The 54,543-nt window shown below is 72.9% G+C and carries 61 protein-coding genes (2 of these 61 cut by a window edge); 40 read left to right on the forward strand and 21 right to left on the reverse strand.

The features are described from left to right. The 12 genes from HCC30_RS13180 to HCC30_RS13235 all read left to right on the forward strand — a co-directional run. Positions 1 to 173, forward strand: the end of a protein-coding gene (locus HCC30_RS13180) for a hypothetical protein (RefSeq protein ID WP_169442679.1). The gene continues 967 nt to the left of window position 1, outside the view; 173 of the gene's 1,140 nt are visible here — the last part of the coding sequence; its start codon lies beyond the left edge, outside the window; it ends in the stop codon at positions 171 to 173. Positions 174 to 212: 39 nt separating this feature from the next. Beyond that, a complete protein-coding gene (locus HCC30_RS13185) occupies positions 213 to 740 on the forward strand; it encodes a phage baseplate assembly protein V (protein ID WP_169442680.1) in 528 nt (175 codons plus the stop codon). A 67-nt stretch (positions 741 to 807) separates the two neighbouring features. After that, positions 808 to 1,176, forward strand: coding sequence for a hypothetical protein (locus HCC30_RS13190; RefSeq protein WP_169442681.1), 369 nt, complete (start codon positions 808 to 810; stop codon positions 1,174 to 1,176). Then, complete coding sequence (locus tag HCC30_RS13195; RefSeq protein ID WP_169442682.1) at positions 1,173 to 1,556, forward strand: GPW/gp25 family protein; 384 nt, start codon at positions 1,173 to 1,175, stop codon at positions 1,554 to 1,556. Before HCC30_RS13190 ends, HCC30_RS13195 begins: the two co-directional genes overlap by 4 nt. Before the next feature lie 128 nt (positions 1,557 to 1,684). Further along, entirely contained in the window at positions 1,685 to 4,771 is a 3,087-nt protein-coding gene (locus HCC30_RS13200; protein WP_169442878.1) for a putative baseplate assembly protein, read from the forward strand. Then, the gene (locus tag HCC30_RS13205) at positions 4,768 to 8,604 is read left to right on the forward strand and encodes a putative baseplate assembly protein (RefSeq protein ID WP_169442683.1); all 3,837 of its coding nucleotides are present in this window, start codon (positions 4,768 to 4,770) and stop codon (positions 8,602 to 8,604) included. The genes HCC30_RS13200 and HCC30_RS13205 overlap by 4 nt, the downstream gene beginning before the upstream one ends. After that, positions 8,601 to 10,796, forward strand: coding sequence for a hypothetical protein (locus HCC30_RS13210; RefSeq protein WP_169442684.1), 2,196 nt, complete (start codon positions 8,601 to 8,603; stop codon positions 10,794 to 10,796). Before HCC30_RS13205 ends, HCC30_RS13210 begins: the two co-directional genes overlap by 4 nt. A gap of 85 nt (positions 10,797 to 10,881) precedes the next feature. Further along, positions 10,882 to 12,411 carry a DUF6519 domain-containing protein gene (locus HCC30_RS13215; RefSeq protein ID WP_169442685.1) on the forward strand — a complete coding sequence of 510 codons (1,530 nt, stop codon included), beginning with the start codon at positions 10,882 to 10,884 and terminating at the stop codon, positions 12,409 to 12,411. 93 nt (positions 12,412 to 12,504) lie between these two features. After that, positions 12,505 to 13,410 (forward strand): peptidoglycan-binding protein, encoded by a 906-nt coding sequence (locus HCC30_RS13220; protein WP_169442686.1) that lies wholly within the window; start codon positions 12,505 to 12,507, stop codon positions 13,408 to 13,410. A gap of 102 nt (positions 13,411 to 13,512) precedes the next feature. Continuing rightward, positions 13,513 to 14,874: a hypothetical protein gene (locus HCC30_RS13225; protein WP_169442687.1), complete on the forward strand. Its 1,362-nt coding sequence runs from the start codon at positions 13,513 to 13,515 to the stop codon at positions 14,872 to 14,874. Beyond that, positions 14,871 to 15,536: a hypothetical protein gene (locus tag HCC30_RS13230; RefSeq protein ID WP_169442688.1), complete on the forward strand. Its 666-nt coding sequence runs from the start codon at positions 14,871 to 14,873 to the stop codon at positions 15,534 to 15,536. The genes HCC30_RS13225 and HCC30_RS13230 overlap by 4 nt, the downstream gene beginning before the upstream one ends. Positions 15,537 to 15,550: 14 nt before the next feature. Further along, on the forward strand, positions 15,551 to 16,243 hold the full coding sequence (locus HCC30_RS13235) for an ATP-binding cassette domain-containing protein (RefSeq protein ID WP_169442689.1): 693 nt from the start codon (positions 15,551 to 15,553) through the stop codon (positions 16,241 to 16,243). Positions 16,244 to 16,270: 27 nt separating this feature from the next. Here the strand turns inward: HCC30_RS13235 and HCC30_RS13240 are convergent, their stop codons facing one another. Then, positions 16,271 to 16,519, reverse strand: coding sequence for a hypothetical protein (locus HCC30_RS13240; protein WP_240979571.1), 249 nt, complete (start codon positions 16,517 to 16,519; stop codon positions 16,271 to 16,273). 207 nt (positions 16,520 to 16,726) lie between these two features. On the opposite strand from HCC30_RS13240, the gene HCC30_RS13245 reads away from it, so the two are divergent. Beyond that, complete coding sequence (locus HCC30_RS13245) at positions 16,727 to 17,548, forward strand: APH(3'') family aminoglycoside O-phosphotransferase (RefSeq protein ID WP_169442690.1); 822 nt, start codon at positions 16,727 to 16,729, stop codon at positions 17,546 to 17,548. Positions 17,549 to 17,644: 96 nt separating this feature from the next. Continuing rightward, positions 17,645 to 18,046 (forward strand): DUF3592 domain-containing protein, encoded by a 402-nt coding sequence (locus HCC30_RS13250; RefSeq protein WP_169442691.1) that lies wholly within the window; start codon positions 17,645 to 17,647, stop codon positions 18,044 to 18,046. Between the two features lie 35 nt (positions 18,047 to 18,081). Here the strand turns inward: HCC30_RS13250 and HCC30_RS13255 are convergent, their stop codons facing one another. Next, a complete protein-coding gene (locus HCC30_RS13255; protein ID WP_169442692.1) occupies positions 18,082 to 18,681 on the reverse strand; it encodes a TetR/AcrR family transcriptional regulator in 600 nt (199 codons plus the stop codon). 70 nt (positions 18,682 to 18,751) lie between these two features. Between HCC30_RS13255 and HCC30_RS13260 the strand changes: the two genes are divergently transcribed. After that, on the forward strand, positions 18,752 to 19,645 hold the full coding sequence (locus tag HCC30_RS13260) for an NADP-dependent oxidoreductase (protein ID WP_169442693.1): 894 nt from the start codon (positions 18,752 to 18,754) through the stop codon (positions 19,643 to 19,645). Between the two features lie 33 nt (positions 19,646 to 19,678). Here HCC30_RS13260 and HCC30_RS13265 read toward each other — a convergent pair whose 3' ends face one another. After that, positions 19,679 to 20,269, reverse strand: a complete 591-nt coding sequence (locus tag HCC30_RS13265; protein WP_206323782.1) for a TetR/AcrR family transcriptional regulator — start codon at positions 20,267 to 20,269, stop codon at positions 19,679 to 19,681. An 89-nt stretch (positions 20,270 to 20,358) separates the two neighbouring features. Here HCC30_RS13265 and HCC30_RS13270 point away from each other — a divergent pair, with 89 nt between their 5' ends. Together HCC30_RS13270 and HCC30_RS13275 are read left to right on the forward strand one after the other, a co-directional pair. Further along, on the forward strand, positions 20,359 to 21,294 hold the full coding sequence (locus HCC30_RS13270) for an alpha/beta hydrolase (RefSeq protein ID WP_169442695.1): 936 nt from the start codon (positions 20,359 to 20,361) through the stop codon (positions 21,292 to 21,294). 117 nt (positions 21,295 to 21,411) lie between these two features. After that, positions 21,412 to 21,681, forward strand: a complete 270-nt coding sequence (locus HCC30_RS13275; protein ID WP_169442696.1) for a hypothetical protein — start codon at positions 21,412 to 21,414, stop codon at positions 21,679 to 21,681. 43 nt (positions 21,682 to 21,724) lie between these two features. On the opposite strand, the gene HCC30_RS13280 is transcribed toward HCC30_RS13275, so the two are convergent. After that, a complete protein-coding gene (locus HCC30_RS13280) occupies positions 21,725 to 22,861 on the reverse strand; it encodes a glycosyltransferase (RefSeq protein WP_169442697.1) in 1,137 nt (378 codons plus the stop codon). Between the two features lie 94 nt (positions 22,862 to 22,955). Here HCC30_RS13280 and HCC30_RS13285 point away from each other — a divergent pair, with 94 nt between their 5' ends. From HCC30_RS13285 to HCC30_RS29155, 4 genes are all read left to right on the forward strand, one after another. After that, entirely contained in the window at positions 22,956 to 23,765 is an 810-nt protein-coding gene (locus HCC30_RS13285) for an aspartate/glutamate racemase family protein (RefSeq protein WP_206323818.1), read from the forward strand. Between the two features lie 79 nt (positions 23,766 to 23,844). Then, positions 23,845 to 24,426: a hypothetical protein gene (locus HCC30_RS13290; protein ID WP_169442699.1), complete on the forward strand. Its 582-nt coding sequence runs from the start codon at positions 23,845 to 23,847 to the stop codon at positions 24,424 to 24,426. A 52-nt stretch (positions 24,427 to 24,478) separates the two neighbouring features. Next, positions 24,479 to 24,958, forward strand: a complete 480-nt coding sequence (locus HCC30_RS13295) for an NUDIX domain-containing protein (protein WP_169442700.1) — start codon at positions 24,479 to 24,481, stop codon at positions 24,956 to 24,958. A 150-nt stretch (positions 24,959 to 25,108) separates the two neighbouring features. Further along, entirely contained in the window at positions 25,109 to 25,279 is a 171-nt protein-coding gene (locus HCC30_RS29155) for a DUF397 domain-containing protein (RefSeq protein WP_169442701.1), read from the forward strand. A 250-nt stretch (positions 25,280 to 25,529) separates the two neighbouring features. On the opposite strand, the gene HCC30_RS13305 is transcribed toward HCC30_RS29155, so the two are convergent. Then, a complete protein-coding gene (locus HCC30_RS13305) occupies positions 25,530 to 25,745 on the reverse strand; it encodes a hypothetical protein (RefSeq protein ID WP_169442702.1) in 216 nt (71 codons plus the stop codon). Between the two features lie 509 nt (positions 25,746 to 26,254). After that, positions 26,255 to 27,157, reverse strand: coding sequence for a helix-turn-helix domain-containing protein (locus tag HCC30_RS13310; RefSeq protein ID WP_169442703.1), 903 nt, complete (start codon positions 27,155 to 27,157; stop codon positions 26,255 to 26,257). A gap of 75 nt (positions 27,158 to 27,232) precedes the next feature. Here HCC30_RS13310 and HCC30_RS13315 point away from each other — a divergent pair, with 75 nt between their 5' ends. Beyond that, the gene (locus HCC30_RS13315) at positions 27,233 to 27,649 is read left to right on the forward strand and encodes a nuclear transport factor 2 family protein (protein WP_169442704.1); all 417 of its coding nucleotides are present in this window, start codon (positions 27,233 to 27,235) and stop codon (positions 27,647 to 27,649) included. Here HCC30_RS13315 and HCC30_RS13320 read toward each other — a convergent pair. The 3 genes from HCC30_RS13320 to HCC30_RS13330 are packed head-to-tail and all read right to left on the reverse strand — an operon-like array spanning position 27,544 to position 29,990. Further along, positions 27,544 to 28,374: a PIG-L family deacetylase gene (locus tag HCC30_RS13320; protein WP_169442705.1), complete on the reverse strand. Its 831-nt coding sequence runs from the start codon at positions 28,372 to 28,374 to the stop codon at positions 27,544 to 27,546. The two genes, HCC30_RS13315 and HCC30_RS13320, sit on opposite strands and share 106 nt — an antisense overlap. Before the next feature lie 35 nt (positions 28,375 to 28,409). After that, positions 28,410 to 29,081, reverse strand: a complete 672-nt coding sequence (locus HCC30_RS28570) for a class I SAM-dependent methyltransferase (protein ID WP_169442706.1) — start codon at positions 29,079 to 29,081, stop codon at positions 28,410 to 28,412. An 18-nt stretch (positions 29,082 to 29,099) separates the two neighbouring features. Then, the gene (locus HCC30_RS13330) at positions 29,100 to 29,990 is read right to left on the reverse strand and encodes a fatty acid desaturase (protein ID WP_169442707.1); all 891 of its coding nucleotides are present in this window, start codon (positions 29,988 to 29,990) and stop codon (positions 29,100 to 29,102) included. A gap of 443 nt (positions 29,991 to 30,433) precedes the next feature. Between HCC30_RS13330 and HCC30_RS13335 the strand changes: the two genes are divergently transcribed. Both HCC30_RS13335 and HCC30_RS13340 read left to right on the forward strand, forming a co-directional pair. Further along, positions 30,434 to 30,961 (forward strand): GNAT family N-acetyltransferase, encoded by a 528-nt coding sequence (locus HCC30_RS13335; protein ID WP_169442708.1) that lies wholly within the window; start codon positions 30,434 to 30,436, stop codon positions 30,959 to 30,961. 1,641 nt (positions 30,962 to 32,602) lie between these two features. Further along, positions 32,603 to 32,956: a hypothetical protein gene (locus HCC30_RS13340; RefSeq protein WP_169442709.1), complete on the forward strand. Its 354-nt coding sequence runs from the start codon at positions 32,603 to 32,605 to the stop codon at positions 32,954 to 32,956. Positions 32,957 to 32,990: 34 nt separating this feature from the next. Here the strand turns inward: HCC30_RS13340 and HCC30_RS13345 are convergent, their stop codons facing one another. Together HCC30_RS13345 and HCC30_RS13350 are read right to left on the reverse strand one after the other, a co-directional pair. Then, the gene (locus tag HCC30_RS13345; protein WP_169442710.1) at positions 32,991 to 33,812 is read right to left on the reverse strand and encodes an SGNH/GDSL hydrolase family protein; all 822 of its coding nucleotides are present in this window, start codon (positions 33,810 to 33,812) and stop codon (positions 32,991 to 32,993) included. Continuing rightward, complete coding sequence (locus tag HCC30_RS13350; RefSeq protein WP_169442711.1) at positions 33,799 to 34,368, reverse strand: PadR family transcriptional regulator; 570 nt, start codon at positions 34,366 to 34,368, stop codon at positions 33,799 to 33,801. Before HCC30_RS13350 ends, HCC30_RS13345 begins: the two co-directional genes overlap by 14 nt. 88 nt (positions 34,369 to 34,456) lie before the next feature. Between HCC30_RS13350 and HCC30_RS13355 the strand changes: the two genes are divergently transcribed. Further along, positions 34,457 to 34,906, forward strand: a complete 450-nt coding sequence (locus HCC30_RS13355; protein ID WP_169442712.1) for a nuclear transport factor 2 family protein — start codon at positions 34,457 to 34,459, stop codon at positions 34,904 to 34,906. A gap of 284 nt (positions 34,907 to 35,190) precedes the next feature. Here HCC30_RS13355 and HCC30_RS13360 read toward each other — a convergent pair whose 3' ends face one another. Beyond that, entirely contained in the window at positions 35,191 to 35,580 is a 390-nt protein-coding gene (locus HCC30_RS13360; RefSeq protein WP_169442713.1) for a peptidase inhibitor family I36 protein, read from the reverse strand. A 5-nt stretch (positions 35,581 to 35,585) separates the two neighbouring features. Next, on the reverse strand, positions 35,586 to 35,933 hold the full coding sequence (locus HCC30_RS13365) for a peptidase inhibitor family I36 protein (protein ID WP_169442714.1): 348 nt from the start codon (positions 35,931 to 35,933) through the stop codon (positions 35,586 to 35,588). A gap of 287 nt (positions 35,934 to 36,220) precedes the next feature. Between HCC30_RS13365 and HCC30_RS13370 the strand changes: the two genes are divergently transcribed. Further along, a complete protein-coding gene (locus HCC30_RS13370) occupies positions 36,221 to 36,625 on the forward strand; it encodes a hypothetical protein (RefSeq protein ID WP_169442715.1) in 405 nt (134 codons plus the stop codon). A gap of 320 nt (positions 36,626 to 36,945) precedes the next feature. Here HCC30_RS13370 and HCC30_RS13375 read toward each other — a convergent pair whose 3' ends face one another. Continuing rightward, a complete protein-coding gene (locus HCC30_RS13375; protein WP_169442716.1) occupies positions 36,946 to 37,182 on the reverse strand; it encodes a hypothetical protein in 237 nt (78 codons plus the stop codon). A 135-nt stretch (positions 37,183 to 37,317) separates the two neighbouring features. Between HCC30_RS13375 and HCC30_RS13380 the strand changes: the two genes are divergently transcribed. Together HCC30_RS13380 and HCC30_RS13385 are read left to right on the forward strand one after the other, a co-directional pair. Continuing rightward, entirely contained in the window at positions 37,318 to 38,274 is a 957-nt protein-coding gene (locus HCC30_RS13380) for an NB-ARC domain-containing protein (RefSeq protein WP_169442717.1), read from the forward strand. Between the two features lie 173 nt (positions 38,275 to 38,447). Beyond that, positions 38,448 to 39,437, forward strand: a complete 990-nt coding sequence (locus HCC30_RS13385; RefSeq protein ID WP_169442718.1) for a tetratricopeptide repeat protein — start codon at positions 38,448 to 38,450, stop codon at positions 39,435 to 39,437. Between the two features lie 22 nt (positions 39,438 to 39,459). On the opposite strand, the gene HCC30_RS13390 is transcribed toward HCC30_RS13385, so the two are convergent. Further along, complete coding sequence (locus HCC30_RS13390; RefSeq protein ID WP_169442719.1) at positions 39,460 to 39,738, reverse strand: hypothetical protein; 279 nt, start codon at positions 39,736 to 39,738, stop codon at positions 39,460 to 39,462. A gap of 313 nt (positions 39,739 to 40,051) precedes the next feature. Between HCC30_RS13390 and HCC30_RS13395 the strand changes: the two genes are divergently transcribed. Beyond that, on the forward strand, positions 40,052 to 40,564 hold the full coding sequence (locus HCC30_RS13395; RefSeq protein ID WP_169442720.1) for a hypothetical protein: 513 nt from the start codon (positions 40,052 to 40,054) through the stop codon (positions 40,562 to 40,564). A 58-nt stretch (positions 40,565 to 40,622) separates the two neighbouring features. On the opposite strand, the gene HCC30_RS13400 is transcribed toward HCC30_RS13395, so the two are convergent. Next, the gene (locus HCC30_RS13400) at positions 40,623 to 41,021 is read right to left on the reverse strand and encodes a peptidase inhibitor family I36 protein (protein WP_169442721.1); all 399 of its coding nucleotides are present in this window, start codon (positions 41,019 to 41,021) and stop codon (positions 40,623 to 40,625) included. A 248-nt stretch (positions 41,022 to 41,269) separates the two neighbouring features. Here HCC30_RS13400 and HCC30_RS13405 point away from each other — a divergent pair, with 248 nt between their 5' ends. Genes HCC30_RS13405 through HCC30_RS13420 form a run of 4 tightly spaced genes read left to right on the forward strand, consistent with a single transcriptional unit; the run spans position 41,270 to position 44,401 of the window. Beyond that, the gene (locus HCC30_RS13405) at positions 41,270 to 42,430 is read left to right on the forward strand and encodes a ring-hydroxylating oxygenase subunit alpha (RefSeq protein ID WP_240979550.1); all 1,161 of its coding nucleotides are present in this window, start codon (positions 41,270 to 41,272) and stop codon (positions 42,428 to 42,430) included. A 28-nt stretch (positions 42,431 to 42,458) separates the two neighbouring features. Beyond that, a complete protein-coding gene (locus HCC30_RS13410; protein WP_169442723.1) occupies positions 42,459 to 42,785 on the forward strand; it encodes a 3-keto-5-aminohexanoate cleavage protein in 327 nt (108 codons plus the stop codon). Continuing rightward, complete coding sequence (locus tag HCC30_RS13415; RefSeq protein ID WP_346776617.1) at positions 42,772 to 43,764, forward strand: 3-hydroxyacyl-CoA dehydrogenase NAD-binding domain-containing protein; 993 nt, start codon at positions 42,772 to 42,774, stop codon at positions 43,762 to 43,764. The genes HCC30_RS13410 and HCC30_RS13415 overlap by 14 nt, the downstream gene beginning before the upstream one ends. Positions 43,765 to 43,819: 55 nt before the next feature. Continuing rightward, a complete protein-coding gene (locus tag HCC30_RS13420) occupies positions 43,820 to 44,401 on the forward strand; it encodes a TetR/AcrR family transcriptional regulator (protein WP_169442724.1) in 582 nt (193 codons plus the stop codon). Positions 44,402 to 44,463: 62 nt separating this feature from the next. Here the strand turns inward: HCC30_RS13420 and HCC30_RS28260 are convergent, their stop codons facing one another. The 4 genes from HCC30_RS28260 to HCC30_RS13435 all read right to left on the reverse strand — a co-directional run bounded on the left by HCC30_RS28260 (position 44,464) and on the right by HCC30_RS13435 (position 47,484). Beyond that, complete coding sequence (locus HCC30_RS28260) at positions 44,464 to 44,748, reverse strand: SDR family NAD(P)-dependent oxidoreductase (protein WP_206323785.1); 285 nt, start codon at positions 44,746 to 44,748, stop codon at positions 44,464 to 44,466. After that, complete coding sequence (locus HCC30_RS28575; protein ID WP_346776618.1) at positions 44,694 to 44,915, reverse strand: hypothetical protein; 222 nt, start codon at positions 44,913 to 44,915, stop codon at positions 44,694 to 44,696. Before HCC30_RS28575 ends, HCC30_RS28260 begins: the two co-directional genes overlap by 55 nt. Before the next feature lie 152 nt (positions 44,916 to 45,067). Next, complete coding sequence (locus tag HCC30_RS13430) at positions 45,068 to 46,495, reverse strand: MFS transporter (RefSeq protein WP_169442725.1); 1,428 nt, start codon at positions 46,493 to 46,495, stop codon at positions 45,068 to 45,070. Then, positions 46,492 to 47,484, reverse strand: a complete 993-nt coding sequence (locus HCC30_RS13435) for a nucleoside hydrolase (protein WP_169442726.1) — start codon at positions 47,482 to 47,484, stop codon at positions 46,492 to 46,494. Before HCC30_RS13435 ends, HCC30_RS13430 begins: the two co-directional genes overlap by 4 nt. A gap of 249 nt (positions 47,485 to 47,733) precedes the next feature. Here HCC30_RS13435 and HCC30_RS13440 point away from each other — a divergent pair, with 249 nt between their 5' ends. Together HCC30_RS13440 and HCC30_RS13445 are read left to right on the forward strand one after the other, a co-directional pair. Next, entirely contained in the window at positions 47,734 to 48,483 is a 750-nt protein-coding gene (locus HCC30_RS13440) for a GntR family transcriptional regulator (RefSeq protein ID WP_169442727.1), read from the forward strand. A gap of 104 nt (positions 48,484 to 48,587) precedes the next feature. Next, entirely contained in the window at positions 48,588 to 49,679 is a 1,092-nt protein-coding gene (locus HCC30_RS13445; protein WP_169442728.1) for a thioester reductase domain-containing protein, read from the forward strand. A 75-nt stretch (positions 49,680 to 49,754) separates the two neighbouring features. Here HCC30_RS13445 and HCC30_RS13450 read toward each other — a convergent pair whose 3' ends face one another. Then, complete coding sequence (locus HCC30_RS13450; RefSeq protein WP_169442729.1) at positions 49,755 to 50,039, reverse strand: EF-hand domain-containing protein; 285 nt, start codon at positions 50,037 to 50,039, stop codon at positions 49,755 to 49,757. 300 nt (positions 50,040 to 50,339) lie between these two features. On the opposite strand from HCC30_RS13450, the gene HCC30_RS28995 reads away from it, so the two are divergent. From HCC30_RS28995 to HCC30_RS13470, 5 genes are all read left to right on the forward strand, one after another. Further along, complete coding sequence (locus tag HCC30_RS28995) at positions 50,340 to 50,474, forward strand: hypothetical protein (RefSeq protein WP_277347981.1); 135 nt, start codon at positions 50,340 to 50,342, stop codon at positions 50,472 to 50,474. Positions 50,475 to 50,715: 241 nt separating this feature from the next. Continuing rightward, a complete protein-coding gene (locus HCC30_RS13455) occupies positions 50,716 to 51,204 on the forward strand; it encodes a DUF3995 domain-containing protein (protein WP_169442730.1) in 489 nt (162 codons plus the stop codon). Between the two features lie 62 nt (positions 51,205 to 51,266). Beyond that, positions 51,267 to 52,043, forward strand: a complete 777-nt coding sequence (locus HCC30_RS13460) for an SDR family oxidoreductase (protein ID WP_169442731.1) — start codon at positions 51,267 to 51,269, stop codon at positions 52,041 to 52,043. A gap of 71 nt (positions 52,044 to 52,114) precedes the next feature. Continuing rightward, complete coding sequence (locus tag HCC30_RS13465) at positions 52,115 to 52,858, forward strand: VOC family protein (RefSeq protein ID WP_169442732.1); 744 nt, start codon at positions 52,115 to 52,117, stop codon at positions 52,856 to 52,858. A 451-nt stretch (positions 52,859 to 53,309) separates the two neighbouring features. Then, positions 53,310 to 54,543 carry the 5' portion of an FAD binding domain-containing protein gene (locus HCC30_RS13470; protein ID WP_169442733.1) on the forward strand. It continues 272 nt past the right edge of the window, so 1,234 of the gene's 1,506 nt are visible here — the first part of the coding sequence; it begins with the start codon at positions 53,310 to 53,312; the stop codon falls past the right edge of the window.

The following is a 54,543-nucleotide window of genomic DNA, read 5'->3' on the forward strand; positions in this document are numbered from 1 at the left end:
GCTACGTGCTGCGCCCGCGCGAGCTGGTGGGCGTGCGGGGCGCGGGGCGTACGTACGACGGGGACTACTACGTCAAGAGCGTCACCCACCATCTGAAGCCGGGGTCGTTCAGCCAGAACTTCACGCTGTCCAGGGAGGGCCTGATCGCCCGCAGCGACCGCGTCCGTCCCTGAGCCCCGCAGCCCGCCCGCGTCACCCAAGGAGCAGCCCGCATGCCACCCGCACAGAACAACCGCTTCCTCGGCAAGTACCGGGGCCGGGTCGTGGACAACGAGGACCCGCTGCGCATCGGCCGGATCACGGCGCAGGTGCCGGACGTGCTGGGCGACGAGGCGTCGACGTGGGCGCTGCCGTGCCTGCCGTTCACGGGGCGCGAGGCGGGGCAGTTCGCGGTGCCGGAGCGGGGCGCGGGTGTGTGGATCGAGTTCGAGCAGGGCGATCCGAGCTTCCCGATCTGGACGGGCTGCTGGTACGGGGAGGCGAGCGAACTCCCGCCGGACGTCCGCAAGGAGCTGCCCGCAAGCCGCCCCGTCGTCATCGAGACGGAGGGCGAGCACAAGATCGTCATGTCGGACGTGCCGGGCGGCACGGGCATCCTGCTGAAGGCGCCGGGCGGCGCCTACGTCCAGATCGACGAGAAGGGCGTGGTCATCAACAGCGGCCACGGCGCGTCGATTTCGGTGACCGGCAGCGACGTGGACATCAACGACGGGGGGCTGACGGTGTTCCGCAACCGCTGAGTCCCACCACAGGCCGCCGAGCTCAACAGTGCGCGCGCCCAGCCGCGCAGGGGGAGAAGAACAGACCGTGTCCCACGACACCGGAGGCCGCAGCGGCCTCCTCACCACAGCGTCCGCGCTGCGCTGCCCGCACGGCGGCAGTGTGCGCGTGGACACCGCAGGCACCTCGGCGGTCCGGGTGCGCGGCGCCCGACTCGCGTCCGCCGACGACGTGTTCACCGTCGTAGGCTGCCCGCACACCGACGGCGGGCGGCCCAGGCCGTGCACCACGGTCCGTTTCACCCCGGGCGCGGACGGCGCCGGGGGCGGAGGGGTCCTCGCCGGCGGGCGGCCGGTTCTGCTGAGCGGCACCGCCGCGCAGTGCTTCGCCGATGATCTGACGCCGCACGGGCCGCCCGTCGCGGACACCGCACCACAGGGGGTGAGCTGCCGATGACCACGCGCCTGCCGCGCACCGACATCGCGTTCCCGTTCCGTACGGACCGGCGCGGGCGTACCGCGCACGCGCCGTACGAGGAGCATGTACGGGATCTGATCGAGCAGTTGCTGTTCACGAGTCCGGGGGAGCGGGTGATGCGCCCGGACTTCGGCTGCGGGCTGCTGGACCTGGCCTTCGCGCCGAACAGCCCCGAACTCGCCGCCACCGTGGAGCTGTCCGTGCAGGGCGCCCTGCAGCGCTGGCTCGGTGAGCTGATCGAGGTGGAGGGCGTCGACGTGGAGAACGAGGAGGAGACGGTGCGGGTCCGGCTCCGGTACGTCGTCCGCGACGGCGCGGGCCGCCGCGACGAGATATTCGAGGGGAGGGCGGCCGCGTGAGCAGCATCGGCGCGAACAGCGGCCCCGCGACGGGCACTTCGGCCACGGACAGCGGCACCGGAACGGTCTGCCGGGACGACGCGCGGCGCGGCAAGGTACGGGCGGCCGCGCTCGGCGGCGTCGACGGGGTGGAGGTCGGCGACGACGGCCGCACGCTCACCGTGACGTTCCTCGGCAAGGCCCCGCACGGCATCGGCCCCGGCAACGTCCGCATCGACGGCGGCCGCCGGATCACCGGGCTGACCGCCGAGCGGGTGCGGGTCGAGCGGGAGGAGGACGCGGAGCTGGACGACCGGCTGCTGGTGACCCTCGACCGCACCGGCGACACCTCCCGCTACCGGCTCTCCCTCGTCGCCGAGGGGCCCGGCGGACGCCCGGGCACCGACCCGTACCCCGGCTTCGACCAGCGGTACTTCCAGGCCGGGTTCACCTTCGGCACGGACTGCCCCTCGCCCTTCGACTGCGCGGACGAGGAGCCCTGCGACGGGCACGCGGCGGCCGCGCCCGGCGGCGCCCCCGCGCCCGTCATCGACTACACGGCCCGCGACTTCGACACCCTGCGCCAGGCCGTGCTGGACCGGCTCGCGCTGACCGCGCCGGACTGGCGCGAGCGGCACGCCGCCGACCTGGGCACCACCCTCGTCGAACTGCTCGCGCACACCGCCGACCGGATCAGCTACCAGCAGGACGCCGTCGCCACCGAGGCGTACCTGGACACCGCCCGCCGCCGGGTCTCCGTCCGCCGGCACGTGCGGCTGATCGACTACCCGATGCACGACGGCTGCAACGCGCGCACCTTCGTCACCCTGGAGGTCGCCGCACCGCTCGAACTGCGGCCCGGCAGCTACCGGTTCGCCGCCGTCGACTTCCGCACCCCCGGCCTGCACGAGCCGCCCGCGCCCGGCACCGTCCTCGACGAGGAGGAGCTGACGGCGCTGGACGAGCGCGGCGCGGCCGAGATCTTCGAACCGCTGGACGACCGCCCGCTGCGCCTCCGCCCGGCGCACAACGCGATCCGCCTGTGGACCTGGGGCGACGAGCGCTGCGTCCTGCCCCGCGGCGCCACCTCGGCGACCCTGCGCGACGAGTGGGCCGACGAGACCCGCACCTCCCGCCTGCTCCGGCTGCGCCCCGGCGACCTGCTCGTCCTGGAGGAAGTACGCGGCCCGCGCACCGGCACCCCGGGCGACGCGGACCCGGCGCACCGGCAGGCCGTCCGGCTCACCTCCGTCACGGAGGGCGTCGACGAACTGGAGGGCCGGCCCGTGCTGGAGGTGACCTGGGCGGAGGAGGACGCGCTCGGTTTCCCGCTGGTGCTGTCCACCGTCGCGGGCCCGGACTGCGCCCCGGTGGCGGACGTGAGCCTCGCGCGGGGCAACACCGTCCTCGCCGACCACGGCCGCACCCTCACCCGGTGCGGCGCCGCGCCGGAGACGGCCGTGCTGCCCACCGAACCGGCCGTGCTGCCGTCCTGCGAGCCCGCGCCGGGCTGCGCGGACCGTCACGGCGGGAACGCCCCCGCCCGCCTGGTCAACTCCCTGCTGCGGAAGGCGGATCACGGCCTCCAGCTCACCCCGGTGTCCGTGCGCGAGCTGCACACCACGCTCGGCGCCGAGCACACCACCCGCGCCGGGATCGGCCTGGAGAACGCCGGGCTGCGCGGCGAGCGGGTGTACCCGGCGACGGTGCACGGGCAGGCGGCGGCGCTGCGCACGCTGCTCGCCCAGTCCGTCTACCCGGGCATCGTCCCCACGCCCCGCCCCGTCCTCGCCAACCCGGGCGTGGTGCAGGCCGTGCCGTACCCCGAGCCCCGGCACATCGCCGCCGGGCAGGCCGCCGAGCTCGCGGCGCTCCCGGCACGGGTCGCCGCCAGGCTGACCCAGCTGTGGCGTTCGGCGCGGGACCACGACGGGCTCGGGGACGCGGAGATCGCCGAGCTGACCGTCCTGTTCGGGCTGCGGACGCTGGAGCGCGTCGCCCTGCGCGAGCAGCCCGTCCCGGCCCTGCGCGAACTCCTGCACCGCGGCGACCAGTTGCTCACCGACAAGCTGCGCCGCCTGGAGATCCTCACCGCCCGCGCCCGCGCGGGCACCGTGCTCGACGGCCGCATCGCCTGGGAGATCGCGCACACCTGGGGCGAGCCCTACGCGGCGAACCTGCACCCCGAGGACCCGGTGCTGCACGGCCCGGCCTCGGCCGTCGCCGCGCAGGACCCGCGCGCCGCGCTGCCCGCCGTCGTCGCCGACGACGGCACCCACCGCTGGCACCCCCGCCGCGACCTGCTGGACAGCGGCCCCCACGACCGGCACCTCACCGGCGAACTGGAGGACGACGGCCGGCTCGCGCTGCGCTTCGGCGACGGCCGCTACGGCGCCGCGCCCGAGCCCGGCGCCACCCTCGCACTGCACTACCGCACCGGCGGCGGCACCGCGGGCAACGTCGGCGCCGAGGCCATCGGCCACCTGGTGCTGTGCCGGGACCCCGAGGAGGTGGACGCGGCCGAGCTCCCGCCCGTCGCCGGGGTCCGCAACCCGCTCCCGGCCGTCGGCGGCACCGAGCCCGAACCCGTCGACCAGGTACGCCAGTTGGCGCCCCTCGACCTCAAGCGGGAGCGGCTGCGCGCCGTCACCGCCGAGGACTACGCGCACCTCGCCTCGCGCGTCCCCGGCGTGCAGCGCGCGGCGGCCGAGATCCGGTGGACCGGCAGCCTCGCCGAGGCGCACGTCGCGATCGACGCGCGCGGCAGCGGCGAGCCCTCGCGGGCGCTGCTGGAGACCGTCGAACAGGAGCTGGAGGGCCGCCGCCGGATCGGGCACGACCTCGTCGTCCGCGCGGCCAGGCCGGTGCCCCTGGACATCGCCCTGACGGTCTGCGCGGCGCCGGGACACCAGCACGGGCAGATCCTCGCCGAACTGCACCGGGTGCTCGGCCCGCGGGCGCTGCCCGGCGGGCGCGGGCCCGGCTTCTTTCACCCGGACGCGCTGACCTTCGGCGAACCGGTGCGGCTGTCCCGGCTGGTGGCCGCGGCCGCCGCGGTGCAGGGGGTGGAGAGCCTCCGGGTGACCAGACTGCGCAGGCAGTTCCACGAGGACCGAGGAGAACTGGAGGACGGAGTGCTGCGGCTGGGACCGCTGGAGATCGCGCAGTGCGACAACGACCCCGCGCTGCCCGAGAACGGCAGGCTGGAGATCACGCTCGCCGGAGGTGACCGATGAACCCGGCACCCCTCGGCCACCCCGCCGACGACGGCACCCTCGCGGGCTCCTGCGGCTGCGGCTGCACCGGGCACGACGAGACCCGCGCCCCCGAGGCCCCGCACAACCCGCCGGGCCGCACGGCGCTCGCGCTGCGCACCGGCACCCACGCCACGTTCCTGGCGGCCATGCTCGACCGGCTCGCCTCGCCCGCGTACCCGGCGCTGCGCGGCCTGACGGCCCGCACCACCGACGACCCGGCGATCGCGTTGCTCGACGCCTGGGCCGTCCTCGGCGACATGCTCACCTTCCACTCGGAACGGATCGCCGACGAGGGCTACGTGAGGACGGCCGACGAGCACCGCTCGCTCGCGCTGCTGGCCCGGCTCGTCGGCCACCGCCCCCGCCCCGGCGTCGCGGCGAGCACCCATCTCGCGTACACCGTCGACCGCGATCCCCGCGCCGGCGAGGACGCCGAGGTGCTGATCCCGCGCGGTTCCCGCAGCCACAGCGTGCCCACCGGCTCCGAGGACGAGGCGCAGACCTACGAGACGGACGAGGACCTGCGCGCCCGCGCCGCCTGGAACCGGCTGGCGGTACGGCGCCGCCGCCCGGCGCTGATCGTCCCCGGCGACCTGGAGAAGCGCTCGGAGATCTACGTCGCGGGCACCGCGAACCCGCCCAGGAAGGGCGACAAGCTGCTGTTCGTCTTCGGCGGCGGCAAGCACCGGCTGCTCCCGGTCGCCGGGACCCGCATCGACCGCGAGGACGAACTGACCGCGCTGCGCCTCCCGCGCACCGCCCCGCCCACCCTGAACGAACTGGTGGAACTGCTCCGCGCCTGGATCACCGTCCCCGAACCCCCGGAGCCGGGGGCCGAGGACGAGAAGGCCGAGGAGCGCCCCGCGCCCAACCCGCGCCCCGCGAGCAGGCTGATCGAGGACTTCGACGAGCAGGTCCTGGCCCCGCTCCGCGAGGACCTGGGCTCGCTCACCACCCCGGGCGGCTTCGTCCGCCGGCTCGGCCCGCCCCGTGAACGCCTCGCCGAGGCCCAGGCCCTGGCCGCGCCGTACGAGAAGCCCGCGGCGTGGTTCGGGCAGCTCGGCGCCATGTTCGGCGAACTGGCCGAGCGCGCCGCCGAGCTGGGCTCCGTCGAGATGCCCGCGCCGCCCGCGCCCGCGGCCGCCGAGGGCACCCCGGCCCTGCGCGCCCTCGACAGCGTGCTGCCCGCCTTCCGGCCGTCGGCCTCCCGCGCCCCCCGCCCGCTGAGCACCACCGGCGCGGGCCCCGAGGCCGGTGCCGGGCTCGCCGCCGAGCTGCTGACCGCGCTCGAACCGGGCGCCGGCCAGGAGCTGTACCGGGCCTGGCGGCGTGCCGAACCGGCGGCGGCGCTCGCGCCCTCGGTGCCGGACGCGCTGCGCGAGCTGCTGTCCATGCGGGTCACGGCCGCGCCGTTCGGCGCCACAGCCCCGCTCAAGCCGGTGCAGGACGAGGGCGGCCGGGTCGTGTCGCAGACCGACTGGCCGCTCACCGGCGCCGAACTCACCAGCATCCGCGTGGTGTTCGACCCGGCGGGCAAGGTGCCCGAGCGTGCCGAGTTCGGCTACGCGCGCTTCGACATCTCGCGCCAGCGCACCGAGTCGCTGCCCGCCGACACCACGTTCACCCTCGGCCCGGGACGCGTCGAGGTGCAGACCCGCACCGGCCAGGACCACACCCTGAACTGGCTGAACCGGCGCCCGGAGAACTCGCAGGAGCCCGGCGTCACCGTCCGCCTGCTGCCCGGCCTGCCCGAGCGCACGGTCTTCGTCTCCCGGCCCGACGACGAGGGCGCCGTCCAGGTCGCCGTGCACAACGGCGAGACCGCCGACTGGCAGCTCAAGCCCGGCGAGGCGCGCCGGCAGCGGCAGGGCGGCCTGGAGATCACCGCGCGCTACACCTCGCGCAGCGAACCGGCCGCGATCGAGATCGGCCTCGCCTCCGTCCCGGACGCCGAGAACCGCAGGGTGCTGCGGCTCGACGGCGTGCACGAGGAGATCGAGGTCGGCAGCCGCGTCGCCGTCGAACGCCCCCGCAAGGGCGCGAAGGGCGGGGTGCCCGGAGACCCGGCGCTGGCGTTCGTCACCAGCCGCGTCACCGCCGTCCGCACCGCGAGCTACGCGGACTACGGCATCACCGGACGCGGCACCGAACTCACCCTCGCCGACCCCTGGCTCGACGAGCACGACGTGCTGCTCTCGCACATCAGGGACACCACGGTGCATGCCGCCGGGACCGGACTGCGGCTCGCCGACGAGCCGTTGGAGGACGACGTCCACGGCAACGAGATCGCGCTGGACACCCTCTACGAGGGCCTGCGCCCCGGGCGCACCGTCGCGGTCAGCGGCGAGCGCACCGACGTCCCGCACACCACCGGGGTGCCCGGCACCGAACTCGCCGTCATCGCCCGCGCCGAGCAGTACCTCGACCCGGCCCGGCCCGGCGACCGCGTGCACACGGTGCTCACCCTCACCGGCGACCTGAACCACCGCTACCGGCGCGACACCGTCCGCATCCAGGGCAACGTCGTCCCCGCCACCCACGGCGAGAGCCGCGAGGAGGCCATCGGCAGCGGCGACGCGGGCCGCCGCCACCAGACGTTCACGCTCTGGCAGGAGCCGCTGACCTGGCTGCCCGACGCGGGCCCGCTCGGCGCCAGGCCCACCCTGGAACTGAGGGTCGACGGGCTGCTCTGGCACCCCGTCGACAGCCTCGCGGGCCGCGGCCCGGCCGAGCGCGTCTACGTCATCGGCAGCGACGGCGAGGGCCGCACCACCGTCACCTTCGGCGACGGCGTGCACGGGGCGCGGCTGCCCTCCGGCCACGAGAACGTCCGGGCCCGCTACCGCTTCGGCACCGGCGCCGGGGCGAACGTCCCCGCCCGGCGCATCACCCAGCCCGTCACCCGGCCGCTCGGTGTCACCGGCGTCACCAACCCGGTGCCCGCGAGCGGCGGCGCCGACCCGGACGGCCCCGCGCACGCCGCGCAGGCCCGCCGTCCCGGACGGCTCCCGGCCGGACGGCGCCGCATCCCGCTCGCCGTCTCCGCGCTCGACCGGCTCGTCTCCGTGCAGGACTACGAGGACTTCGCCCGCTCCCGCGCCGGCATCGGCCGGGCCGTGGCCCGCGAGGTCACCGACGGCAGGCGGCGGCTGCTGCACCTGACCGTCGCCGGGGACGACGACGTGCCCCTGGAGCCGGACTCCCGCACCCTGCGCGCCCTCCGCTCCGCGCTCGCCACCTACGGCGACGCGCGGCTGCCGGTCCGGGTGGACGTGCGCGAGCCCGTGCTCCTCGTCGTCGCCGCGAAGGTCAAGGTCGCCCGCGACCACGCCTGGCGGCACGTCGAGCCCCGGCTGCGCGAAGCGCTCACGGCCGAACTCGGCTTCCAGGGAAGGGAACTGGCCGTTCCGGCGCAGCCCTCCGACGCGCTGGCCGTCGCGCACACGGTGCCCGGCGTCGACTGGATGGACCTCGACGTCTTCACCGGAATCCCGGCGGGCGCCACCCCGCAGCAGATCGTGGAGCGGCTGACCGAACCCGGGCCGCCGCGCACCGTCCCGGCCCGGCAGGCCGGCTTCGACGAGGAGTTCCACCGGGTCGCGGCGCCCGAGGGGGAGACCCTGAGCCACGTCGCGGCCGTGCACGGCATCTCCCTGGCCGAACTGCTGCGCCTCAACCCGGACATCACCGACACCCGGCGGCTGCCGCGCGGCCGCTCGGTGTGCGTCTTCCGCGGGATCAGGCCCGCACAGCTCGCCCTGCTGTCCCCGAACGCGGCGGACACGCTCGTCCTGACGGAGGTTGACCGATGACCAGGCAGCCGGACCATCTCGCCGATCTGCTGCCGCAGTGGCACCGCCTGCGGGACGCCGAGCAGGGCGAGCCGCTGCGCGCCCTGCTGGCCGTCGTCGCGGAACAGTCCGACCGGATCCGCACCCAGGTCGAACAGGGCTACGCGGACTGGTTCGTGGAGACCGCCGACGAGTGGGCGCTGCCGTACATCGGCGACCTCGTCGGCCACCGCCCGCTGCCCGGCTACGAGGGCGTCCTCGACCGCGCGGCCCGGGGCGGCGGTCCCGACGCCTCCGGGCGCCGGCTCGCCGAGGCGCTCTCCCCGCGCCGGGACGTGGCCGCCACCGTCGCCAACCGGCGCCGCAAGGGCACCCTGCCGCTGCTGGAGGAGCTCGCCGAGGGCGTCGCCGGCTGGCCGGCCCGCGCCGTCGAACTGTCCCGGCACCTCGCCCACCACCAGCCGGTACGGCTCTACGGCGCGGCCACCGAGCAGGCCGACGCGCGCCGCGCCGCCCGCGGCAGGCTCGCCGACGTCCGCGAGAGCGGCGAACTCGACCTGGCGGGCGGCCCGTTCGGCTCCGTCGCCCGCACCGTCGACGTGCGCCGCGCGGGCTCCCGGCACCGGCAGGGCGGGCACACCCCGGCGGGCGTCGGCCTGTACGTGTGGCGGCTGCGCCCGTACTCCGTCACCCGCGCCCCCGCCTACTGCGTGGACCGGGCCCGCAATCTGTACACCTTCTCCATCCTGGGCAACGACACCCCGCTGGTGACCCGGCCCGAACCCGAGCCGCACGCCGCGCACATCGCCGCGCTGGACAACCTGCCCGACCGCATCGGCCGCCGCCGTCTCGCCGACCGGCTCGCCGACTACTACGGCCCGGGCAAGAGCTTCACCGTCTGGCGGGACAGCGCTCTCGAACAGCAGGGGCAGCACGGCGACACCGAGGCAGAGCCGGTGCCGATCGGGAACATCGTCGTCGCCGACCTCTCCGACTGGCGCTACCGTCCCAAGCGCGGCCAGATCGCCGTCGACCCGGAGCTCGGCCGGATGGCCTTCGGCTCCCGCTCGGCGCCCCGGCACGGTGTCTGGGTCACCTACCACTACGCGTTCGCCGACGAACTGGGCGGCGGCGAGTACGTCCGCGCCCGCGAGGAGATCCCGGACGCGACGGTCTACCGCGTCGGCCCCGGCGAACCCTTCGAGCGGATCATGGACGCCTACACCCGGTGGCGCGAGGACCGCGCGGCCGGACGCTGCCCCGGCGAGGGCGTCATCGAGCTGGCGCACAGCGGCACCTGGCAGGAGCAGCTCGACTTCGACCTGGAGGCCGGCGACCGGCTCCAGCTGCGCTCCGCCGAGGGCACCCGCCCCGTCGTCCGGCTGCTCGACTGGTACAGCAACCGGCCCGACGCGCTCAACATCCGTGCCCCCGAGGGCGGTTGCCCGCCCGGCGAGGAACCGCGGATCGTGCTGGACGGGCTGCTCGTCACGGGCCGCGGGGTGCACGTGAGCGGGCCCGTCGGGTCCGTCGTCGTCCGCCACTCCACGCTGGTGCCCGGCTGGACCCTGGAGGAGGAGTGCGACCCGCACTCGCCGCAGGAGGCCAGCCTGGTGCTGGAGTCCACCACGGCCTGCGTCGAGATCGACCGCAGCATCCTCGGCACCATCGAGGTCATCGGCGACGAGGTCGGCACCGACCCGCTGCCGCTGCACCTGCGCGACAGCATCCTCGACGCGACGGCCCACCACCGCGAGGCCCTCTCGGCCCCCGACTGCCGGCACGCGCACGCCGTGCTGCACGCGCACCGCAGCACCGTCATCGGCGAGGTGCACACGCACGCCGTCCGGATCGCGGAGAACAGCATCTTCACCGGCCGGGTCTTCGTGGCCCGCCGCCAACTGGGCTGCGTGCGCTTCAGCTTCGTGCCCGAGGGCTCGCGCACCCCCCGCCGGTACCGCTGCGTCCCCGACCGCGAACGCCCGGACACCCGGCTGCTGCGCCCGCTCTTCAGCAGCGAACGCTACGGAACACCCGCCTACGGACAGCTCGCCGACGGCTGCCCCGAGGCGATCCGGCGCGGCGCCGAGGACGGCGGCGAACAGGGCGCCTTCCACGACCTGTTCCAGCCGCAGCGCACCGACAGCCTCCGGGCCAGGATCGCCGAGTACACCCCGGCGGGAACGGATGCCGGAATCCTCTTCGTCACCTGAACCACGCACCGACACCGTTCCGTCCGCCGACTTCCGCCACGCACCGCCCGCAGAGCACAGGGCACATCCGAGGGGGATCCCTTCCATGCACGCAGACCTGTCCCGCAGCACGTTCCGGCCGCAGCGCCGCTACTCCGGCGTCCTCGCCCAGCAGGGCCGCGTCCAGCTGGACGCCGACGCCAACGAGCAGGCCGCCATCCAGCTGCACCACACCCGCACCACCACCGCCGACCTGATCGGGCAGCACGGCGGGCCGAGCGGAGCCGCCGGCTTCCGTATCCAGTTCCTCGGCAGCAGCGGCGAACTCGACGACCTCGCCATCGGCCCGGGCCGCTACTACGTCGACGGCATCCTCTGCGAGGCCGACCGCCCCGCACCCGGCGTCCCCGTCCCCGAGGAGGGCGCCGGCGAGGAGCCCGAGGACAAGGACGGGCCCCCCGAGCACTGGACCTACTGGGACCAGCCCGACGCCCACCTCGACCCCGAGCGCCCCGGCGACCGCCTCCCCTCCGGCTTCCCCTACCTCGCGTACCTGAAGGTCTGGGAGCGTGCCGTCACCGCCGCCGAGGACCCGGCGATCCGGGAGACCGCGCTCGGCGCCGCCGCCACCGACACCGCCGCGCGCCGCAAGGTCGTCTGGCAGGTCCGCACCCTCGCCGGTGACGAACTCGGCCTGGACGACGACCGTCCCGGCAAGGACGCCGTCCGCGAGGCGTTCACCAAGTGGACCCGCGAGCAGGCCGCCTCCGACGCGAAACTCGCCGCCCGGAGCGAACGCCCCGACGGCGCCGACGACGACCCCTGCCTCGTCCGCCCCGACGCCCGCTACCGCGGCCCCGAGAACCAGCTGTACCGGGTGGAGATCCACCGCGGCGGGGACGCGAAGACCGCCAGCTTCAAGTGGTCCCGCGAGAACGGCTCCGTCACCTTCCCCGTCGAGGAGGTCGACGGCACCTGGGCCGTCCTCGGCAGCGTCGGCGGGGACGGCAAGCTCGACCTCGACGTCGGCGACCTCGTCGAGTTCACCGACACCGCCACCGCCGAACGCCTCGACGCCACCCGCCTGTTGCGCGTCGAGGAGGTCGACCTCCCCGGACGCCAGGTGCGGCTGTCCGCCGAGCCCGAGGCGTACCGCCCCGGCAGGAACCCGGTGCTGCGCCGCTGGGACCACCGCGACCCGGGCCACGGCCTGCGCCAGGGCGCGCTCCCCGTCGAGGAGGGCCGCTGGCTGCCGCTGGAGGACGGCGTGGAGGTGTACTTCGCCCAGGCCGAGCGCTACCGTACGGGCGACTACTGGCTGATCCCGGCCCGCACCGCGACCGGCACCGTCGAATGGCCCGCCGACACCGCCCGCCGCCCCCTGCTCCAGGACCCGTACGGCATCGCCGTGCACTGGGCCCCGCTCGCCTGGGTGCAGGGCGAGAAGGCCGAGGCGGACCTGCGGTACAGCTTCACGCCGCTCGCCTCCGCCGTCCCCGTCGCCAGCGAGCAGGAACTCGCGCTGGAGGAGGAGGCGGCCGAGCAGGAACGGTACGACCAGCGGCGGGCCCAGGCCGACGCCGCGGCCCAGGCCCCGCAGCAGCCGCCCGCCGGAGGGTCCGATGAGCCCAGGTGACGGGCGGCGCAGGGGAGCACGCGCCGCCGCGGTGAGACACGCACAGGTCCGCGGAGCGGCAGCCCGCACCGCGGAGAGAAGGAGGACACGGCCATGGCGAAACCGCTGAGCGCCGACCGGATGGTGAAGGCCCTCAAGGACGAGGGGCTCACGGTGCACGAGCACCGCAACTGGCGCCGCCACCACCGCAACGCCAAGGGCGCCTGGGGCCCGCTGAACGGGGTGATGATCCATCACACCGTCACCTCGGGCACCGAGAGCAGCGTCGAGCTCTGCTACAACGGCCGCTCCGGGCTTCCCGGGCCGCTGTGCCACGGCGTCATCGACAAGCAGGGCGAGGTGTGGCTCGTCGGCAACGGCCGCGCCAACCACGCGGGTCTGGGCGACGGCGACGTCCTCGACGCCGTCGTCGGTGAACGCAACCTGCCGGCCGACAACCAGGCCGACACCGACGGCAACGCCCGCTTCTACGGCTTCGAGTGCATCAACCTCGGCGACGGCGAGGACCCGTGGCCGAAGGCGCAGATGGAGGCCATCGTCCGGGTCTCGGCCGCGATCTGCCGCGCCCACGAGTGGAACGAACGCTCCGTCATCGGGCACAAGGAGTGGCAGCCGGGCAAGACCGACCCGCGCGGCTTCACCATGGACTCGCTGCGCGGGCGCATCAAGGACCGCCTCGGCAAGAAGCCGGGCGACGGCGGCGGCGTCGGCGGGGGAGACGGCGACGGCGGAGGCGGCAAGCCCGCACCGGAGCTGGAGCCGTTCCCCGGCGCCGACTTCTTCCACGACCGCCCCGACAGCCCCGTCATCACCCGCATGGGCAAGCGCCTGGTCTCCGAGGGCTGCTCCCACTACGAGATCGGCCCCGGTCCCCAGTGGACCGAGGCCGACCGCCAGTCCTACGCGGCCTGGCAGCGCAAACTCGGCTACTCGGGCCAGGACGCCGACGGCATCCCGGGCCCGGAGAGCTGGAAGCGGCTGCGGGTGCCGAAGGGGTAGCGAGAGGTTCCCCGCGTTCCTTTCGGGGGGCGCGGGGAACCGCCGGGTCCTACGTCGGGAAGCGCCTGACACCGGCCGGTGGCGGTGGCTACGCTCCGGTGCATGGGGGAGCGCGGGGGCAGGGACGTGGCGCACTCGCTGCGCCGCGTCTGGGCCGGGCGGCGCTCCGGCGGCAGCGGCCACGTCTACGCGCTCACCCCTCAACTCCGGCACGGAATCGCCGCGTTCGGGGCGCTGGTGGCAACGGCCGCCATGCTGTGGCAGGTGTTCGGGCAGACCGGCAACTGGTGGAACAACTGGGCGGCAGGTGTGACTACCGTCGGCCGGGCTGTGCTCGTCTTCGGAACCCCCGTCACCGTCGGCTTCGCCTGCTGGCTGGGGGTCGCGGACGCCAGGGAACGCACCGAATGGCTCGGCGCCACGGCCCCCCGGCGCCCGCTGCCCTGTGTCCTGATGCGCGTGGCGCCCGCCGTGCTCTGGCCACTGGTGGGTTACCTGTTCGTGGTCGTGCTGGTCCTGTTCACTCTTGAGAGCACCGAGTACCGGAGCTCGAACCCGTTCGACGCCCTGGCTTCGGACATAGCGCTGTTCACCCTGGTCGCCTGCCTCGGCTACGCCTTGGGCCGGGCCGTCAGGCTCCGCCTTGCCGCCCCGGTCGCCGGGCTCCTCACCTCAGTGGGTATCTCCTTCCTTATCGTCGGCCTGAACGTCTCCAGCGAGTATCCGCAGCCCTACCGAGGCAGTGGCGTACGAGGACTAAAAACGCTGTACCCCGACTCTCCGCCCGCGTGGCTTCCCTGGCTGGTTTCCGCCTTGTTCCTGGCTCTGGCCGTCGAGGTACTGCTTCTGTGTACCCGCCGTTGGCGCCCGGCCGCGCTGTGCGCCCTGGCGACGGTCTCCGCCCTGATCGGGACGGGTGTCTCCCACAATGGCTCCCAGGGATTCTTCTACCGTGCGGCGCCCGATCCCGTCGTGCTGGACTGCACCCGTTCCACCCCGCACATCTGCCGAGCGGAGGACACCAGCGGGCCTCTTGCCCAAGACCCGGCTGAGGTAAAGAAGTTGGCTGAACGAATCGACGGCATTCCCGGCACGCCTACACACTTCGTTCTCACATATGCGCACAGCCGCAGCGTCAACGACTTCTCCTACGGCTCCATCGATGGGCTCCGCGGTCACAGCTGGTGGACGATCACCATGCAGGCTGAGGAAGCCAACGATACGTACCTCTACGAGCTTGCCTCCTACATCGCTGATGCGCCGAGGACTCCGTGCGCCAAGGGCCTTCTCCGAGCTTGGCTGCTCCCGCCCCGCCACCGGTCCAAGGAGGAATCCGCCTGGGCGGCAGAACTCGACGCCTTCCCCGAGACCCAGCGCAAGGCCTGGCTCGCCGACTACTTCTCCGGCCGAGACTGCGCCCCGCTCCCCGAACGACCCGCCCCGCACGCGAAAGCAGCCCCGTGACCCGCACCGCACTCCGGCAACGCCCGGCCCCGCCCCCGTGGATGCCGACGTCCCAACTGCTGCGGCTGCCCTGGCTGTTGGCGGCCGTCGCGGTCTGCGGGGTCGGCGTCCTGCTGGCCCATCAGCACCATGCAGCCTCGCTGCTGCCCCTGCTGCTGACCGTCGCCCCGGTCCTGCCGCTGCTGTGCGTGGCGGGCAGCTACGCGGGGCGCGGCGACCCCTTCGGCGAGGTGTCCCGTACGACGCCGACCGGCAACCTGCGGCTGCTCCTGGTCCGCACCGGGCAGGTGCTCGCGCTGTGCATGCCGCTGCTCACCGGCGTCGGCGCCCTGCTTCCCCGGAGCGGCACGACGCCCATGGCGGCGGCCTGGCTGCTGCCCTGCCTGGCGCTGACGCTGCTCGCCCTGGTCCTCGGCTCGTACGTCGGCTGCTGGCCCGCCGCCCTGCTCGTCATGACGGGGTGGATGCTCGGCGTCGCCTCGCTGGCGCAGGTGCTCGACGACGCCAAGAAGCCCACGCCCCTCCTGGACCTGCTCCCCGACGTGCTGAACCAACTCCTCGGTGAAGCGGGGCAGTTCTCCTGGGCCGTCGCCGGCGGAATCCTGACCTGGCTGCTGACGCAGCGACGCCATTCCTTCGACCGCCCGGGGAGCCTTCGGTGATCCACACATCCCGGATGTCCGTCCGTATCCGCCGGACCCTCGTCCTCGACGCCGTCGACCTCGACCTCGGCCCGGGCGTCCACGCCGTCCTCGGCGACAACGGTTCCGGCAAGACGACGCTGCTGCGCACGCTCGCCACCGCGACCGCGCACTCCGAGGGCACGCTGCGGCTGCTCGACCGCGACCCCGGCGGCTCCGCGCTGCGCGAGATCCGTCGCCGGCTCGGCTATCTGCCGCAGAGCTTCGGCCTCTACCGCAGCTACACCGTCCGCGAGTTCCTCGGCTACGCGGCCTGGCTGCGGGAGATGCCGGGCCGCCGCATCCCGGCCGCGGTGGAGGAGGCCGCCGAACGCACCGGCCTCGCGCACCGCATCGACGCCCGGATCCGCACCCTCTCCGGCGGCACACGGCAGCGCGTCGGCATCGCCCAGGCCCTCCTCAACACCCCCGAACTGCTGGTCCTGGACGAGCCGACCGTCGGCCTCGACGCCGGAACCCGCGCCGACTTCGTCGCCCTGCTCGGCGAACTGGCCGGCACCACCTGCGTGGTGATCTCCACCCACGCCCCCGAGGAACTCCAGGACGCCTGCACCACGGCCACCCTCCTGGACCGCGGCGGCGTCGCCCTGCACGGCGGCCTCGCGGAGGTCACCGCGCACCGGGGGAGCGCCCGCACCCCGTCGGGCCGGCTGCGCCCCGCCGACTGAGGCCGACGGGGCGCGAGAAGCCGGCGGTCACTGCGAACTGACGTCGTTCTCGCCGCGGTTGTTGTCGCCGAGGTTGAGGACGACGTGTTCCAGGACGTCCTCCATCGGGTCGTCGATCTGGCCGGTATTGATCAGTCCGATCTGCTCGGCGTAGATCAGCGTGTAGACCGGCCCGTCGTGCGAGCCGCTGTCCCGCTCGTCCGCCTGCGCGGTGCCGGAAGCGGTGAGGCCCAGGGCCGCCACCACTACGCTCGCGCCAACTGCCCAGCGCGCCATGCCCCTTGCCGTCTTCCTCGCCATCCGCTCGTCCTCCCGGACCGTGGTACGCGGCTCCCTCATGGAGCCCGGACATGGTACGTACCTATCCCTGCGTCACAGGGGCCACAGGTATGCCTCGACTTTCGGCCGATACGAGTGGGGGGCTCCGCTCGTGCGGTCAAGAGCGGATGAGCGGGCCTCGTCGGGCTGGCTAGAGTTGGCGCCATGAGCGACCACTCCGTTCCTCATGTCGTCTCACCCGAACTGTTCGGGCTGCCCGGCGGCGACTGGCTGCCCGTCACCGCGGGCGAGTCCGGCGCCTACGTCTACCGGGGGACGGACGGTTCCCGGTACGCCAAGTGCGTGCCCCCGGCGGCCGTTTCCCAGCTGTCCGCCGAGCGCGACCGGATCGCCTGGCTGAACGGCCAGGGCCTGCCCGGCGCCCGCGTCCTCGACTGGCGCTCCGGCGACCGCGGCGCCTGCCTGCTCACCAGCACCGTCCCCGGCGTACCGGCCGACCAGCTGCCCGCCGAGGAGCTGTGGTCCGCCTGGCGGCACATCGCCGACGCGGTCCGCCGGCTGCACGAACTGTCCATCCTGGACTGCCCGTTCAGCCGGGGCCTGGACAGCATGGCCGCCCTGGCCCACGACGTCGTGGCCCGGGACGCCGTGCATCCGGAGTTCCTGCCCCCGGAGCAGCGGCACACTCCGCCCGCGGAACTGCTGGCCCGCCTCACCGGCCGGCTCGACCGGGTACGGCAGCAGGAGCCCGCCGACACGGTGGTCTGCCACGGCGACCTGTGCCTGCCGAACATCATCCTCGACCCGACGACCCTGCACGTCACGGGCTTCATCGACCTCGGCCGCCTCGGACTGGCCGACCGCCACGCCGACTTGGCCCTCCTGCTCACCAACGCCCGCGAGACCTGGCCCGACGAGTCCCGGGCCCGCGCCGCCGACTCGGCCCTCACCGAGCACTACGGCACGCCCCTGGACCCCGACCGCCTCCGCTTCTACCTGGACCTCGATCCGCTCACCTGGGGCTGACCCCGGCCGGAACCGGCCGCGCCCGACGCGGCGTCTCCTCCCGCGACAGGACAGGAGACGCCCGAAGAGCCGGGCACGGCACGGAAGGGGGAGGCGGTGACGGTGTGGGGTGCGTTGTCGCTGCTGGCGGGTCTCGCCGTGCTCGGGTTCGGCATCCGTGAGGTGCTGACCCAACTCCGCCTGCAACGGGAGGGAATCCGGGCCGTGGGCACGGTGGTCCGCCACCACGAGAGCCACTCCGGCAACAGCGGCCCCAGCTATTTCGCCGTGGTCGAATTCCTCGACGCGCGGGGCGGGCGGCACACCTTCCAGGCCGCGTCGTCCGGAGTCAAGGGCCTTCCCGTGGGCGGCCCGGCCCCGGTGCTCTACCGCCCCGACGACCCGGAGACCGCGCGCATCGCCCTCACCGGCAGGCGGATCGGTGACGTCGTGCTGCTCCTCACCTTCGGCACCGTGTTCACGGCCACCGGAATCTGGCTCCTCGCCACCGGCCGCTGAGCACGCGGGCACCCGCCAAGTCCCGGGCGGGGGCGCTACGTTGCGGTCGTACCGCCGGAGTCCGCCGAGGTGACCTCCCAGGCCGCCTCGATCATCCGGAAGATCTCATCCACCGCGGCCTCCGGTTCGGCCTGGTCACGGGCCAGCGCATAGGCGTCGACCACGAAGCGTGCGATCGCCCGGCTCGCCGTCGCGCTGCGTGACAGGCCGGGGTTGGCGGAGACGGCCGTCGCCAGCGCCTCCGCGTGGCGCAGGCGCATCGAGTCCTCGTACTTCCGCAGCGCGGGGGACGCGTCGATCATGTGCCGGATGGGGGCCGCGCCGTCCGCGGTGCAGTGGCGCACCAGCGCCCGGACCTCGCGGCGCAGTGCGGGGACGAGCGGCTCGTCCGGCGCCCGGTCGGTGACCGCCCGCGTGAGGCGCTGCTCGAAGTCCGCGTCCTGCTCGAAGACCAGGGCCTCTTTGGAGGCGAAGTGGGAGAAGAGCGTGGTGACGGCGACGTCGGCCTCGGCAGCCACCTCACGGATGCCCACCGCGTCGTACCCGCGTTCCAGGAAGAGCCGCAGGGCGGCGTCGGCGATCTTCTGGCGGGTCGCGGCCTTCTTGCGCTCACGGCGTCCGGTCGGCACGGTCATGCGCCGACGCTATCAAGTGCAAAGCCATAACAGTTCCAAAACGCTAACCGTTAGTGTTACGTTCCTCCGCATGAAGAAGGTGAGCTTCGCCGAGTTCGGCGGTCCGGACGTCCTGCGTCTCATCGACGCCGAGGAGCCCCACCCGGGTCCCGGCCAGGTGCGCATCGCCGTACGCGCCGCGGGCGTGAACCCCGTCGACTGGCGGATCCGCGAAGGCCAGGTCCTGGGGGACCGCCCCGTCGAGCTGCCCTCCGGGGTCGGGCTGGACGCCGCCGGGGTGGTGGACGAGGTCGGTGAGGGCGTCGAAGGGGTCGGCATCGGCGACCGCGTGTTCGGCGAAGGGGCGAGCACGTACGCCGAGTTCGCCGTCCTGTCGGCCTGGGCCCGGATGCCCGAGGGGCTGACGTTCGAGGAGGCCGCCGGGTACCCCTCCGTGGTCGAGACCGCGCTGCGCGTGCTGCGTGAGTCCGGCGTACGGCCCGGGCAGACGCTGCTGGTGAGCGGCGCGTCCGGGGGAGTCGGCTCGGCGGTGCTGCAGATCGCCCGGGACCGCGGCATCACGGTGATCGGCACGGCCGGCCCCGCGAACCAGGACTACCTGCGGAGCCTGGGCGCCCTCGCCACGACGTACGGCGAGGGCTGGGTCGAACGGGTGCGGGCGCTCGGCCGGGCTGACGCGGCGCTCGACCTGGCCGGATCGGGCGTCATCCGCGAACTCGCCGAACTCACCGGAGACGCACGGAAGGTGATCTCCATCGCCGACCTCGACGCCCCGCGACTCGGCGCCCGCTTCTCCGGCGCGGCCGGCAGCGTCCCCGAAGCCCTCACCGAGGCCGTCCGCCTCATCTCCCGGGGGATGCTCCACATCCCGGTCGAGAAGACGTACCCGCTCGCCGAAGCCGCGGAGGCGCACGCCGACAGCCGGGCCGGCCATGCGCGCGGACGGCGGGCGCTGATCGTCTGAGGGCGTCCCCAACAGCCGCCCTGCCCGGGCGAGTCAGCCCCCGGCGGGCAGGGCCTGGGAGAGCGCGCGCAGGCTGATGTCGACGACCGTGCGGAGCTGCTCCGGGCTCGTTCCGGTCCTGCTCAGCACGGCCAGCGACTGGTTGACCGCCACGAGGTGGACCGCGAAGTCGTCGGCGTCGCCTTCGGCCAGCCGTGCGGCGACCAGGGCGGCCCGCAGCCGCGCGTGCTGAAGGCCCAGGGCTTCGCTCGCGCGTGCGGCGACGGCGGGGCTGAGCTCCGGTGCCGCCATCGCGGTCCGGGCGATCAGGCAGCCGTCGGGTACGCCGGGGTCGGCCAGGCGCTCCAGGGTGACCTCGAAGAACGCCCGTACCGCCAGGAGCGGTTCCTCGGACGCGCGGGAGAGGGCCTGGTCGTACCTGTCTCCGTACCGCGCGGCGTAGCGGTCCAGGCAGCGCAGGTAGAGCGAGTCCTTGTCGCCGAACGAGGAGTAGAGGGAACTGCGGTTCAGGCCGGTCGCCCTGGAGAGCTCGTCGAGGGAGGTGTCGGCGTATCCGGCCCGCCAGAACTGGACCATCGCCGCGTCGAGCGCGACGTCCACGTCGAACTGCTTCTTTCCGGCCATCACACACGCACCTCGTTCCCGGACCGGCCGTTGCGGCCCCGCCCATCCTATCTTGAACTGACCAGTCCAAGATGCAGTAGGCTGCGGACATGACCGACGACGCCACGGCCCCGAACCGCCCTCCGACCGACGCGTTGCCGCTGCACGGCCTCGCGGGATTCACCCACCGCTGGGCCGACGCGGCGGGAGTCCGGCTGCACGCCGTGGAGGGCGGCCGGACGGACGGTCCCGCCGTCGTCCTGCTCGCCGGATTCCCGCAGACCTGGTGGGCCTGGCGGAAGGTGATGCCGGCTCTCGCCGAACGGTTCCACGTGATCGCCGTCGACCTGCCGGGACAGGGCCACTCCGACCGTCCGCCGGGCAGCTACGACACGCACACCGTCGCCGCGCGCGTCCAGGCCGCGCTGACCGCGCTCGACGTGCCGAAGTACTGGCTCGTCGCCCACGACATCGGGGCCTGGGTGGCCTTCTCGCTGGCCCTGAAGTACGAGGAGCGCCTGCACGGTGTCGCCCTGCTGGACGCTGGCATTCCCGGCATCACCCTCCCGGACGCGATCCCCACCGATCCCGAACGGGCCTGGAAGACCTGGCACTTCGCCTTCCACCTGGTGCCCGAACTGCCCGAGACGCTGCTCACCGGCCGCGAGCGTGACTACGTCGGCTGGTTCCTGAAGGGCAAGGCCCTCTCCCCGGACACCTTCGACGGCGCCGAGATCGACCACTACGCCGCCTCCCTGGCGGCCGAGGGCGGGCTTTCCGCGTCGCTCGCCTACTACCGCGACGCCGCCGAATCCGCCCGCCGGAACCACGAGGCCCTCGCACGCGGGCACATGACCGTCCCGCTCCTGGGAATCTCCGGCTCCCACGGCTCGATCCCCGACATGGGAGCCTCCCTCAGCCCGTGGGCACGGAACGCGACCGGCGTCGTCATCCCCCGGTCCGGACACTTCATCCCCGACGAGCAACCCGGCGCGACGGCGGACGCGTTGACCGCGTTCATCGACCGCTCGCGCGCCGGACAGTGAGCGGAAACCCCGCGTGCCGCCCGTCCCCCGGTGGCAGCATGTCCACCACGGGGCGACCGCCTCTTGTTCTCGACGGGACGACGGAGAGGTCATGTCATGCGCAACAGGATCAGGGCCGTGCTCACGACCGGAGTGCTGCTCGGTTCGGTGGTGGCGCTGCCGGTGGTGACGGCCGCACCGGCGCACGCCAACACCACCCAGTGCCTGAACTATCTGCACCTGCAGAAGTACAAGATCGGGCCGAAGAGCAAGGCGGCCTGCAAGAAGGCCACGAAGAGCAAGACCGCACGCGCCGAGGCCGTCTACGACCTCCGCAGCCTGGGCGTGCGCCGGGGCCACGCGGAGACCGCGGGCGACTACGCGTTCTGGGGCCGCGACCGGCACTGACCCCACGCGTTCCCCGCGCCCCGAACAGGGGCGCGGGGGACCGTCAGGCGTACGTGCGCCCCTTCCAGGCCGCGCCCCGGCCGCGGTGGTGACGGCGGGCCGAGTCCAGCGTCATCAGGGTGTACAGGACGGCGGTGAACGGCAGCGTCAGAGCCCACCACAGCGGCTGCCCGTAGTACCGCAGCATCGGCACGTACGTCACCGTCATCACCAGCCACGCCGCCCAGCCCGCCCACGAGCCGCACAGCGCCGCCACCGGCGGCACGGCGTACACCAGCGCCAGGCCCGCGACGGTCCCCGCCAACAGCAGGCGGCTGTGCCGGAGTTGGGCGTACGCGGTGCGGGCGACCATGTCCCACAGCTCCGCCAGGCCCGCGTACGGGCGCACGCTCCAGGCGCGGTCCGCGAGCCCCAGCCAGATCCGGCCGCCGGCGCGCTGCACCGCGCGCGCCACCGTCACGTCGTCGATCACCGCGCCCCGCACGGAGTCCGGGATTCCGGCGCGGACGGCGGTCTCCGTGCGCAGCAGTACGCAGCCGCCCGCCGCCGCGGCCGTCCGCGAGGCGGGCCGGTTGACCCGGCGGAACGGGTACAGCTGCGCGAAGAAGTAGACGAACGCCGGGATCACCAGCCGCTCCCAGCGACCCTCCACCCGCAGCCGCGCCATCTGCGACACCAGGTCCAGACCCCGGCCGCGGGCCGAACGCACCAGCGCCCGCAGCGAGTCCGGCGCGTGCGCGATGTCCGCGTCCGTCAGCAGCAGGAACTCGGTGTCGGTGCGTGCCCGGGCCAGCGCGATGCCGTGCCGCAGCGCCCACAGCTTGCCCGTCCAGCCCGGTGCGGGGTCGCCGGGGGAGCCGACCGTCAGCGGCAGTCCTCCGGGGCGCGCGCGGGCAAGCTCGCGCGCGACCTCGGCCGTGCCGTCCCGCGAACCGTCGTCGACGAGGAAGACCTCGGCCCGGCCCGGATACTCCTGCGCCAGCAGCGAGGGCAGGCTCGACGGCAGCACCGCCGCCTCGTCCCGCGCGGGGACGACGACCGCCACCGTCGGCCAGTGCGTCACCTCCGCGTCCGGGCCCGGCGGCAGCCGGACGTCCGTGCGCCAGAAGAAGCCCTGCCCGAGCAGCAGCCACAGCCAGACGGCGAGCGATGCGAGGGCGACCCATGTGACCAGGCTCATCCGCTGCAGTCTGCCCCAGCCCGCACGGCCCCCGGACCCGCCTCGCCGGACCGTCCGGACACCCGGTCGACTAGAGTGGCCTGCCGTGAAACCCCTGAAGATCGCTTTCGTGGACTCCGGAATCGGCCTGCTCGCAGCCGCGGCCGCCATGCGCAGGGCACGTCCCGACGCCGATCTCGTGCTCTCCTCAGCGCCCGACAGCATGCCGTGGGGGCCACGCTCCGCCGAGTACATCGCCGAGCACGCGCTGGCCTGCGCCCGCGCCGCCGCCGCGCACGGCCCCGACGCCCTCGTCGTCGCCTGCAACACCGCCTCCGTGCACGCGCTGACCGCGCTCCGCGCCGAACTGGAGCCGGAGATCCCCGTCATCGGCACCGTCCCCGCCGTGAAGCCCGCCGCCGCGGCCGGGGCGCCCGTCGCGATCTGGGCCACCCCCGCGACCACCGGCAGCCCGTACCAGCGCCGCCTCATCGCCGACTTCGGCAACGGCGCCGACATCACCGAGGTCCCCTGCCACGGCCTGGCCGACGCCGTCGAGAGCGCCGACGAGGCCGCCATCGACGCCGCCGTCACGGCCGCCGCCGCGCTGACCCCGGACGGCGTCGGCGCCCTCGTCCTCGGCTGCACCCACTACGAACTCGTCGGCGAACGCATCCGCGCCGCCGTCCGCCCCGACCTCGCGCGGCACCCCGCCGGGGACGAGACCCCGCTCGCCTTCCACGGCTCGGCCGGGCCCGTCGCCGCCCAGGCGCTGCGCCGCGTCGGCGCGGCCCCCGACCCGACGGCCGAGCCGACCGGCTCCCTCACGGTCCTGCTCGGCGGCCGCCCGTCCCCGCTCCCGCCCGCCGCCTCCACCTACGCCGAGGGTCGCCTCCTCGCGGGCGCGGAGGCCGTACGCGGCTGAGGCCGCACGTCACCGCCCGTGTCCCCGCGGGCGCGGCGCGCGCTCTGCCGCCCCGCGGGACCCGACGTACGCTGGCCGCATGAGCGACGACCACCGTCAGGGGGCGGCGTCACCCGGGGGACCCGCGCCACGCACCCCCGCACCGCCCGGCACGGGCGGCTCCACCTGGACCGGCGAGGCCACCGGCCACCACCAGTGGCTGCTCGCCGTGCTCGGCGCGGGCTGTCTCGCGCTCGGCATCCTGCTCGCCGTCGACAGCGCCTGGAACGACTCGGCCCCGCTGTGGATGTCCGTCACCGGCTGCGTGGCGGGCGGGCTGCTCGCGCTGTTCGGCACGCTGGCCTTCGTCAAGGTGCACGTCCGCGTCGACAGCGAGTGCCTGGAGGTCCGCTGCGGGCACATGGGCCTGCCCCGGCACCGCATCCACCTCCGCGACGTCGTCGAGGCCGAGTTCGTCCCCCGCGTCACCCCCCGGCACTGGGGCGGCTGGGGCTACCGCTGGCGCCCCGAGAAGGGCACCGCCGTCGTCGTACGGCGCGGCGAGGGGATGCTGCTGCGCATGGGCGACGGCCGGACGTTCACCGTCACCGTCGACAACGCGGAGGCCGCGGTCCGCGCCGTCCGCGAACGCCTCCAGCCGCCGGGCCACCGCCCGGCCTGATCCCGACCCGTGGCGCGGCCCTCCGCCGCAGGTGAGACGTAGGGTCGGAGGCATGGCGACACCCGATTTCATCCGCACCCTCCGCGCCGACGCCGGACACCAGCTCCTCTACCTCCCCGGCGTCAGCGCCGTCGTCTTCGACGCCGACGGCCGCGTCCTCCTCGGCAGGCGCGCCGACACCGGCCACTGGTCGATCATCGGCGGCATCCCCGAACCGGGCGAACAGCCCGCCGAGGCCGCCGTCCGCGAGGTCCACGAGGAAACGGGCGTCCACTGCGTCGCCGACCGCGTCATCCTCGTCGACGGCCTCGCCCCCGTCACCTACGCCAACGGGGACATCTGCCAGTTCATGGACATCTCCTTCCGCTGCCGCGCGGACAGCACCGACGCCTGGGTCAACGACGACGAGTCGCTGGAGGTCGGGTGGTTCGGACTGGACGAGCTGCCGCCGCTCTCGGACTTCGCCATGCGTCGAATCAAGCAGGGCAGGGAGGACGGGCCGGCGTGGTTTGAGGGGATGCCGGGGGCTTGATGCTGGTCTTCTGGGGGCGTGCGCTGTGTGGCGAGGGTGTGATGACTCGGAAGTGAGTGACCCCGCCTCGCTCATTGAGAATGGGGAGCCGGTCACGGAAGCTTTCGAGGAACTCGGGGACGGGTACGTCGCCCACTCTCCTTCGCGGCGGTGTTTCAGGGGTACGTAGCGGACCACGTATTTTCCCGACGAGTCTCTTACGCGAACGATCTGCCTGCTGACGCGCAAATCCACGTCCGTGACTCGAAGGACACCACGATCGCGCCCCTCAGCGCGTCCCCGGCGGCTTGGACCGCCTTCATCGAGCACACCAGCGCCTGACCCGTGCTGGCGGAGGCTCCCCGACCGGTACCTGTCCAGTAGGCACCGCTCCGGGAGCCTCCACGCTCCATCATGCCCCGCACCACCGACATCCGACGCGCTCAACGCCCCAGCAGGCAAGCCCGCGAGAAGAAGTGAACAGTGTGTGGGCCCCCACGTCGGCAGGGGACCCACACGGACGTGGGTCAGCGAGTCACTCGCCCTGCTCGGGCCCTTCCTGCTCGCCCTCGTGCAGCAGGGACGACAGCAGCTAGTCCAGGCCGTTCAGGCCGTAAGGAACAAACTTCTCGTTCTCCGTTCCCCCGAAGCACGCGAAGCCGTAGCCGGACGCCTCGACGTGCCCGCCGCCTGCCTCACACTTCTTCGTGGTCGTCAATTCGCCCCACGCCGAGGCAGTGGATGCGTTGGCCAAACCCAGCGCCACGGTGGCAAGGGCGAGGGCGGTAGCAGTAGCGAAACGCTTCATGTCGTAATGCTCCTTTCAGGGCAGAGGTCACCTCATGGTGATCCCTGCAGAATGCTTTCCGCTTCATCAGTTAACGGCTCGCCATGAGTCAACGACCGATTGAGTCGAACGCAACGCCCCAAGCTGCGAAGTGCTGGGACTGCACAGGGAAGTGACCTCTTCCTCCCCTGGGAGGGGGCAGCGTCTCCAGCTTTGGCGATCACCCTCGCAGTGTCAGAACAAACGTTCCCTGCTGTGTGCCCGGTTGTCGGGTGCTGTGACTGGGCTTCTCCGGGCGGTGCGGTACCGAGCCCGAAGGGCTCGGTACTACCCTGGAGTTCCAGGGCCGTTCGCGGCCTTCGTTGCTGTTCAGGCCCTTGGAAAATGTTCTGCGTTTGCAGATCGTCGACCACCGTCCAGTCGACGACCAGCTCATCGGGAAGCGCGTCGAGGATGTCCACGAACCCGCCCTTGACAGCGGTCGGTTCGAGTTCCTCACGTACGGCCAGGTCGGCATGCGCGGATCGTGGTCACCCCTGCTTCCGCGGTGAGCGGTGCGAACTGTCCGGGGGCGGGGGCCGGCGTGTTTCGTCGACGTCGTGCTCCGCCCACGCGATGTTGTCCGCCGTCAGGCTCGGGTCACCTGCCAGCGTCGACGGAGTCACTCCGGTGAACGCCACGAACTCCCGGTGAAGATGGGACTGGTCGGCGTACCCGCACTCCGTCGCCACGTCTGCCGCGCTCCCGCCCGCGAGCAAACGCTGGGCGGCGTGGCGGAAGCGGACCAGTGTCGCGGCGCGCTTGGGAGACAGGCCGATCTGCGACCGGAACCGGGACCACAGGCGTCTGCGGCTCCAGCCCACCTCGGCTGCCAGTTCATCGACCCTGACCCGGCCGCGGCTCACGAGGATCCGGGACCAGGCCCGGACCACCTCCGGGTCCACCGGTGGTCCCGTCCCGGAGTGACGGGAGAGGAAGGCGTCCGTCACCGTGAAACGGTCCTCCCAGGACGGGGCCTCGCCCAATTGCTGCCGCAGCCGTGCCGCGTTCCGGCCCCACAGGTCGTCGGGGGCGGCCACGGTACGTTCCAGCTCCGCCGGGCGGACGCCCAGCACGGCATGCGCGACCAACGGGGACAGGCGCACCTCGACGCACGTGATGTTCTCGCCCCGCATGCGCATCGCACCGGGTGCGAGCCCGGCGACGAGACTTCCGCGCTGTTCCCGGCCGGCGGCGTCGCCCACGACGAGCGGGCCGTCGCCGAACTCGACGACGAAGGTGAGGGCCGGGTGAGGGATCACCGGCAGGTCGACGGGGCCCGTGCCCCGATCGCGGAATCCGGCCAGGCTGACGCCGGCTGTCCGGCCGCGCCACGAAGGCCCCGCGACCTCCCACCCGGCCACAGCCTCACGCTCACCAGCGGCGGATCGCATCACCCCATGCTACGAGGAGACCGGTCGGAACATTTGTCCAAGACCCTGGCGCGCGCCGACGGTCACAGTGGCCTTATGAGCAGCCACATCATCCAGAACGCCTTCCTGGCGTTCGCCAGTTACGACCCCGACCGGATCTCCGCGGTCCTCACCGAGGACGCCGAATGGCTCTCGCCCCCCGGGAACGCCGTCGCCGTCGCGCTCGGGACGACGCATCACATGGTCGGCAGGCAGGCGATCGTGCGCTTCTTCGCCGAGGGCTTCCCCCGCCTGTTCGTCCGCGACCTCGACGTCACCTTCCCGACGGTCCACGCCGACAGCGAGCGGGGGTTCGCGGAGGCGAGCGTGCAGGCAACGCTCGCCGACGGGAACCACTACAGCAACGACTACTGCTTCGTCTTCGAGTTCCGGGACGAGCTGATCCACCGGGTCCGCGAGTACGTGGACACGGCCCGCGGGCACCGCATGATCTTCGCCGGGATGCCCCGGTAGCCGCCCACCCCCGGACCGCCACCTCGATCCGCCTGGCGTACGGGGAGCCGGGCGCGATCAGGGAGGCGTCGGGCTCGATGCCCTCCACGGAGCCTTCCCGCTCCAGCGTGCGCCAGTTCAGCCCGTCCGCGCAGCCGACGTCGAGGACCTTCGCCCGACCGGGATGCCAGGTGCGGCGGGAGCGGAGGGGCTGCCGCAGGTTGTGCTCCCGGGCGCGCCACCACCAGTGCCGCGCGTACATGTCCGCGTACACCCCGCCGTGAGAGGAGTCCATCAGATGAGTGGGGTCCGGGGCGCGCCCCGAACCCCGCCTCGGTGGAGGACAGGGTGGAGAAACCGAGGAGCCAGCGCACCGTGCTGACGTGCCAGCGGCAGGCGATCGCGGTGGCGCGGGTGGTGAGTTCGTGGTCGGCGTTGAGGTCGCCGGTGTGGTGCGTGCAGACGATGCGCGGCTCGGTCCTGGCCACCTCGTCGCCGAGGTGCCGGGCCGGGTCCAGCCTGCCATGGCCGGTGACGCCCAGTGCGGCGCAGGCGGCGGCCGTCTCGCCGCGGGACAGTTCCCCCTGGGCGTCCGCGGTTTCGGGACCGCGCGAGGTCTTGCCCTCGGCCAGGATGAGGACGTGCACCTCGTGGCGCGCGGCGGCGTGCCGGGCCAACGTGCCGCCCGGGCCGATGACTTCGTCGTCGGGGTGCGAGAGGTCGACCGTCAGGCCATGACGGGCCATGAGCTCCCAGTCGAGGTAGTCGGCCGCGTGCGGGCTCAGGGCCCACTGCGGGGCGCGCCCTGCGTGTACGCGCTGGACGGCGTCCGCAGACCGTCCCGGGTGAAGAGCACGAAGTGCCGGGGGCAGTGGAAGCCTCCCCAGTTGCGGTGCCGGAAGATCCGGCAGTCCCAGGTGGCGGTGTTGGGCGTCTTGACGAGCAACACCCCGTTGTCGCTGAGCAGTTCGCTCGCCTGATGCAGGACCTGCGCCGGGTCGGGGACGTGCTCGATGACGCTCATCATCATGATGAGGTCGAACGTCTCGTCGGAGCTGAACTTCTCGACGGGCATGCAGTGGTACACATGCCCGGCACGCTCGGCGGCCGCCTGCACGTCGACCTCGTGCGTCTCGGCGACCCGCGGGCACACCCGGCGCGCCGTGGTCAGCAGCCGGCCCGCGCCGCCGCCCACATCCAGCACCCGGAGACGCTCGCCCGGGATTTTCCGGAGAATTTCCCCGAGTGTGCGTCCGTCGAGTTTCTCCTTGACGCGTTCCGTGAACGCCGTCGACCCCTCGATTCCGCCGTAGGAGTAGTAGTTCGAGGGGTAGATCTGCAGGTAAACGGCCGAGCAGGCGCCGTGCCGTGTGTACCGGTACTCGGCAAGGATCGTGAAGCATTCCTTTTCGTCGGCCCTGGTGAAGAGTTCCGCACCTCCCGCTCCGCACACGGGGCAGCCCTCAACGTGTCACCCACGGTGCGCCTCCACCATCATTCCCTTCAGTACGGAGATGTATCCGGCCCGGCTGCTCTCCATTTCCCGGGCCAGCGGCGTGCGCTCGAAGAACTTCTCCACCTCGCGGAACCGTGTGCAGGAAATCGCGGGGTCCCAGTGGTACAGCAGATGCTTGAATGTCGGGGAGAGCGGATCGTCTCCGAACAGCCGGTTCAGCGGCCCGTGTTCCACCACGGTGAAGTCCGTCGCGCACGGGGCGTCGAGGACGCGGTGCTCGGTCACTGTCCGGAGCAGCGCGCACAGGTGCAGCAGCGGCGTCCGGAGGCCGCGGAGCGCCTGCCGCGCGGCGCCGCGCCGCCGACGGCGCTTCCCGGGCGGCGCGCCGTTGTGACCGGCCCCGGCACGCGGGGGCCCGGCGGGCGCCTGCCGCCGGCCGGCCCGCCGGTCGCGCAGCAGGACCTCCAGCACGCGGAGTCCGGTCATCCCCTTGAGGATGTTCGTCACCGAAAGGCACAGGTGGTAGGTGGTTTCCGTGTCCCGGTGCGAGCCCAGGTGCGTGTGGTGCGTCATGTGCGTGCGCCGGTACTGCGCCGTGGTGGAGCCGAACAGCAGCCAGACGCACCAGTCGCCGAGCCGGTCGTTCTTCCTGCGGCGGCGTGCGAGGTTGCCGTGCGCCGCCTCGTGTCCGAAGAGGAAGAGCGCGTGCAGCCACCACCCCGTCCACACGGCGGCCACCGCCGTCACCGGTACGAGTACGCCGGGCCCCGCCCCCATGGCGGGCGGCACGTCGGCCACCCCCGCCACGAGCGCCGCCCAGCACAGCGCGATGTCCCGCCAGACGACGCGGTAGTGCGGTGTGAGCGTCCTGCGGTGGTCCGTCCACCGGACCCCGTCCCTGTCCACGACCGAGGGGAGGTGCGGTGATCCCGGGTTGCCCGAGGGGCTCTTTCCGGACTTCGCCGCCCCCTTTTCAGCCGTTCTTCTTCCGTCTTCTTCGGAGATCCTTGCCATGTACCCTCCCGGTGCCACCGACTGGTTTCTCGCACGCTTGAGGAAAACTGGCTCGACTCGTGATTCCGGCGGCCTGCCGGAAGAGTTCTGGTGAATTCCGCGGCAGCTGCCTGCGGCGTAAAACGAAGAGTTGTGGGCGTCGGTGAGGGGCGTTGTCGCCCGCCTCGTGGAACGCGCCAAAACGCTGCCGTACGCGCATTGTTCCGTGTACGGGGCGCACTTCCCGGAGCACTCTAATTCTCGTGCCCGTGCTCCCGCAACACCGGAAACGGATTCGCCTCCGGCTCGCTCCGTCCAATAGTATCTGGCCCGCTCTGCGACGAAGGAGGAGGAAAATGATCCGAGCCGCACGGGAAAGTGACGTGCCGCGCCTGCAGGACATCGAGCGTGCCGCGGGAAAGGTGTTCGCGGACATCGGCATGAAGGCCGTGGCGGAGGACGAGCCGCCGTCCCGGGAGGTCCTGCTGGGCTACCTGAACGACGGCCGCTCCTGGGTGCACGCGGACGCCGACGACGTCGCGGTCGCCTACATCCTGGTCGACGTGATCGACGGCTGCGCTCATCTGGAACAGATCTCGGTGCACCCCGACCACGGGCGCAGGCGTGTGGGCCGGGGCCTGGTCGAGCACGTGGCCGACTGGGCGCGTGAGCGCGGCCTCGCAGCGCTCACCCTCACCACGTTCCGGGACGTGGTGTGGAACGGCCCGTACTACGAGCGGTGCGGCTTCCGTTGGCTCTCGGACGCCGAAGTGACCTCCGGGCTGAGGGAGTTGCGGAAGGCGGAGGCGGATCACGGCCTCGACCGCTGGCCGCGCGGCTGCATGCGCCGCGAGCTCTCCGCCACGGAGCCGGCGGACGGCTGACCCCGCTCCGGCGGGCCGCCGGGCCTCCCTCCCCGCGCCGGGCCTCCGGTCCGGGGAGGGAGGTGCAGGGTGCACGTGCGAAGGGCGGACACCTGAACCGGGCCCGCCGGGTAACGAACTGCCGCCGGTCTCCCGGCGGTTGTGCCGCGTCGCGCGAGCGCGCACGAGAATCCTCTCCACTGCTCGACAGTCGCAGAGATACCTTTCGGACACCTTCAAGAGAGCGGCGCCAAAGGTCAGTTGGCAGCACCCCTACTTGGCAAAGTCGGGGCAAAGGCAGAACGCGTGAATGGGCCCGGCAGTGGCACGGCGCGACGGTGTTACGTCGTCCGCTGCGGGCCGACGGCTGCCGCGGCCTCGCCCACAGGGGGTCATCGGAAGTGACGCACGTCGCTCCAGGTCAGAGCTTATGCGGCGGACGCCCTGGCGGCTTTGACGGCAGGTGGGCGGGGGGTGCGTGCGCGCTCCCGGCACGCATTCGTCCGTAGGGCATGGAGAGACGGTAGGCGCGCCTGAGGTCCAAGGTCCAGCAAAGGGGAACGGAGGGGTGGGAATTCGGCCTGGCACGACATGGCCGCTTTTTCTGTGCTCTCGTCGAGGAGCAGGGCGGAGCGCACTCGCCTGACGTGTCCCCTGGCGGCGGCACCTCTACCGGCCCTACGCGAAAAAGACCGGCCCGCTCCGCACGCTCTCCGGCCGTGTGCTTTCGGACATGCAGCCCACGCAACACCGCCCCCCGGACGGCGCCGCACTGGTCGGCAGCCGGCCGGTGCCCGGCATGTCGACAACCCATCCGCCGCACCATCTGAGCCCCGGCCCGGCCAACCCGGCGTGGATCGCCCGTCGTCGCTCAACTCGCCCCTCACGCAGGCACTTGACGGGCGCGGACCGGGGGCCCGGCATCGATGTCTCCGTATTCGGGTGTGGTCATCGGCCGGTGCTGATCGCCTTCGACGCGCCTTGAGACAGGTCGCTCCGGTCGGATTCCACCGGCTGTGGCGGTACTTCACGGTGCATACGTTGTGCGACTTCCGGACGGGAGAGGGCACGGGGCAGGACGATCCGGTCCGCGGACCGACCGGATCGTCCTCGGCGTCACGGTGGTGCGCACGGCTGCCTTCGCCGGACGGGGCGCCCTGGCCCCCGGATCGCTGGACGGTGTGTCGTCGTCCGGACTCAACGGCGCGCTCGACGAGGGCGGTTGATCTTCTCGCTGGGCGCGACGGGCTTCGTGGTCTTCGCACTGTGACCCGGTGCGGTGGATGTGCTGCCGCAGACGAAGGGGGAGAAGCCCGACTCGGCGGGGGTGTTGGCGCTCCTGCCCGCGTGTCCGGAACGGCATGGCAGTGCCGCCCCCCCCGAGCTCCAGGAGCACCTCGCCACCCGTCCCGCGCCACCACCCCGCTCATGAAGGGGCGTTCCGGCGTCGAGCTTCCTGAGCCAACTCAAGAACCGCCCCGCAGACAGAAGGTACGTGTTCGTCACCGCCGTGGCCCGCCAGGTGCAGGCGGGAGCCGGAGGCGGCGACGGTACGCGCCGCGTGGACGAGGCGTGCGCGGCTGCGCACGAAGGGTGCCCGTACCGCGCTCGACGGCATGCCCGGATCCCAGGCCGGCCTGACGGTTGGGTACCGTCGAGTTCATGGCGACATCGTGGCTGCGGGCGATCGAGGCGGGCGGGCGCATGGTGGAGGAGCCGTCCGAGGACGAACTGCACGTCCTGCTGGCAGACATGAACCTGTCCCACCCCTTCGTGATCCTGCAGAGGTTCGACCGGGAACCTGCTGATCAGCACTACATGCAGGCCTGTCTGCGCGACGACATGACCTACCAGGTCGAATACCGCGAGGGCGGTGCGGATGAGCACTACCAGGCCCATGTCGGGGAGCAGTACAGCCTGAGCGGCCCGGAGGTCATCGCGCCGCTGATGGCCGATTGGGCGCGTGACGGCCGGCGGTGGCGGGAGGCACTCCCGTGGACTCCCCTGGAAATGTGACGACTTCGGCGCTCGGAGCTCGGAACGGGTCTCTCTACGAGAGTGGCGGACCGTCGGCGGTCTCGTTGCCGGGGTGTGCGTGGACAGGCCGGAGCTGTGGGCGCTTTGCCGTTCTGCCGTCTCCGGAGGAGCGGCCGCGCAGGCGTCTGCCGAGCCAGGGGCCGAGGAACGAGGCGGCCCAGCGCAGTTCGGCGCCGGTGGCGTGCCATCCGGTGGGGGCGGGTGCCTCGGGCGGAGGCAGGGGGTGCGTCCAGGAGCTGCTGCTGCCGGGCAGGCGGAGGGCGTGGGCGACGGCGGCGGCGATCCGTTCGTGACCGAGGGGGCCGGCGTGCAGCCGGTCCGGGCTCCAGATGCGGGGGTCGGTGACGACCTCGTGGCCGAAGGTCTCGGCGACGGCGACTCCGTGCCGGAGTGCCGCCTCGCGGATGCGGTGGTTGAGGGCGAGGACGCGGGAGCCGACCGGGCGGGCGAGTGCGGTGATCCGCGTGAGGTCGGGGAAGGTGAGGGTCGCCACGGAGGCACCCCGGGCGGTGAGCGTGGCGAACATCGCCTCCAGGTGGCCGGCGACCTCGTCCGCGTCGAACCGGGGACGCAGCAGGTCGTTGACGCCGGCGACGACGGTGGCCAGGTCGGGGCGCAAGTCGGTGGCGGGGCCGAGCTGTTCGGCGCGGACCTGCCCGGCGGTGCGGCCGCGCACGGCCAGGTTGGCGTACTGGACACCCGGGCTGTGCGCGGCGAGTTGCTCTGCGAGCCGGTCTGCCCACCCCCGCAGGCCCACGGTGTCGTCACCGTCGCCGAGCCCTTCGGTCTGGCTGTCGCCCAGGGCGACATAGCGCAGGTACTCACCGCTCGGCACGAAGCGTCCGCCTCTCCCGCAGGATCGCCGCGCTGCGCTCGCACCAGTCACGGTTGCCCTGTTCGAAGCCGAGGCCGGCCAGGCAGGTGAGGTAGGGCCCGATCCGTTCGCCGTGGCGCAGGAACTCCTCCTCGCTGCGGTCACCGCGCATCTTCCGCAGGATCTTCCCGAACAGCTCGGCCTTGGCCCCGGCCACGGCGGCCCGCTCCAGGAGCTGCGCGACGATCTGCTCGGTGTCGGTGCGGTCGGAGGCGTGGACCTTGACGAGCAGGTCCTCCCGGATGAAGGAGGGCTTCGTGGAGGACGCCGCGAACCGCTCCAGCTCGGCGAGACCTGCCTCGGTGACCTTGAACAGCCGCTTGTTCGGCCGGGTTTCCTGAACCACCTCCCGGCCCGTAACCAGCCCCTCCGCCTCCAGCTTGGCCAGCTCGGCGTACAGCTGTTGAGGCAGCGCGTGCCAGAAGTTGGCCACACCCATGTCGAACGACTTGGCCAACTGGTAGCCGCTCAGCTCCTCGTCCAACAGCGCCGCCAGAACCGCTTGACGCAAAGCCACCGGACCGCTCCCTTCCTCTGTCCACCGAGCCCCACGCATGATACTCAAAAAAATGACTAATCAGATTCAAGAGTGCCGAGGAGAAGCCGTGGCCACCGCAGACCTGTTCCGCGCCGCCGTCGAAAACCGCGATCTCACCGCCCTGGACGGCCTGTTCACCGACGACGTCCGCCTCTACAGCCCCGTGAAGTTCACTCCCTTCGAGGGCAAGCCCGCGGTCCTGGGCCTCTTCGACGTCCTGCTCCGCACCTTCGAGGACTTCCGCTACATCGGCGAGTTCGACGGCACGGCCGAGACGAGCGCCGAAGGCGACGAGGCCCCGTCGGCGATCCTTCTGTTCCGCGCCACCGTCAACGGAAAGCAGATCCACGGCATCGACCTGCTGCAGTTCGACGCGGAGGAACGGATCAAGGAGTTCACGGTCATGGTCCGCCCGCAGTCCGCGGTGCAGGCCCTGGGCCAGGCAGTCCTCGCGGGCCTGATCGCCGCCGGGCACCTCCCGGCGTCGGTGGAGCATCAGGCGGAGGGGACGGCGTAACCCTGGACGGGGCCGCCGGTCTGTGAGCCGGACCCCCCGGAGGCGGCAGGCAGGGGCAGGTGCGCGTGGCGCCACCTCGACTCCGCCCCCAGGGAGCCGAGGTGGCGCACGCCGAGTCGCGGTTCCTGCGCACGGGTGGACGGCGGGGCGGTGAACCTCGCCCGCCTGTTCGCCGCCCGCACCGTGCACCGGGGCCGCAACTTCCCCCGTTGGTCCGGCGCGTCCCCGTGCTCAAGGCCGGGGGTCGGAGGGCGACTTGAGGCCGGGGACGTGCGACGACCGGGTCAGCATTCGCCGCCCCACTTCGCGGAGTGCAGGGTCACGGTCGTGTCGAGCGTGGTCATGCTGCTCGGGGAGTCGCCCGGGTAGTGGAGGCACCCGTTCCTGGGCCGGTCGTCGACGGCGTACTGGTACGTGTAGTGGACGTGGTCCGCGCCGGGTTGGCGTACTCCGTTGTTGAGGCCCGACAGGCCGTGCGAGGACTTGTGCCTGCCGATGTTCCCCTGGGACTTCCAGTCCGGGGAGCCGGAGAACGAGTCGTTGTTCCACACGCAGACGTATCCCTTGGGGCAGGACCCCTTGCCCGTGACGACCGCGTCCGGGGCCGCCGAGGCCGTGGACGCGGCGCCCAAGGCCATGAGACCTGCGGCGACCAGCAGACCGGCCCTCTTCATGCGGGTCAGCATTCGCCGCCCCAGCGCGCGTACACGAGGGTTCCCTCTTCGCCGATGGCGGTGGAGTTGTCGTCCGGCGGATAGTGCACGCATCCGACCCCGTAGGAGCCGTGCGGCCACACGTACTTGTAGTGGATGTGGTCGGCGCCGGGGCTGGCCACGCCGTTGTTGACGATGGACACGCCCCTGGGCGAGTACATGTTCCGCTCCAGGTCGCCCTGGGACTTCCACTTGGGCTTGCCGGACCAGCTGGTGTTGTCCCACACGCACACGTACCCCTTGGGGCAGGACGCCTTCCCTGTCACCGCCGGCCCGTTGGACGCGGTGGCGGCGCTCGCGGTGCTCGCGGCCATGAGGCCGGCGGCTACGAGCGTGAGAGCTCTCTTGAGTATGCGCATTCCTCCCGTTTGGATCCGGCACGGCATGCGGAATTCCGTGGGAAGCCGGTCAACTGCCCACCCGTGCCGTGCGGATGTGTCCGACATTAGGAGGTGCGGGCCCGGGCCAAGAAGGATGCAGGGTGCTCAATTCGGGGCGCGGATTGTGCAGGGTGCTCAGGCTTCTGAGGGCGCGCGGCCCGAGGGAGAATGGACAGCCGCCCCCACCATCTGCGGCACCCCCGCCCGAAGGACGGACCCCCATGAGCCCGGTACCCGACCGTTTCGGCGTCCTCGCCCACTGTCGCGGCGGGCAGGCTCCCGCCGTGCTGCGGTGGACGGGCGAGTATCACGACTACGTGGTCACCGCTGAGGGGCCGTGGGGACTGGTGACCGGCAGCGGGGAGGACTGTTTCGACGCGCTGGCCCGGGTGCGGGAGCGGATCGAGCCGGTGGGCTGGCTTCTGGGCGTCAACGGGGTGCGTCGTGACACGTGGCCCTCCGGGACCTGCCGGGGAACCGGAGGGTTTCTCGTCTACCGGCTCACCCCGGGCCGACGCCCCACCCGCGCCGATCTCGTGCAGACCTTCCACGAGGCGCCCCGCGAGACGCTCGCCACCGTCTCCGAGCAGGTCCGCTTCGAGCGGCAGTGGAGCCAGTCGCTGTGACCACCCCGCCCGCCCCCGTCACCGAGGCCCTGTGGGCCCGGGCCTGGCCGCGAGCCGGAGCTGCTCGCCGCCTTCCGCGACGCCACGCTCATCCTGTTCGCGCCGGAAGGGCAGAGCGGCCTCCACACCGTCACCGAGGGCGACGGGAGCCGCTGCATCCCCGGCACCGGAGGCAGCAGGCCACCGGCCTTCCGGTCCGCCTCAACCCGGGCCACCGCATCAGCCTCACCGTCCCGGCGCAGGACGGCACCACCGCCGACTTCGGCTGAGGCGGTCCTTCAACCGCCTCTGTTCAGCGAGGAGTTCGCCCCCCCCGACGGTCACTCGTCGGAGTCGTTCTGCTTCCTGCTCCGGCGGAAGCGCACGACGTTGTAGGCGATGCCGCCCACCACGACCACACCGGCGAGGGCCCAGAAGACCGGGCTGGAATCGCCGTCGCGGTCGTACTTGTAGGAGGCGATCTCCGTGGCGGACGCCGGGGATGCGAACGCGGCACCGGTTCCCGGCCCGAGCCCCAGCAGAACTCCGAGGAGGAGCAGTGTCGTTGCGGTGCGCATGGATTCTCCTGATGTCGTGAGCACGATGAGACGTCGGAAACCGTAGCTCACGGAGCTGGGACGCGTGGATGTCCTGCCGTCCCCGGCACACCCGGCCCCCGCGCACAGGTTTCAACCCGGCTGGACGGGAACCCGGTGCGGGAGACGGCCGTCGGCCTGGCCCCCGAGCAGGTGCCGGACGAGGAAGACGAGCGCGTACGCCGCTACCGGTCACTGCTGGACGGCCGGCGCATGCTGATCCTGCTGGACAACGCGGCCTCGGCCGAGCAGGTACGCCCGCTCCTGCCCGGTACCTCCACCTGCCGCGTACTCGTCACCAGCCGCAACCGGCTCGGCGGGCTGGTCGCCCGCGAAGGCGCCCAGCCGCTCGAACTCCCCGTCCTCGCCCCGCACGAAGCGCGGGCACTCCTCGTCGCGGCCCTGGGTGAACAGCGCGTGGCGGCGGACGTGGAGAGCGCCGAGCAGCTCGCCCGGCTGTGCGGCCACCTTCCGCTGGCCCTGCGGATCGCCGCCGCGCGGCTCGCCTGCGAACCCGGGCTCCGCATCGCCGACCTGGCGGCGGAGCTGGCCGCCGGTGACCGGCTGCGGACACTGGAACTGGACGACGACCCCTCCTCGGCGGTCCGCGCCGCCTTCGCCCAGTCCTACGGCGCTCTGGACCCGGAGGCCCGGCGCCTCTTCCGCCTGCTCTCACTCGTCCCGGGGCCCGAGGTGACCGCGCCCGTCGCGGCCGTTCTCCTCAAGAGCGACGAAGGGGACGCCGGACGGCTGCTGCGGACGCTGAGTGCGGGGCACCTCCTCCACTCGCCCGCACGGGGCCGCTACGGGCTGCACGATCTGCTGCGGGAGTACGGGGCCGAGCGGGCCCGGCGGGAGATCCCGCCGCCCGAACAGGCCGCTGCCGCAGACCGGTTGAACGCCCACTATCTGCGCACCGCCCGCGCCGCGGCGGCACGCGGCTACAGCCCCGTCGTCCGTCTGCCCCGCGAGCCCGGCATCCCGGACGGGGACGGGAGCCGGGTCCCGGCACCCGGCGGGTTCCCGGCCACGACGCGGCGCTGGAGTGGCTGGAGGCCGAGCGGGAGAACCTGACCGCCGTCGTCGTCCGGGCGGCCGAGTCCGGACGGCACCGGTTCGCCTGGCGGCTCGCCGACGAGCTGCGCACCTTCTTCTACCGAAGGCGGCACCTGTCCGAATGGGAGACCACCACGCGGGCCGGGCTGCGCGCCGCCCGCCGGGCCGCGGACCCGCTGGGCCGGGCGGCCATGGAGCAGAGCCTCGGAGCGCTGTACCGCCAGAAGGGAGACGTGCAGGCCGCGCTGGAGTTCCACCACGCGGCGCTGGCCGGTTTCCGGCAGGCGGGGTTCGGTCCCGGCGAGGCCGCCATGATGTGCAACCTCGGCGCCTTGCACGAGGACTTGGGCGAGATGCGCCAGGCCGTTACGTGGCAGGAACGCGGTATCGACCGGTTCCGGGAACTCGACCTGCCGGAGCTGCTGGGCCCCGCCCTCGGCAACATTTCCTCGGTGTGCGTCTGCATCGGGGAACTCGACCGTGCCGTGGCGCACGCCACCGAGGCGATCGACGTCGGCGCCCGCAACGGCCACCGCTCGGCCGGCATCGCGCCGTTGATCAACCGGGCCTTCGCCCACCACCGGCGCGGCGACCACGGTCCGGCCACGGCCGACGGCGCCGAAGCGCTGCGTATCTGCCAGGAGCTGAGCCAGCGTCACCACGAGTCCACCGCACACGACCTCCTGGCCCAGATCCACGGCGAAACCGGTCACCTCGAAGTCGCCTGGGAGCACGCCCGCCACGCCCTGCGGGCCGCGCAGGAGACCCGGCACGTCAAGGACGAGGCGGACAGCCTCCTCACCTTCGCCGCCCTGCACCACCGTGCGGGCGAACCGGAGCGGGCGGAGGCCGCCCTGAGCCGCGTGCTGGAGATCGCCGAGGCGCACGGCCTGCAGTGGCTGCGGGCCGAGGCCCGGCTCGGGACGGCCCGCCTCCGGTACCTCTCGGGCAGCCACGACGCGGCGGACGCCCACGCCCGGGAGAGCCTCGGCATCGCACGTGGCCAGGGCCTGCGACTGGTCGAATGCCGTGCGCTGGACATCCTCGCCGCCGTGGCCCTGGCCACCGGCCGCCCGCAGGACACGGCCCGTTATTCCGCAGAGGCCGAGGAGCTGCGCGCGGTGACCGGTTACCGCCTGCGGTACGACGTCCTCGGCGTTGCCCGGGGGAGCGGTGCCTGACCCCGTTCCGAGGACGAGTACCTCACTCGTGCCACGCGTAGTAACACGCGCGCTTGGCCTGGGAGGTCCATACGTCGAGACTCTTGAGCATGTCCACGCACGAGGAGGCGTACTGCTTGCCGAGGGAGCCCACGGCGCAGGAGCGGGAGACCTTCGCGCCCACGGTGTAGCCCTCGCGCTTGAGGTAGTCCTTGCAGTGTGCGGTGGCGGCCGAGGCCGGGCTCGCGGTGGCCACCGGGACGGCCACGGCGGACACGAGCAGTCCGGCGGCGACGGCGAGGCTCTGGCATGTGCGGCGCATGTCTTCCCCCTGTCATGACATGTCGAATGGTCGGTAACCCACACTGATGCCGGATGTGTGCTTCTCCAAGCGCAAACAAGCCGGAATGGACGGCGGTATCGGCCCCTCCGCGCCGGCTTGCTCCACAAAAACGTTCCGGCGCCCCAACCGGCCGTCGCGCGCGGCCAGTTGGAGCGAGGCGGCTCCGGACGCCGTCCGGTCGCGGCTTCGACCAGCGCGGTGAACCTTGGACGGGCCACGCAGCGCCACACAGGCGATCAGGGAACAAGGCACTCGCCCCGCAGTGAGCTCACCTCAGTGAAAGGTCGTGGCGATGCCCCGGTCGTTAAGTTTTCACGACATCCTGCGTGACCAGGAAAGCGCCTGGTGCGACACCGCATGGAAACCCGTCGACGTCAGCGCCGACAGCGGTGCGTACCACGGCTCCTACCGCGTCGACATCGCGTCCGACGTCGAGGACGGCGCCTCCTACCGCCCCCTGCTGCACGCCTCGCTCCTGGCCGAGCTGGTGAACTTCCACACCCTCGCCTCGATAGCCTTCGCCTACTCCCGGCGGGACCGCCCGGAACTGGCCCGGCTCCCCGACGTCCCCCTGGTGGAATTCCGGCGACGCGCGCTCCTGACGTCACTGCAACTCTCCCTGGTGCGGCCCGTGTTCGACAGCCCCGTCCCGATGTCGCTGACCGTCGACGACGTCACGGACAAGTGGAAGACCCACCGGCTGATGTTCTTCAACCTCTCCGTCGAGGTGGCGGAGGGAAAACAGACGGCCAAGGTGGGTGGCTGCCTCAACTTCCGCGACGCCATTTCCCCGGAGGACGCGTAGGGCGGAACCGCTGTCCGCGGCCCGGGAGCACGGGCCGCGGACAACGGTTCCGGTGGTGCTACTTGCAGTTGACCCACTTGTTGGAGCGCAGGTGCACCCCGTCGCCGTAGCTCTTCTGGCCCTTCTTGAACACGTACGTCCTGCCCTGGTAGTTCTTCTGCTCGAAGACGCGGACGTCGCAGCTGGTGCCGTTGTTGTGGGCCGAGCGGACCTTGTTGCCGAAGGCGCCGCCGAAGCGGGTCAGGTCCTTGTTGTTCCCCGCGACCTTCTGCATCGCGCCCTGGTAGTGCTTCTTCGGCCACACGCAGAAGTAGCCCTTCGGGCAGGCCGCGGCGCCCTGCCCCGTCGTCTTCCCCTCGGCGCCGGCCGCACCGGCGACGCCGCCGAACACGGCCCCCGAGAGCGCGATCGCCGCCGCGCCGATTCCGACGCGCCTGTGTGCCCTGCTGATCCGCATGGTCGTCCTCCCCGTCGTTCCGTCGCACCTGTCCGTGCCCCACAGACTCTGCGCCGCCGCTCCGCCCAACCGCCAGCGCCCGCCGAGCGGTTGGGCCCGTGTGGGACGTCACCCCGCTGACCTGCTGGGACGCGCCTTGAGGGAGGACGGGTGTGGGACGCCGGACGCGGACGCGCGCCACCGGAGAAACTGGACGATCATTCAACCCGGGATTGAACGAGCGTACAAACCTGCCTATGGTCGTCGGCATGGTTGCTCTCACCGCGGACGAGTTCAGGACGATCGCCTCCGGGTACGACGCCGACCCCGGGCGCTCCATGTCGCTCCGGGCGGAGGCGTACACCGAGCAGAAGTGGCACGACGTGGACCTCGGCGCCGTCTTCGCGCGTACCTGGCAGTGGGTGTGCCACGTGGAGAAGCTGGCGGCGCCGGGCAGTTACGTCGCCGTCGAGGTCGCCGGGATGCCGGTGGTCGTGGTGCGGGACCGGGAGGGGCGGCTGCGCGCCTTCTACAACGTGTGCAAGCACCGGGCGCACGAGCTGCTGTCCGGCTCGGGGACGACGCGCATGATCGTGTGCCCGTACCACGCCTGGACCTACGATCTGGGCGGCTCCCTGGTGGGCGCCCGGCAGACCGACCGGATGGAGACCTTCGACAAGTCCCGGATCTGCCTCGACCAGGTGCGGGCCGAGGAGTTCTGCGGCTTCGTCTACGTCAACCTCGACCCGGAGGCCAGGCCGCTGGCCGAGCAGGCCCCCGACCTGGCCGCCCAGATCACCGAGCGGGCCCCGGACGTCGCGCGGCTCACGCACGCCAAACGGCTCCGCTACGACATCCGGTCCAACTGGAAGAACGTCGTCGACAACTTCCTGGAGTGCTACCACTGTCACGTCGCGCACCGGGAGTTCGTGTCACTCGTCGACATGGACACCTACGACGTGCGGACGCACGGAATCTGGTCCAGCCACTTCGCCGACGCGGGCAGGAGCGAGAACGCCGCCTACGACGTGTCCGGCGCGACCGTCACCGAGCACGCGGTGTGGTGGCTGTGGCCCAACACCTGCCTGCTGCGCTATCCCGGACGCGGCAACCTCATGGTGCTCCAGATCCTCCCGGCCGGCCCGGGGCGCACGCTGGAGACACTCGACTTCTTCCTGGAGAGCACCGAACTCGACGAGACCGAGCGGCAGTCGGTGCGCTACATGGACGAGGTGCTGCAGGTGCAGGACATCGGTCTGGTGGAGAGCGTGCAGCGCGGAATGGCGACGCCCGCCTTCGAGCAGGGCCGGATCGTGCACGACCCGGAGCGCGCGCCGGGGCTCTCCGAGCACGGGGTGCACCATTTCCACGGCCTGCTGCTGGACGCCTACCGGAAGCTCGTGAGCGGCCCCGCACCCGCGTCCGCCTGACGCCCGAACCGAGTCGAGGTGAGCCCGTATGCCCGAGCCCGTCATCGTCACCTGCGCTCCGACCGGGGGCATCCACACGCCGACGATGTCCCCGTACCTGCCCGTCACGCCCGGGGAGACCGCCCGGGAGTCCGTCGCGGCCGCCGAGGCCGGCGCCGCCGTCATCCGTCGGCAACATCTCGACCGGTGGTGGGCCGGGCATGTCCCGCTCGGCCCGGGCGAACTGGCCGCGTCCGACGCCGCTCGGGTGCGGAAGATCCGCTCCGTCGTCGAGTCCCTCGGACGGACCGTGGTGACCCCCGGCGAAGCCCGTACCCGTCTCGGCCTGAAGGGAGCGGACCGTGTCGCGTTCTGAGCACCCCGTCGCACGGAACGGTCAACACCGAAGCGACCAGGGCGGTTTCGGCCGGGTGGCGAGTCTCGGGGGCGGGGTGATCGGGCGGAGCTGGACCGCGCTGTTCCTGGCCGCGGGGAAGTCCGTCGCCGTCTTCGACCCGGACCCGGAGGCCGAGGCGCGGGTGCGCCGGGCCGTCGAGGACGCCTGGCCCACGCTCACCCGGCTCGGGCTCACCGAGCACGGCGACCCGGACGGCCTGCACTTCTGCGCCGACCCGCGGCAGGCGGTCGAGGGCGCCGGCTTCGTGCAGGAGAGCGTCCCGGAACGGACCGCGCTCAAGCACGAGGTGTACGCGGCCGTCGAACCCGCGCTCGGCGACGGCACGGTGGTGGCCTCCTCGGCCTCCGGCCTGACGCTGACCGAGATGCAGCGGGGCTGGCGGGACCCGGCACGGTTCGTTCTCGGCCACCCGTTCAACCCGCCGCACCTCGTCCCGCTGGTCGAGGTGATGGGCAACGAGCGGACCGCGCCGGGTGTGGTGGACCGGGCCCGCGCGTTCTACGAGTCGGTCGGCAAGGTGACGATCGAGGTCCGGCGCGAGGTCCCCGGCCATGTCGCCAACCGGCTCCAGGCGGCGCTGTGGCGCGAGGCCATCCACCTCGTCAACGAGGGCGTGGCCGGCGTCGAGGACGTCGACACCGCCGTCTCGGCCGGACCGGGGCTCCGCTGGGCGACGACGGGCCCGACACAGCTGTTCCACCTCGGCGCGGGCGACGGCGGACTGGCGGCCTTCTGCGAACGCTACGCCGACAGCTTCAACCGCTGGTTCGACAGCCTGGGCCGGCCGCACCTGGACCGGGCCACGGCCGAACGGCTCGTGGCGGGCCTGCGCCCGATCAGCGAGGCACATTCGGTCGACGAACTGTCGCACCGGCGGGACGAGCTGATCACCGGCGTGCTCGCGCTCCTCCGGAACGGGCCGCGGTCACCGTCCTGAGCGGCGACCGTGGCCGCCGTGCCGCGCGTCTCCCGCAGCGGCTAGTCTCGGGCGGATGAGCGAAGGGAACGCGGAAGCCGGGAAGAAGACCGACCGGGAGGAGCGCATCCTCGACGCGGTCCTCGTTCTCCTGTCGCAGCACGGCATTTCGGGCATCAGCATGCGTGCGGTGTCCCGGGAGGCGGGCGTCTCGCTCGGGCTGGTCAACTACTACTACGACGACAAGGTCACCCTCATCGGCGCCGCGCTGCGCCGGATCGAGCGGGAGGACATGACCATGGTCGACCCGGACCCGGACAGGTCCCCCGAGCAGAACCTCCGGGCCGCCCTCCGCCGCGTCGCGCACGCCGAGTTCCTCACCACCGAGTACCTCTCGCTCCGGCTCCAGCTCTGGGCGCTCGCGCAGGCCCACCCGGACTTCGGGGAGATCAACACCGCGGCCCAGAAGCGCTACCGGGCGGCGATCGCCACGCTGATCCGCGCCGCCAGGCCGGACCTCTCGCGAGCCGAGTCGAACAAGCGGGCCGCCGACATCGACGTCGTCCAGAACGGCATGTGGCTCACCGCCCTGCTCGGCCTCGACCGCGCCGCCATCCGGCGCAGCGTGACCCGGTGCGAGGAGATCGCCTTCGGCTAGGGGGCCCGTTCCGCGAGGCGAACAGCCCTACGACAGCCCGGGGTTGAGCGGCGAGGCGGCGGTCAGGCCGCCGTCGACGGACCGGGACTCGTCGGAGGCCGGCCGGGCCACCGCGCCGGCGATGTCCTCCGGCTCGCCGACACGAAGGCCTTCGACGCGTTGTAGAGCGCCATCGAGGGGTCGGCGACCTTTCCGGACACGGAACCGATGTTGACGATCACCACGCCGTGTTCGGTCATCCGGGGCAGCACGGCCCGGCAGGTGTGGAACACACCGCGGCAGTTCACGCCCGTCACCGGGTCCCAGTACTCGTCGGTGGTGTCCGGGACGGTCTTCTCGACCTGCACCCCGCGTTGTTGACCAGCAACGAGACCGGGCCGAAGGCGCGTTCCGCCTCCGCGTCCGCGGCACGCGAGACGTCCGCCCGCACCCACCGGACCTCCTCCGCCAGATGGCCGGGACGCGCACCGCGGCCGCAGGCGAGGACGCGGGCCCCGTCGCGCCGCTCCGCCACGGCCCGCCCGATGCCACGGCCACCGCCGGTGACGACGGCTGGGTGCGGGGCGGAGGCGGTGCTTGTGGGTCATGGCGATCGCCGTCCCCTTCTGCTCGGGTGCGTGGTGAGGGGAGGTGCCGGGTGGGCCGGACCGGACGCCCCGGTCCGGTTCACGAAGTGACCTCCGCGTCCCGGGGTGTGGGGATGAGGTAGGAGGTGGCCCAGGCCGCGGCGACGACGAGCATGCCGACGGCGACGGCCGCCGTGTACCCGGCCGTCGAGGCGCTGCCCGGCGGGCTGCCCGCGACCTGGACGGGGGAGAGCAGGGCGAAGCTCAGTCCGGCGCCGAGGCCGAACGCCGCCGAGACCAGCCCGGGCAGGAAGCCGGGATGGTCGGCCGGGGCCAGGACGACGCCGAGCAGGTTGAGGACGATGTTCGCCATGCCCGCGTAGGTGACCCCGAGCAGCACCGTGCAGGCGATCAGCACCGGCGGCGAGTGCACCCCGGCGAAGGCCGTCACCGCGAGCACCGCCACGCTGCCCAGCAGGCCGCAGCGCAGCAGCCGCAGATAGCCGAACGTCGGCGCGAGCCGCCCGGTGAACGGCCCGACGAGCCAGCCCACCAGGGCGAACGGAGTGAGGAAGGCGAGCGAGGCGGTGCCCGCGCTCATGCCGAATCCGGCCTGCTCGTTCTGCACGAGGGACATCAGCACGCCGTTGACGACGGCGAAGACGCCGACGAGGGTGAGCAGCGTGGTCAGCAGCGGTGCCCAGGTGGCCCGCCGGCGCAGATCGCGGATGCGTACCAGGGGGTGCGGGCTGCGGCTCTCCACCCGCCGGAACAGTGCGAAGGCCGCGCCGGCGAGCACCAACAGCCCGGCGCACAGCGCCCAGTTCGCCGTCGCGGGATGCTTGGCCTCCTCGACGGCGACGAGCAGGGCCACCAGGCCCACCGCGATCGGCAGTACCCCGGGCCAGTCCATCGGGGTGCCGGCGGACGGGCGGGACTCCCGGCAGCAGAGGCCGACCAGCCCCAGCGCGAGCAGCGCGGACACGGCGATCACCCAGAAGATGCTGCGGAAGCCGTGGGCCCCGGCCAGCCAGCCCCCGGCCAGCGCGTCGATACCGGCCACCCCGCCGTTGACGGCCGTCACCACGCCCATCAGGGCGCCGAGCCGGCGGCGGTCGGTGACCTGCGCGCGCAGCATCAGCAGCGCGATCTGCACGACGGGACCGGTGACGCCCTGGACCACCCGGGCGAGGCCGAGCACCACGATGTTCGGCGCGAGCGCGGCGAGCACCGAGCCCGCCACGAGCACCGCGAGCATGCCCTGGAGCACCCGCTTGCGGCCCGCGATGTCGCTGAAGCGGGGCAGGAACAGCGAGAACATGCCGCACGAGGTGAAGAACAGGGTCTGCGACAGGCCCGTCGCCGCCTCGTCGGTACGCAACTCGCGCGCCATCGTGACCAGGGCGGGGCTGAGCATGCTGGCGTTGAGCTGGAAGGCCACGCAGGCCGCCAGCAAGGCGGCCAGCGCGGCGGCCGTACCGGACCGTGCGGGTGCCGCCGGCGAAGGGCGCGCGGGCGGGGCGCTCATCGGTCGGTCTCCGTCGCCCGCCCGGCCCCGGTCAGCCGCTCCACGAGCAGGTCACCGAAGGTGCCGTCGGTCTCCAGCACGACGGTGGCACCGGCGCCGTCCGTCTCCGGGTAACCGCGGTGGAGTCCGCGGGTGTCGGCGACGAGGGCGCCCCGCGCCGCTCCGTGCGCCGTGTCGACGGTGACGGGGAGGCGGGGCGCGAGCCGGGGGACGACCTCGCCGACGGCGATCGCGGCGGCCAGCGGGTCGTGGCAGGCGCAGCCGCGGAAGGGCAGGCAGGTCGTCTCGTGGAAGGTGAAGTAGCAGTCCAGGATCTCCCCGGCGAGCCGGCCGGCCGGTGTGCCGGAGCCGAGCAGCCGCCGCCGGTGCTCCTCGGTCAGGTTCTCCCGCATCGTCACGTCGAGCGGGACGAGGGTGAGGTCGAAGCCGGCCGCCAGCACGGCCGCCGCGGCCTCCGGATCGTGGCCGATGTTGGCCTCGGCGACGGGGGAGATGTTGCCCGGGTGGTGCACGGCGCCGCCCATCACCGTGACGTGGCGGACGAGTTGGGGCAGCCGCGGCTCCTCGTGGAGGGCCAGGGCGAGATTGGTGAGCGGGGCCGTGGCGAGGATGTCGAGCGCGCCGTGGGCTGCGCGCGCGGTCTCGACGATCAGGTCGACGGCCGGGCGCGGGTCCGGCTCGGCGGCGGGTGCGGGCAGCGCGACGCCGCCGAGCCCGCCCTCGCCGTGCACGGTGCTGACCTCGTCGTGTGCGGCGCCCGACAGCGCGGCCTCGGCGCCGGCGGCCACCGGTACGTCCGTGCGTCCGACGGTCTCCAGCACCTGGAGGGTGTTGAGCGCGGCGCGTTCGGCGCCGGTGTTCCCGGCGACGGTGGTGACGGCGCGCAGGTCGGTGCCGGGGGTGAGGCAGAGGTAGAGCAGCGCGAGGGCGTCGTCGATGCCGGTGTCGCAGTCCATCAGCAGCGGTCGGCGGGCAGGGGGAAGGGGCATGGGGCTCTCACAGGTGGCTGGGGTGCGGGCGCGGCGGCAGGGCGTACCCGCGGGCCGGCACCGTCCGGAAGTTTGTCTGACAAAGTTGGCCGCGAGGCTAGCCCCGGCCGCACGCGCGCACAAGGGGTCGCACCGCGCCGACGGCCCTTAAGAGAGCAGAAGTTGCCCGCAGGTGACTGCGGGTGAAGAGCCCGTACTACGCTGGGGGTGCCGGACCGAATGAGTCAGACAAAGAGAACGGGAACCGCGATGCCTCGCCAGGGAAACCGCCGCCACTCGCCCCGCGTCGAGCTGTACCAGCGCCTCGTGGCCGCGATCGACGACGGCACCTTCCCGCCCGGCGCGCGGTTGCCCCCCGAGCCCGAACTGGCCACCCGTCTCGGCGTGAGCCGGCCCGCGCTGCGCGAGGTGCTGATCCTCCTCCAGGAGGACGGCGTCATCAGCCGCCGGCGGGGCGCGGGCAGCACCGTCAACCAGTCGCCGCCCGCGCCTGGCCTCGAACACCTGCTGCCTGTCGAGGAGTTGCTGGGTCCGTCCGGTGTCCGCTGCCGGCGGCTCGCCGAGGAGGACGAGGAGCCCACCGACTTTTCGGGGCACCATCTGCGGCTGGCACCCTCGGCCCGCACCCGCTTCTGGGAGACGGCCGTCGACACCGACGGCGCGACGGCCTGCTTCGCGCACGAATGGTCAGCGGACCCGGCCGTCCTGAACACCGTCGAACCGGCCCTCACCGGGGCACTCGCTCCCGCACCGGACGAGGCCGCCACCACCATGCTCGCCGCCTTCCTCACCGCGGCGCCCGGACTGCCGCTCCACGCCCGCAGCACGATGGGCGCCACCGTCCTCGGCAAGGAACGCGGCCACGCCGTCGCCCGCCCGCCCGAGACCCCCGCCCTCCTCCTCACCCAGACCGTCTCGGCCTCCGGGCAGCCCCTGTTGGCCGCCAAATACCTCTTCCCTGGCGGCTCCCCGCTCCTCCGGATGTCGCACCGGAGGTGACCTCGACAGCCGCCTGCCGTCCGGACGTTGCGCGTGGTGTGGCCCCACATCCCCCGGGGCAGCTCTCCTCCCGTACAGGGGCGGCACAGGGCGGGAGGCGCGGTATGGCGGTGCTGGTGACCGGGGGCACGGGGTTCGTGGGGTCGCGGCTGTGCGCGGAGCTGTTGCGGCGTACCGACGGGGCGGTGATCTGTCTGGTGCGGGCCGAGGGCGAGGCGGGGGCCGGGCGGCGGATGCGGGAGGCGCTGGCCGGCGTCGACGGGGAAGCGGCCGCCTCGCCGCGGTTACGGGCCGTGCCGGCGGACCTGCTGGCCGACCGGTTCGGCCTGGCGGAGGACGCCTACCGGCGGCTGGCGGACGAGGCCGGCGCCGTCTACCACTGCGGGGCCTCGGTCCATCTGGCCGCGTCCTACGAGCGGGTGGCCCCGGTCAATCTCGGCGGGACCCGGCGGGTGGTCGATTTCTGCGCCACGGGCAGGCCCAAGCACCTGCACCACGTCTCGACCCTGGGGGTGTTCCTCGCCGCACGTGAGGCGGGGCTGCCGCGGGTCGACGAGTCGACCGTGCCCACGCTCCGCACCTGCGGCCCCTTCGGCTATCTGCGTACCAAGGTCGAGGCCGAACGGATGGTGGCGGAGAGCGGCGTCGCCGCGTCCTTCTACCGGCCCGGCATGATCCTGGCCGACTCACGGGACGGGGCCGCGCCCGCGAACGACGTCACCACCTGTCTCATCGCCGCGGCCGTCGTCACCGGCTGCTACCCGACCGCGCTGGGCGCGCTGCCGGCCTCGACCGTCGACCACACCGCGCAGGCGATCGCCGCACTGTCCCTGGCGCCGGAGGCCACCGGGAGCGTCTTCCATGTCATGCGGCCCGAACCGCTGCCCATGCGGGAGCTGTTCGAGCGGGCGGTCGGGTACGGATTCCGCCTGCGCGAGGTCTCCGCCGGGCAGTGGCGCGAAGCGCTGCACGCGCACCGCGACAACCCGTGGGCCAGGGCGGCGCACGCCCTGGACATCTGCGCCCGCATCCTCGGCTTCACCCCCGTCCGCCGCCCGCCCGAGGTACGGGGCGACGCCACCGCGCTCGCCATGGCGGCGGCAGGCGTACGGGCGCCGGACACGGGGTCCGCGTACTTCCACCGCCTGCTGTCCCGTCTGGAGCGGGACCACGGCACGACCCTCGCCGGCGGCTGACACCGGAGCCCGCCGGACACGGCAGGGCGGCGCCGTCCGGCCACGACGGCCGGGCGACGCCGCCCTGATGGTGCGCTACTTCGTCCGCGCGCCGTTGACGAACTCCTTCTTGGACATCTCCCCGTCCTTGTTGGTGTCCACCTTCGAGAACGCCTTGTGGACATCGGACTTGGAGACACCCTGCGCCTGACCGGCGGCGAGCAGCTCCTGCTCGTTGATGGTGCCGCTGTTGTCCTTGTCGATCTGGTGGAAGGTGGGCGGGGAGCCGCCCTGGCCGGTCGCGGCGAGGGCGCTGCCCGTGGCGCCGAGAACCCCGGCCGCCGCGAGGACGGTGGCGAGTACGGCGGTGCGCTTGTGCATCTCAACTCCTATCGGCCCCCGCCACGGGCGGAGGCGGGACAAGTACGTCTTGTTCCCCCGTTCGGGCACCAAACGTAATCGATACACCACTGTCCGTCACGCAGGGGGTCCGGGACGAGGTCGCCCGGCGCATCTGTCACCGCGTGAGGCATTCCATGACTCCTTCGTGGGAATTCGCGCTTTCCTCGGAACGGCATGCGGATCCCCAACTGTAGGATTCCGGGCGGGAATTGCGTCGAACGGGCCGGAATCCGGGCCCGATCCGATCCCCCGCGTGCCCCCCCACGAACAGGAAAACCCATGCGTATTCCTCTCGCGCGCCGTCTCGCCGCCATGGCCTTCGCGCTCCCCCTCTTCTCCGCGGGCGGAGTCGCCTTCACCGCGACCCGGTCAACCGCCGCTCCGGGCCCCGCCGGTGCCGCCCAGATCGACTGAAACTCCTGCTCCAGGCGCCTCCAGCGGCACGTCCGACACCGGGATCTTCCTCGCGGACCGGAGACCGACAACGACCGGGGCGACGGCCCCGGCGACGGCACCGTCACGGAGTACGGCTGCCGGCCGGTCCGACAACACGGCGGCAGGAAACCCCGGTTGAGTGAAACCCGGGAATTGAGCCGCCGGTGAACAGGGAACGGGAATTCCTCCCGGCCCTTCCCTTTCTTGGCATGATTCCGGGGTGACTTCTCAGCCGCCCTCCCGCACCGCCTCCTGGCCCGGTTACGCCGCCTTCGCGCTGGGCCTGTTGTACGCCGCCGTCAGCGCGTACTGGGCGGCGGGCGGTACGGCCGGACTCGACTCCGTCGGCGGCGGGCCGGCCCGGCTGACCCGGGACCGCGACCCGGGCATGGTCGCCGTGCTCTGGGTGACCGTCGGGCTCAAGCTCCTCGCCGCGCTGCCGGGACTGGCCCTCGCACGGCGACGGTGGTGGCTGCCGCGCCGTCCGCTGCTCGTCCTCGCGGGGATCGCCGCCGCCGTACTCGCCGTGTACGGCGGGGTGTTGACCGGTGTGCAGGCCCTGGTGAAGGCGGGCGTCGTGGAGTCCTCGGGGCAGACGGACCGGACGGCCTTCCACGGTCACCTGTTCCTCTGGGACCCGTGGTTCCTCGTCTGGGGCCTGCTGCTGGGCCTGGCCGTGTACCGCGAGGTGCGGTCGGGGAGCCGCTAGCGCCCCACGTACCCCCGGAAGTTCGCCTACCCTCGGTTGCCACCGGGAGAGCGGAGTCGAACATGCGGTTGGCGGAGAGAGTCGCCCTGGTCCATGGCGCGGGCGGATCGGTGGGAGGCGCCGTCGCGAGGGCTTTTGCCGCCGAGGGCGCGGTGGTCCACCTGACCGGGCGCACCGCGGAGAAGGTCGCCGCGACGGAGCGGGAGATCAGGCGACGTGGCGGGCGCGCCCGGTCGTACGAGGTGGACGTCACCGACGCCGAGGCGGTGCGGCGCCGTACCGAGGAGGTCCTCGCGGAGGAGGGCCGGGTCGACATCCTCCACAACGCCGTCACCTACGAGGAGGTCCAGGGCGCCGCCCTGCACACGCTGGAACCCGAGGCCGTCGAGCGCACCCTGGTCACCGCGACCCGCGCGCACCTGAACACGGTCCGGGCCGTGGTGCCCGCGATGACCGGTCAGGGCTCCGGCGTGATCCAGACGACCGTGGGGTTCGGGCCGCCGTACCCGCTGATGGGCTCGACCGCGATCGCGTGGCACACCGTGGAGGCCCTCTACCGCCAGTTCGCCGTCGAACTCGGCGAGTTCGGCATCCGGGTGCAGAGGTTCCGGACCGGCGGCTACCGCGAGTCGGTCCTGAATGCCCCTGACTACGGCAGCAGTTACGCGGGCGACAGCACCCCCGAAGATCTGCTCGCCGGCCTCGAAGCCGGGACGCCTCTCCACCGCCTGCCCTCGCTCGACGAGGCCGGCGCGTACGCCGTCTTCGCCGCGAGCCCCGACGCGGCCTCGCTCACCGCGACGGCCTTCAACCTCACCGCCGGAGCCGTCCCGGACTGACCGTCACCACGGCCCGCGGGCTTCGGGAAAACCCGGTGACCCCGGAAGGGGGGCTGCGTAGGATCCCCGGCATGACTATGCGGCTGGTTCAGATTGCGATGAACGCCCGGGACGACGCCGAGCTCGGCCGGTTCTGGGCGGCGGCCCTCGACTGGGAGTCCTCCGTCGAGGAACCCGGCATCGTCACCAACCTCGAACCCAAGGGCTTCAGCTATCCCGATGCCTCCGCCGTGGTCATCGACGTCATCACCGTCGACGACCCCAAGACGGTGAAGAACCGCGTGCACGTCGATCTCGCCACCACCTCGGCCGAGCATCACGCGCAGCTGGTCGCACGGCTGACGGAACTCGGCGCGACGCCCGTCGACATCGGCCAGGGCGACGTCCCGTGGACGGTGCTGGCCGACCCGGACGGCAACGAGTTCTGCGTGGCGGAGCCCCGCGAGGACCACCGGGACACCGGCCCCATTGCCGCCGTCGTGGCCGACTGCGCCGACCCGCGGGCCATGGCCCGGTTCTGGGACGAGGCGATGGACTGGACGCTGCACTCGGTCACCGACGAGGAGGCGGTGCTGCGCTCCGCCCAGGGCGTCGGCCCGTACCTCCGGCTCGTCCGCACGCCCGACGTGAAGACGGTGAAGAACCGCGTCCATCTCGACCTGCGGCCCTACCGGGGCGGCGACCGGGCGGCGGAGGCGGAACGGGTGCGGGGCCTCGGCGCCGCCGACATCGACCTCGGGCAGGGCGACGAGGTGCCCTGGACCTGCCTCGTCGACCCGGAGGGCAACGAGTTCGACATCCTCACCCCGGCCTGACACCGGGCCCGGTCACGCGTCACCACCGGGCGGCGCTCCCCACGCGGCAACGCGGGGGGAGCGCCGCCTTCCGCTTGCCCCGGACTCTTGACCTTGGGATCCCCGCCGAACTACGTTGCGTCACACGCCCGACCCACGACGACCGGAAGGAGGCGACCGGCGGATGTACACCTGCTCTGATCTGAGTCGCCTCGCCCGCAGTACGGTCTGGGTCCCGGGGCGGATCGCGCACGGCAGCTGACGCCGTCGCACGGCTGCCGAGCAGGCCGTGCCGATGCGCCCGCCGCGGCGCACTCCCGGGGTTTCCCCCGGCCTCCCGTCTTCCCTTTTTCCTTCCGGCACGCCGCTGCCGCGTGCCCTCGCGCGCCCCTCATCGCGACGCGGCGCGCCGGAAATCACAGAAAGCTGCCCGAAATTGGCGAACAAGCCGCCTGAAATCGATGAATGTGACGTGTCGGCACCGTCCGACGGCGTACCGGAACGCGGGCCCGGCACGGTAGGCGCGCGGATCACGGTCAACGGCGAGGAGACCCCGCTCGCCCCCGCCGCGCCGCACACCACGACGCTGGACTTCCTGCGCGAGCGCGGCCTCACCGGCACCAAGGAGGGCTGCGCCGAGGGGGAGTGCGGCGCCTGCTCGGTGCTGGTGGCCCGCCCCGGCGTGGACAAGCCCACCGACTGGGTGGCGGTCAACGCCTGTCTCGTCCCGGCCGCCGCGCTCGACGGCCAGGAGATCGTCACCTCGGAGGGCCTCGCCACTCCCGGTGCGGCGGGCGGGACGCCCGAACTGCACCCGGTGCAGGAGGAGATGGCCGTCCGCGGCGGCTCCCAGTGCGGGTACTGCACGCCCGGGTTCGTCTGCAGCATGGCCGCCGAGTACTACCGCCCCGGCCGCTGCGCGCACGCGGCCGACGGCACGGAGCCCGACGCCGAGCACGGTCCGAACGGATTCGACCTGCACGCGCTCAGCGGGAACCTGTGCCGCTGCACCGGGTACCGCCCGATCCGCGACGCGGCGTTCGCCGTCGGCGCGCCCGCCGACGAGGACCCGCTGGCCCGGCGGCGCGAGCAGGCCCCGCCCGGGCCCGTCAGCACCGAGTACGCCCGCGACGGGGCCACGTTCCTGCGGCGGAGCAGCCTGGCCGCGACGCTGGAGCTGCTGCGCGAGCGCCCGGACGCGGTGGTCGTCGCCGGCTCCACCGACTGGGGTGTGGAGGTCAACATCCGCTCCCGCAGGGCTGGTTGCGTCGTCGCCGTCGACCGGCTGCCCGAACTGCGGGAGCTGCGGACCGGTCCCGACGCCGTCGAGATCGGCGCCGCGCTGACGCTCACCGAGATCGAACGCCGCCTCGACGGCGAGGTCCCGCTGCTGGCGGAACTCTTCCCGCAGTTCGCCTCCCGGCTCATCCGCAACGGCGCGACCCTCGGCGGCAATCTCGGCACCGGCTCCCCGATCGGGGACAGCCCGCCGGTGCTGCTCGCGCTGGAGGCGTCGGTGGTGCTCGCCGGCGCCGACGGGGAGCGCGAGGTCCCGCTCGCCGAGTACTTCACCGGGTACCGGCAGAGCGTGCGCCGCCCCGGCGAGCTGATCCGCGCGGTGCGCATCCCGCGCCCGCTGTCGCGGGTCACGGCCTTCCACAAGATCGCCAAGCGGCGCTTCGACGACATCTCCAGCGTCGCCGTCG

This window comes from Streptomyces sp. HNM0574 (genome assembly GCF_012726235.1).
Classification (GTDB): Bacteria; Actinomycetota; Actinomycetes; order Streptomycetales; family Streptomycetaceae; genus Streptomyces.

Coding starts and splice junctions, on each gene's coding strand:
- HCC30_RS13320 (WP_169442705.1), bottom strand. CDS start 28,374: ATGGCCCGTCATGGCCTGACGGTCGACCTCTCGCACCCCGACGACGAA.
- HCC30_RS13240 (WP_240979571.1), bottom strand. CDS start 16,519: ATGGCGCGCTGGGCAGTTGGCGCGAGCGTAGTGGTGGCGGCCCTGGGC.
- HCC30_RS13195 (WP_169442682.1), top strand. CDS start 1,173: ATGACCACGCGCCTGCCGCGCACCGACATCGCGTTCCCGTTCCGTACG.
- HCC30_RS13370 (WP_169442715.1), top strand. CDS start 36,221: ATGAGCCCGGTACCCGACCGTTTCGGCGTCCTCGCCCACTGTCGCGGC.
- HCC30_RS13360 (WP_169442713.1), bottom strand. CDS start 35,580: ATGAAGAGGGCCGGTCTGCTGGTCGCCGCAGGTCTCATGGCCTTGGGC.
- HCC30_RS28995 (WP_277347981.1), top strand. CDS start 50,340: ATGCGTATTCCTCTCGCGCGCCGTCTCGCCGCCATGGCCTTCGCGCTC.
- HCC30_RS13340 (WP_169442709.1), top strand. CDS start 32,603: ATGGCGACATCGTGGCTGCGGGCGATCGAGGCGGGCGGGCGCATGGTG.
- HCC30_RS13465 (WP_169442732.1), top strand. CDS start 52,115: ATGACTATGCGGCTGGTTCAGATTGCGATGAACGCCCGGGACGACGCC.
- HCC30_RS13390 (WP_169442719.1), bottom strand. CDS start 39,738: ATGCGCCGCACATGCCAGAGCCTCGCCGTCGCCGCCGGACTGCTCGTG.
- HCC30_RS13305 (WP_169442702.1), bottom strand. CDS start 25,745: ATGAAGCGTTTCGCTACTGCTACCGCCCTCGCCCTTGCCACCGTGGCG.
- HCC30_RS13265 (WP_206323782.1), bottom strand. CDS start 20,269: ATGGCCGGAAAGAAGCAGTTCGACGTGGACGTCGCGCTCGACGCGGCG.
- HCC30_RS13385 (WP_169442718.1), top strand. CDS start 38,448: ATGGAGCAGAGCCTCGGAGCGCTGTACCGCCAGAAGGGAGACGTGCAG.
- HCC30_RS13405 (WP_240979550.1), top strand. CDS start 41,270: ATGGTTGCTCTCACCGCGGACGAGTTCAGGACGATCGCCTCCGGGTAC.
- HCC30_RS13225 (WP_169442687.1), top strand. CDS start 13,513: ATGGGGGAGCGCGGGGGCAGGGACGTGGCGCACTCGCTGCGCCGCGTC.
- HCC30_RS13365 (WP_169442714.1), bottom strand. CDS start 35,933: ATGGCCGCGAGCACCGCGAGCGCCGCCACCGCGTCCAACGGGCCGGCG.
- HCC30_RS13185 (WP_169442680.1), top strand. CDS start 213: ATGCCACCCGCACAGAACAACCGCTTCCTCGGCAAGTACCGGGGCCGG.
- HCC30_RS13420 (WP_169442724.1), top strand. CDS start 43,820: ATGAGCGAAGGGAACGCGGAAGCCGGGAAGAAGACCGACCGGGAGGAG.
- HCC30_RS13295 (WP_169442700.1), top strand. CDS start 24,479: ATGGCGACACCCGATTTCATCCGCACCCTCCGCGCCGACGCCGGACAC.
- HCC30_RS13310 (WP_169442703.1), bottom strand. CDS start 27,157: ATGCGATCCGCCGCTGGTGAGCGTGAGGCTGTGGCCGGGTGGGAGGTC.
- HCC30_RS13260 (WP_169442693.1), top strand. CDS start 18,752: ATGAAGAAGGTGAGCTTCGCCGAGTTCGGCGGTCCGGACGTCCTGCGT.
- HCC30_RS13215 (WP_169442685.1), top strand. CDS start 10,882: ATGCACGCAGACCTGTCCCGCAGCACGTTCCGGCCGCAGCGCCGCTAC.
- HCC30_RS13435 (WP_169442726.1), bottom strand. CDS start 47,484: ATGCCCCTTCCCCCTGCCCGCCGACCGCTGCTGATGGACTGCGACACC.
- HCC30_RS13430 (WP_169442725.1), bottom strand. CDS start 46,495: ATGAGCGCCCCGCCCGCGCGCCCTTCGCCGGCGGCACCCGCACGGTCC.
- HCC30_RS13460 (WP_169442731.1), top strand. CDS start 51,267: ATGCGGTTGGCGGAGAGAGTCGCCCTGGTCCATGGCGCGGGCGGATCG.
- HCC30_RS13255 (WP_169442692.1), bottom strand. CDS start 18,681: ATGACCGTGCCGACCGGACGCCGTGAGCGCAAGAAGGCCGCGACCCGC.
- HCC30_RS13315 (WP_169442704.1), top strand. CDS start 27,233: ATGAGCAGCCACATCATCCAGAACGCCTTCCTGGCGTTCGCCAGTTAC.
- HCC30_RS13400 (WP_169442721.1), bottom strand. CDS start 41,021: ATGCGGATCAGCAGGGCACACAGGCGCGTCGGAATCGGCGCGGCGGCG.
- HCC30_RS13410 (WP_169442723.1), top strand. CDS start 42,459: ATGCCCGAGCCCGTCATCGTCACCTGCGCTCCGACCGGGGGCATCCAC.
- HCC30_RS13280 (WP_169442697.1), bottom strand. CDS start 22,861: ATGAGCCTGGTCACATGGGTCGCCCTCGCATCGCTCGCCGTCTGGCTG.
- HCC30_RS13440 (WP_169442727.1), top strand. CDS start 47,734: ATGCCTCGCCAGGGAAACCGCCGCCACTCGCCCCGCGTCGAGCTGTAC.
- HCC30_RS13290 (WP_169442699.1), top strand. CDS start 23,845: ATGAGCGACGACCACCGTCAGGGGGCGGCGTCACCCGGGGGACCCGCG.
- HCC30_RS13450 (WP_169442729.1), bottom strand. CDS start 50,039: ATGCACAAGCGCACCGCCGTACTCGCCACCGTCCTCGCGGCGGCCGGG.
- HCC30_RS13395 (WP_169442720.1), top strand. CDS start 40,052: ATGCCCCGGTCGTTAAGTTTTCACGACATCCTGCGTGACCAGGAAAGC.
- HCC30_RS13220 (WP_169442686.1), top strand. CDS start 12,505: ATGGCGAAACCGCTGAGCGCCGACCGGATGGTGAAGGCCCTCAAGGAC.
- HCC30_RS13245 (WP_169442690.1), top strand. CDS start 16,727: ATGAGCGACCACTCCGTTCCTCATGTCGTCTCACCCGAACTGTTCGGG.
- HCC30_RS13235 (WP_169442689.1), top strand. CDS start 15,551: ATGTCCGTCCGTATCCGCCGGACCCTCGTCCTCGACGCCGTCGACCTC.
- HCC30_RS13335 (WP_169442708.1), top strand. CDS start 30,434: ATGATCCGAGCCGCACGGGAAAGTGACGTGCCGCGCCTGCAGGACATC.
- HCC30_RS13270 (WP_169442695.1), top strand. CDS start 20,359: ATGACCGACGACGCCACGGCCCCGAACCGCCCTCCGACCGACGCGTTG.
- HCC30_RS13205 (WP_169442683.1), top strand. CDS start 4,768: ATGAACCCGGCACCCCTCGGCCACCCCGCCGACGACGGCACCCTCGCG.
- HCC30_RS13210 (WP_169442684.1), top strand. CDS start 8,601: ATGACCAGGCAGCCGGACCATCTCGCCGATCTGCTGCCGCAGTGGCAC.
- HCC30_RS13375 (WP_169442716.1), bottom strand. CDS start 37,182: ATGCGCACCGCAACGACACTGCTCCTCCTCGGAGTTCTGCTGGGGCTC.
- HCC30_RS13445 (WP_169442728.1), top strand. CDS start 48,588: ATGGCGGTGCTGGTGACCGGGGGCACGGGGTTCGTGGGGTCGCGGCTG.